This is a genomic window from Pseudomonas sp. TYF_14 (genome assembly GCF_043105275.1).
GTDB lineage: Bacteria > Pseudomonadota > Gammaproteobacteria > Pseudomonadales > Pseudomonadaceae > Aquipseudomonas > Aquipseudomonas alloputida.
The window spans coordinates 1-54,703 of the sequence record NZ_JBICLK010000089.1; the positions used below are offsets into that span (position 1 = coordinate 1).

60 protein-coding genes and 1 pseudogene (1 of these 61 cut by a window edge) are annotated in these 54,703 nt (G+C 53.6%); 16 read left to right on the forward strand and 45 right to left on the reverse strand.

Annotated elements, in window-relative coordinates; genetic code table 11:
- The 4 genes and pseudogenes from ACF8O8_RS25455 to bkdR all read right to left on the reverse strand — a co-directional run.
- Window positions 1–164: pseudogene (locus ACF8O8_RS25455) on the reverse strand (IS110 family transposase); the annotation flags it as partial.
- Window positions 165–242: 78 nt separating this feature from the next.
- Complete coding sequence (locus ACF8O8_RS25460; protein WP_010955108.1) at window positions 243–1,577, reverse strand: MFS transporter; 1,335 nt, start codon at window positions 1,575–1,577, stop codon at window positions 243–245.
- 131 nt (window positions 1,578–1,708) lie between these two features.
- On the reverse strand, window positions 1,709–2,950 hold the full coding sequence (locus ACF8O8_RS25465; RefSeq protein WP_392510802.1) for a glutamine synthetase family protein: 1,242 nt from the start codon (window positions 2,948–2,950) through the stop codon (window positions 1,709–1,711).
- Between the two features lie 171 nt (window positions 2,951–3,121).
- Complete coding sequence (gene bkdR / locus ACF8O8_RS25470; protein WP_003254485.1) at window positions 3,122–3,607, reverse strand: Bkd operon transcriptional regulator BkdR; 486 nt, start codon at window positions 3,605–3,607, stop codon at window positions 3,122–3,124.
- Window positions 3,608–3,805: 198 nt separating this feature from the next.
- On the opposite strand from bkdR, the gene ACF8O8_RS25475 reads away from it, so the two are divergent.
- From ACF8O8_RS25475 to lpdA, 4 genes are read left to right on the forward strand one after another with little or no spacing between them, the layout of a single operon-like run.
- Entirely contained in the window at window positions 3,806–5,038 is a 1,233-nt protein-coding gene (locus ACF8O8_RS25475; RefSeq protein WP_010955110.1) for a 3-methyl-2-oxobutanoate dehydrogenase (2-methylpropanoyl-transferring) subunit alpha, read from the forward strand.
- 1 nt (window position 5,039) lies between these two features.
- Window positions 5,040–6,098, forward strand: a complete 1,059-nt coding sequence (locus ACF8O8_RS25480) for an alpha-ketoacid dehydrogenase subunit beta (protein ID WP_012051588.1) — start codon at window positions 5,040–5,042, stop codon at window positions 6,096–6,098.
- A complete protein-coding gene (locus tag ACF8O8_RS25485; RefSeq protein ID WP_350298153.1) occupies window positions 6,099–7,370 on the forward strand; it encodes a dihydrolipoamide acetyltransferase family protein in 1,272 nt (423 codons plus the stop codon).
- Window positions 7,371–7,372: 2 nt separating this feature from the next.
- Window positions 7,373–8,752 carry a dihydrolipoyl dehydrogenase gene (lpdA, locus tag ACF8O8_RS25490; RefSeq protein ID WP_350298154.1) on the forward strand — a complete coding sequence of 460 codons (1,380 nt, stop codon included), beginning with the start codon at window positions 7,373–7,375 and terminating at the stop codon, window positions 8,750–8,752.
- A gap of 111 nt (window positions 8,753–8,863) precedes the next feature.
- Here the strand turns inward: lpdA and ACF8O8_RS25495 are convergent, their stop codons facing one another.
- Window positions 8,864–9,862: a diguanylate cyclase gene (locus tag ACF8O8_RS25495; protein WP_010955114.1), complete on the reverse strand. Its 999-nt coding sequence runs from the start codon at window positions 9,860–9,862 to the stop codon at window positions 8,864–8,866.
- A 215-nt stretch (window positions 9,863–10,077) separates the two neighbouring features.
- Here ACF8O8_RS25495 and ACF8O8_RS25500 point away from each other — a divergent pair, with 215 nt between their 5' ends.
- The 4 genes from ACF8O8_RS25500 to ACF8O8_RS25515 all read left to right on the forward strand — a co-directional run bounded on the left by ACF8O8_RS25500 (window position 10,078) and on the right by ACF8O8_RS25515 (window position 14,298).
- A complete protein-coding gene (locus tag ACF8O8_RS25500; RefSeq protein WP_010955115.1) occupies window positions 10,078–10,605 on the forward strand; it encodes a hypothetical protein in 528 nt (175 codons plus the stop codon).
- 304 nt (window positions 10,606–10,909) lie between these two features.
- The gene (locus ACF8O8_RS25505; RefSeq protein ID WP_010955116.1) at window positions 10,910–12,292 is read left to right on the forward strand and encodes an amino acid permease; all 1,383 of its coding nucleotides are present in this window, start codon (window positions 10,910–10,912) and stop codon (window positions 12,290–12,292) included.
- 351 nt (window positions 12,293–12,643) lie between these two features.
- Window positions 12,644–14,032 (forward strand): tyrosine-type recombinase/integrase, encoded by a 1,389-nt coding sequence (locus ACF8O8_RS25510; protein ID WP_392510682.1) that lies wholly within the window; start codon window positions 12,644–12,646, stop codon window positions 14,030–14,032.
- 83 nt (window positions 14,033–14,115) lie between these two features.
- Complete coding sequence (locus ACF8O8_RS25515; protein ID WP_392510683.1) at window positions 14,116–14,298, forward strand: helix-turn-helix transcriptional regulator; 183 nt, start codon at window positions 14,116–14,118, stop codon at window positions 14,296–14,298.
- Window positions 14,299–14,368: 70 nt separating this feature from the next.
- Here ACF8O8_RS25515 and ACF8O8_RS25520 read toward each other — a convergent pair whose 3' ends face one another.
- From ACF8O8_RS25520 to ACF8O8_RS25530, 3 genes are all read right to left on the reverse strand, one after another.
- Complete coding sequence (locus ACF8O8_RS25520) at window positions 14,369–14,761, reverse strand: hypothetical protein (protein WP_392510684.1); 393 nt, start codon at window positions 14,759–14,761, stop codon at window positions 14,369–14,371.
- A 78-nt stretch (window positions 14,762–14,839) separates the two neighbouring features.
- Window positions 14,840–15,139, reverse strand: coding sequence for a hypothetical protein (locus ACF8O8_RS25525; RefSeq protein ID WP_392510685.1), 300 nt, complete (start codon window positions 15,137–15,139; stop codon window positions 14,840–14,842).
- Window positions 15,132–15,629, reverse strand: a complete 498-nt coding sequence (locus ACF8O8_RS25530) for a hypothetical protein (RefSeq protein ID WP_392510686.1) — start codon at window positions 15,627–15,629, stop codon at window positions 15,132–15,134. Before ACF8O8_RS25530 ends, ACF8O8_RS25525 begins: the two co-directional genes overlap by 8 nt.
- 1,017 nt (window positions 15,630–16,646) lie before the next feature.
- Here ACF8O8_RS25530 and ACF8O8_RS25535 point away from each other — a divergent pair.
- Together ACF8O8_RS25535 and ACF8O8_RS25540 are read left to right on the forward strand one after the other, a co-directional pair.
- Window positions 16,647–17,009, forward strand: coding sequence for a hypothetical protein (locus tag ACF8O8_RS25535; RefSeq protein ID WP_392510687.1), 363 nt, complete (start codon window positions 16,647–16,649; stop codon window positions 17,007–17,009).
- The gene (locus ACF8O8_RS25540; protein ID WP_392510688.1) at window positions 17,006–18,277 is read left to right on the forward strand and encodes a relaxase/mobilization nuclease domain-containing protein; all 1,272 of its coding nucleotides are present in this window, start codon (window positions 17,006–17,008) and stop codon (window positions 18,275–18,277) included. The genes ACF8O8_RS25535 and ACF8O8_RS25540 overlap by 4 nt, the downstream gene beginning before the upstream one ends.
- Here the strand turns inward: ACF8O8_RS25540 and ACF8O8_RS25545 are convergent.
- From ACF8O8_RS25545 to ACF8O8_RS25610, 14 genes are all read right to left on the reverse strand, one after another.
- A complete protein-coding gene (locus tag ACF8O8_RS25545; RefSeq protein ID WP_392510689.1) occupies window positions 18,274–18,441 on the reverse strand; it encodes a hypothetical protein in 168 nt (55 codons plus the stop codon). The genes ACF8O8_RS25540 and ACF8O8_RS25545 overlap by 4 nt on opposite strands.
- A gap of 5 nt (window positions 18,442–18,446) precedes the next feature.
- Window positions 18,447–18,899, reverse strand: coding sequence for a hypothetical protein (locus ACF8O8_RS25550; RefSeq protein WP_392510690.1), 453 nt, complete (start codon window positions 18,897–18,899; stop codon window positions 18,447–18,449).
- Between the two features lie 78 nt (window positions 18,900–18,977).
- Window positions 18,978–21,338: a phage tail protein gene (locus ACF8O8_RS25555; RefSeq protein ID WP_392510691.1), complete on the reverse strand. Its 2,361-nt coding sequence runs from the start codon at window positions 21,336–21,338 to the stop codon at window positions 18,978–18,980.
- 40 nt (window positions 21,339–21,378) lie between these two features.
- Complete coding sequence (locus ACF8O8_RS25560) at window positions 21,379–22,185, reverse strand: phage BR0599 family protein (protein ID WP_392510692.1); 807 nt, start codon at window positions 22,183–22,185, stop codon at window positions 21,379–21,381.
- Window positions 22,175–23,800, reverse strand: coding sequence for a hypothetical protein (locus ACF8O8_RS25565; protein WP_392510693.1), 1,626 nt, complete (start codon window positions 23,798–23,800; stop codon window positions 22,175–22,177). The genes ACF8O8_RS25560 and ACF8O8_RS25565 overlap by 11 nt, the downstream gene beginning before the upstream one ends.
- Window positions 23,800–24,720 (reverse strand): hypothetical protein, encoded by a 921-nt coding sequence (locus ACF8O8_RS25570; RefSeq protein ID WP_392510694.1) that lies wholly within the window; start codon window positions 24,718–24,720, stop codon window positions 23,800–23,802. Before ACF8O8_RS25570 ends, ACF8O8_RS25565 begins: the two co-directional genes overlap by 1 nt.
- Window positions 24,720–25,604, reverse strand: coding sequence for a hypothetical protein (locus ACF8O8_RS25575; protein WP_392510695.1), 885 nt, complete (start codon window positions 25,602–25,604; stop codon window positions 24,720–24,722). The genes ACF8O8_RS25570 and ACF8O8_RS25575 overlap by 1 nt, the downstream gene beginning before the upstream one ends.
- 39 nt (window positions 25,605–25,643) lie before the next feature.
- Window positions 25,644–28,805, reverse strand: a complete 3,162-nt coding sequence (locus tag ACF8O8_RS25580; protein WP_392510696.1) for a hypothetical protein — start codon at window positions 28,803–28,805, stop codon at window positions 25,644–25,646.
- Complete coding sequence (locus ACF8O8_RS25585; protein ID WP_392510697.1) at window positions 28,795–29,034, reverse strand: hypothetical protein; 240 nt, start codon at window positions 29,032–29,034, stop codon at window positions 28,795–28,797. The genes ACF8O8_RS25580 and ACF8O8_RS25585 overlap by 11 nt, the downstream gene beginning before the upstream one ends.
- Window positions 29,035–29,054: 20 nt before the next feature.
- Window positions 29,055–29,513: a hypothetical protein gene (locus ACF8O8_RS25590; RefSeq protein WP_392510698.1), complete on the reverse strand. Its 459-nt coding sequence runs from the start codon at window positions 29,511–29,513 to the stop codon at window positions 29,055–29,057.
- A gap of 58 nt (window positions 29,514–29,571) precedes the next feature.
- Entirely contained in the window at window positions 29,572–30,354 is a 783-nt protein-coding gene (locus ACF8O8_RS25595) for a hypothetical protein (RefSeq protein WP_392510699.1), read from the reverse strand.
- A 25-nt stretch (window positions 30,355–30,379) separates the two neighbouring features.
- Window positions 30,380–30,841, reverse strand: coding sequence for a hypothetical protein (locus ACF8O8_RS25600; protein ID WP_392510700.1), 462 nt, complete (start codon window positions 30,839–30,841; stop codon window positions 30,380–30,382).
- Window positions 30,834–31,280 (reverse strand): phage virion morphogenesis protein, encoded by a 447-nt coding sequence (locus ACF8O8_RS25605; protein WP_392510701.1) that lies wholly within the window; start codon window positions 31,278–31,280, stop codon window positions 30,834–30,836. Before ACF8O8_RS25605 ends, ACF8O8_RS25600 begins: the two co-directional genes overlap by 8 nt.
- 3 nt (window positions 31,281–31,283) lie before the next feature.
- Window positions 31,284–31,658 (reverse strand): phage protein Gp36 family protein, encoded by a 375-nt coding sequence (locus ACF8O8_RS25610; RefSeq protein ID WP_392510702.1) that lies wholly within the window; start codon window positions 31,656–31,658, stop codon window positions 31,284–31,286.
- A gap of 69 nt (window positions 31,659–31,727) precedes the next feature.
- Between ACF8O8_RS25610 and ACF8O8_RS25615 the strand changes: the two genes are divergently transcribed.
- Together ACF8O8_RS25615 and ACF8O8_RS25620 are read left to right on the forward strand one after the other, a co-directional pair.
- Window positions 31,728–31,916 (forward strand): antitoxin Xre/MbcA/ParS toxin-binding domain-containing protein, encoded by a 189-nt coding sequence (locus ACF8O8_RS25615; protein WP_392510703.1) that lies wholly within the window; start codon window positions 31,728–31,730, stop codon window positions 31,914–31,916.
- Window positions 31,917–31,925: 9 nt separating this feature from the next.
- The gene (locus ACF8O8_RS25620) at window positions 31,926–32,675 is read left to right on the forward strand and encodes a hypothetical protein (protein ID WP_392510704.1); all 750 of its coding nucleotides are present in this window, start codon (window positions 31,926–31,928) and stop codon (window positions 32,673–32,675) included.
- Window positions 32,676–32,749: 74 nt separating this feature from the next.
- Here ACF8O8_RS25620 and ACF8O8_RS25625 read toward each other — a convergent pair whose 3' ends face one another.
- The 13 genes from ACF8O8_RS25625 to ACF8O8_RS25685 form a co-directional block, all read right to left on the reverse strand.
- Window positions 32,750–33,442, reverse strand: coding sequence for a hypothetical protein (locus ACF8O8_RS25625; protein ID WP_392510705.1), 693 nt, complete (start codon window positions 33,440–33,442; stop codon window positions 32,750–32,752).
- A 45-nt stretch (window positions 33,443–33,487) separates the two neighbouring features.
- The gene (locus ACF8O8_RS25630) at window positions 33,488–34,363 is read right to left on the reverse strand and encodes a minor capsid protein (protein WP_392510706.1); all 876 of its coding nucleotides are present in this window, start codon (window positions 34,361–34,363) and stop codon (window positions 33,488–33,490) included.
- Window positions 34,360–34,806: a lysozyme gene (locus tag ACF8O8_RS25635; RefSeq protein ID WP_392510707.1), complete on the reverse strand. Its 447-nt coding sequence runs from the start codon at window positions 34,804–34,806 to the stop codon at window positions 34,360–34,362. Before ACF8O8_RS25635 ends, ACF8O8_RS25630 begins: the two co-directional genes overlap by 4 nt.
- Window positions 34,807–34,818: 12 nt before the next feature.
- Entirely contained in the window at window positions 34,819–35,340 is a 522-nt protein-coding gene (locus tag ACF8O8_RS25640) for a hypothetical protein (RefSeq protein ID WP_392510708.1), read from the reverse strand.
- Between the two features lie 15 nt (window positions 35,341–35,355).
- On the reverse strand, window positions 35,356–35,631 hold the full coding sequence (locus tag ACF8O8_RS25645) for a hypothetical protein (protein WP_392510709.1): 276 nt from the start codon (window positions 35,629–35,631) through the stop codon (window positions 35,356–35,358).
- 48 nt (window positions 35,632–35,679) lie between these two features.
- The gene (locus tag ACF8O8_RS25650) at window positions 35,680–36,096 is read right to left on the reverse strand and encodes a phage tail assembly chaperone (RefSeq protein ID WP_392510710.1); all 417 of its coding nucleotides are present in this window, start codon (window positions 36,094–36,096) and stop codon (window positions 35,680–35,682) included.
- 10 nt (window positions 36,097–36,106) lie between these two features.
- Entirely contained in the window at window positions 36,107–37,396 is a 1,290-nt protein-coding gene (locus tag ACF8O8_RS25655; RefSeq protein ID WP_392510711.1) for a hypothetical protein, read from the reverse strand.
- 104 nt (window positions 37,397–37,500) lie between these two features.
- On the reverse strand, window positions 37,501–37,653 hold the full coding sequence (locus tag ACF8O8_RS25660; RefSeq protein WP_392510712.1) for a hypothetical protein: 153 nt from the start codon (window positions 37,651–37,653) through the stop codon (window positions 37,501–37,503).
- Window positions 37,653–37,976 (reverse strand): hypothetical protein, encoded by a 324-nt coding sequence (locus ACF8O8_RS25665; protein ID WP_392510713.1) that lies wholly within the window; start codon window positions 37,974–37,976, stop codon window positions 37,653–37,655. Before ACF8O8_RS25665 ends, ACF8O8_RS25660 begins: the two co-directional genes overlap by 1 nt.
- Entirely contained in the window at window positions 37,957–38,181 is a 225-nt protein-coding gene (locus ACF8O8_RS25670; protein ID WP_392510714.1) for a hypothetical protein, read from the reverse strand. Before ACF8O8_RS25670 ends, ACF8O8_RS25665 begins: the two co-directional genes overlap by 20 nt.
- 78 nt (window positions 38,182–38,259) lie before the next feature.
- Window positions 38,260–39,435 carry a hypothetical protein gene (locus ACF8O8_RS25675; protein ID WP_392510715.1) on the reverse strand — a complete coding sequence of 392 codons (1,176 nt, stop codon included), beginning with the start codon at window positions 39,433–39,435 and terminating at the stop codon, window positions 38,260–38,262.
- A 94-nt stretch (window positions 39,436–39,529) separates the two neighbouring features.
- On the reverse strand, window positions 39,530–39,931 hold the full coding sequence (locus ACF8O8_RS25680) for a hypothetical protein (RefSeq protein ID WP_392510716.1): 402 nt from the start codon (window positions 39,929–39,931) through the stop codon (window positions 39,530–39,532).
- Window positions 39,932–39,942: 11 nt separating this feature from the next.
- Window positions 39,943–40,749 carry a hypothetical protein gene (locus ACF8O8_RS25685; protein ID WP_392510717.1) on the reverse strand — a complete coding sequence of 269 codons (807 nt, stop codon included), beginning with the start codon at window positions 40,747–40,749 and terminating at the stop codon, window positions 39,943–39,945.
- A 237-nt stretch (window positions 40,750–40,986) separates the two neighbouring features.
- Between ACF8O8_RS25685 and ACF8O8_RS25690 the strand changes: the two genes are divergently transcribed.
- Window positions 40,987–41,811 (forward strand): hypothetical protein, encoded by an 825-nt coding sequence (locus ACF8O8_RS25690; RefSeq protein ID WP_392510718.1) that lies wholly within the window; start codon window positions 40,987–40,989, stop codon window positions 41,809–41,811.
- A gap of 53 nt (window positions 41,812–41,864) precedes the next feature.
- On the opposite strand, the gene ACF8O8_RS25695 is transcribed toward ACF8O8_RS25690, so the two are convergent.
- From ACF8O8_RS25695 to ACF8O8_RS25730, 8 genes are all read right to left on the reverse strand, one after another.
- On the reverse strand, window positions 41,865–42,104 hold the full coding sequence (locus tag ACF8O8_RS25695) for a hypothetical protein (protein ID WP_392510719.1): 240 nt from the start codon (window positions 42,102–42,104) through the stop codon (window positions 41,865–41,867).
- A 33-nt stretch (window positions 42,105–42,137) separates the two neighbouring features.
- A complete protein-coding gene (locus ACF8O8_RS25700) occupies window positions 42,138–42,794 on the reverse strand; it encodes a hypothetical protein (protein ID WP_392510720.1) in 657 nt (218 codons plus the stop codon).
- Window positions 42,795–43,379: 585 nt separating this feature from the next.
- Complete coding sequence (locus ACF8O8_RS25705) at window positions 43,380–44,714, reverse strand: DUF4055 domain-containing protein (RefSeq protein WP_392510721.1); 1,335 nt, start codon at window positions 44,712–44,714, stop codon at window positions 43,380–43,382.
- Window positions 44,715–44,759: 45 nt separating this feature from the next.
- Window positions 44,760–46,271: a hypothetical protein gene (locus ACF8O8_RS25710; protein WP_392510722.1), complete on the reverse strand. Its 1,512-nt coding sequence runs from the start codon at window positions 46,269–46,271 to the stop codon at window positions 44,760–44,762.
- A complete protein-coding gene (locus tag ACF8O8_RS25715) occupies window positions 46,271–46,729 on the reverse strand; it encodes a hypothetical protein (protein ID WP_392510723.1) in 459 nt (152 codons plus the stop codon). The genes ACF8O8_RS25710 and ACF8O8_RS25715 overlap by 1 nt, the downstream gene beginning before the upstream one ends.
- Window positions 46,726–47,295, reverse strand: a complete 570-nt coding sequence (locus tag ACF8O8_RS25720; protein ID WP_392510724.1) for a hypothetical protein — start codon at window positions 47,293–47,295, stop codon at window positions 46,726–46,728. Before ACF8O8_RS25720 ends, ACF8O8_RS25715 begins: the two co-directional genes overlap by 4 nt.
- A complete protein-coding gene (locus tag ACF8O8_RS25725; RefSeq protein ID WP_392510725.1) occupies window positions 47,270–47,776 on the reverse strand; it encodes a hypothetical protein in 507 nt (168 codons plus the stop codon). Before ACF8O8_RS25725 ends, ACF8O8_RS25720 begins: the two co-directional genes overlap by 26 nt.
- A gap of 181 nt (window positions 47,777–47,957) precedes the next feature.
- Window positions 47,958–50,429, reverse strand: a complete 2,472-nt coding sequence (locus tag ACF8O8_RS25730) for a hypothetical protein (protein WP_392510726.1) — start codon at window positions 50,427–50,429, stop codon at window positions 47,958–47,960.
- A 421-nt stretch (window positions 50,430–50,850) separates the two neighbouring features.
- Here ACF8O8_RS25730 and ACF8O8_RS25735 point away from each other — a divergent pair, with 421 nt between their 5' ends.
- The 3 genes from ACF8O8_RS25735 to ACF8O8_RS25745 all read left to right on the forward strand — a co-directional run bounded on the left by ACF8O8_RS25735 (window position 50,851) and on the right by ACF8O8_RS25745 (window position 52,815).
- Complete coding sequence (locus ACF8O8_RS25735) at window positions 50,851–51,381, forward strand: hypothetical protein (protein ID WP_392510727.1); 531 nt, start codon at window positions 50,851–50,853, stop codon at window positions 51,379–51,381.
- A gap of 83 nt (window positions 51,382–51,464) precedes the next feature.
- The gene (locus ACF8O8_RS25740) at window positions 51,465–52,442 is read left to right on the forward strand and encodes a hypothetical protein (RefSeq protein ID WP_392510728.1); all 978 of its coding nucleotides are present in this window, start codon (window positions 51,465–51,467) and stop codon (window positions 52,440–52,442) included.
- A 13-nt stretch (window positions 52,443–52,455) separates the two neighbouring features.
- A complete protein-coding gene (locus ACF8O8_RS25745; RefSeq protein WP_392510729.1) occupies window positions 52,456–52,815 on the forward strand; it encodes a histone-like nucleoid-structuring protein, MvaT/MvaU family in 360 nt (119 codons plus the stop codon).
- A gap of 34 nt (window positions 52,816–52,849) precedes the next feature.
- On the opposite strand, the gene ACF8O8_RS25750 is transcribed toward ACF8O8_RS25745, so the two are convergent.
- A complete protein-coding gene (locus tag ACF8O8_RS25750; protein ID WP_392510730.1) occupies window positions 52,850–53,758 on the reverse strand; it encodes a hypothetical protein in 909 nt (302 codons plus the stop codon).
- On the reverse strand, window positions 53,727–54,703 hold the 3' portion of the coding sequence (locus tag ACF8O8_RS25755) for a DNA cytosine methyltransferase (protein ID WP_392510731.1). 322 nt of this gene lie beyond the right edge of the window; 977 of the gene's 1,299 nt are visible here — the last part of the coding sequence; the start codon falls outside the window, past its right edge; its stop codon occupies window positions 53,727–53,729. Before ACF8O8_RS25755 ends, ACF8O8_RS25750 begins: the two co-directional genes overlap by 32 nt.

The window sequence follows — 54,703 nt, forward strand, 5'->3', positions numbered from 1 at the left end:
TGGAACGCTTGGCGGGATTTGATGCGATCTTCGTAGATCACCCGACCAGTAGCGTCCTCGCCTGCTAATTGGAAGACCTGTTTGGCCAGGTCTACGCAGATGGTTGTGCAAAGCTCCACATCAGTGGAAGACAGGGAATCGTGTTTCGAACTATGCTTTTTCATGGTCTCGCCCTCGCTGCCGTTGGCTTCTTCGAACACCACCGTGGCACTGTGATGCCTCGGCGGGGGCGAGTCCATCGATTACACCGACTTGCTGACCTCTTCAGGCGCCTGTTGCTGCGCGCCCTTCTCTTCATCCTCGGTGTCTTCAGCCGCCACCGGCGCCTGCATCACGTCCTGCACCGTCTGCTCATCCACCCGCGGGTCCAGCGCCGCCGACAATGGCGAACCGGCCGCCGGCATCGCCACGTGGCCCAGCGGTGCATCCTGTACCTGATGCAGGCCGGTAACCGCTTTCGGCCGAATGCGCCAGACCAGCACCAGGGCAAAGAATACGAAGAAGGCATACAGCATCTGCGCGCCCAGCACTTTCATCAGAACGCCTGCCGCCAGCGGGCCGACGCATGCACCCACACCGTAGGTCACCAACAGCATCGCCGTCAGCGATACCCGGCGCTCGCTTTCCACGTGGTCATTGGAAAAGGCAACCGCCAGCGGGTACAGGCAGAACTGCAGCAACGAGATCAGGAAGCCGATACCGAACAGCAACTCCAACGGCACACTGGGCAGTATTGCCAATGGCGCAGCCGCCAGCGCCAGCCCCACTGCCACACTCCGAATCAGCACCGCCCGGTCATAACGGTCAGACAACCAGCCCAGCGGCCACTGCACCAGCAGGCCGGCAAAAATGCAGCTACCCATGAACAGACCGATCTGCTCGGTACTCATCCCCTGGCTTGACGCATACAAAGGCGCCAGACCGTAGAACGAGCCGACAATCAGCCCCGAGCCCAAAACCGTACTGAGCGACTGCGGCACGCGCTTGATGAAGAACTTCGGCTCCATCGGTGCCGGGCGCAAGGGCGCCGGGTGAATACGCCGGGTCATCGCCACGGGCACCAGGCACAGGGCAAAGCACATCGCCACCAGCATCAGCAGCTCAGGGCCGAGCTGCGGGTGCACCACCAGAATCAACTGGCCAAGCACCAGCCCCAGGTACGAGGCAATCATGTAGCCGCTGAACACCGCGCCCCGGTGCTTCACATCGGCCTGCTCATTGAGCCAGCTCTCGATGACCATGTATTGGCACATCATCCCCAGGCCGACGATCACGCGCAGCCCGACCCAGGCCGGTAGCCAGCTGGTCAGGCCATGGCCGAGCACCGCAGCGCCGACGATACCGGCACAGGTGGCATAGGCGCGTATGTGCCCTACCCGTCCGATCAGCCGGTGGCCAACCTTGCCGCCAACCGCCAGACCAAAGTAGTTGGCCGCCATCAACGCACCCACCCACAGGCTGTCGACATGGTCGGCAGCCAGGCGCAGGGCCAGGTAGGTGCTGAGCAGGCCCGAGCCGATCAACATCATCAGCGCGGCGAAATACAACGACTGAAACGGCTTCCATACATTTCGCATACGTCCCGTGGAGCTCCCTGGTCAGGTGGCAGTTTTGGGTGCTAGCAGCATAAAGGCAAAACCCGCCTGGCGCAGGCCCCCGATAGCTATTTGGCACTGCGGGGGCGTGCCCGGTGCAGGTTGTGTCGCGCTCAGGCCTGTGCCGCCAGGACCCGGCGCTCCCACGGCGTGATCTCGTCGAAGAAATCGCTCAGCTCAAGGGTCTTGCTGGCAATGTAGCCTTCGATGAACTCGCTGCCGAACAGTTCCCGCGCCAGCGTGCTGCGCTTGAGCCTTTCAAGGGCCGCGTGCAGCGTGCACGGCAGGCTCAGGTGCTCGGGCACTTCGAATTCGCCCTGGATGGCCGGCGATGGCTGCAAGCGCTGCTCGATGCCATGCAGCCCGGCGGCCAGGCTGGCTGCAATGGCCAGGTAGGGGTTGGCATCGGCGCCAGGCAGGCGGTTTTCCACCAGTCGCGCGACCGGCGCACTGGCCGGAATGCGCAAGCCAGCGGCGCGATTGTCCTCGGACCAGCACGCATTGTTCGGCGAGGCATAGGGGTGGCACAGGCGCTGGTAGGAGTTGACGTTGGGTGCGAACAGGGCGGTGAAGTCGGCCATGCACGCCTGCAACCCGCCGATGAAATGGTGGAAGGTTTCTGTCGGCAGGCCTTGCTCGTCACTGAATACGTTACGGCCGCTGCCGGCCTCGACCAGGCTCTGGTGAATGTGCATGGAACTGCCGGGCGTACGCGCCAGCGGCTTGGCCATGCAGACCACGGTCAGCCCGTGCTTGAGCGCCACTTCCTTGAGCAGGTGCTTGAACAGGAAGGTCTGGTCGGCCAACTGCAGCGGGTCGCCGTGCAGCAGGTTGATCTCGAACTGGCTGACACCCATTTCGTGCATGAAGGTGTCACGTGGCAGGCCGAGCGCGGCCATGCAGTGGTACACCTCCTTGAAGAACGGGCGCAGGCCGTTGTTGGAACTGACACTGAACGCCGAATGGCCCAGCTCGCGGCGGCCATCGCTGCCTACAGGCGGCAGGAACGGTTGCTGCGGGTCGGTGTTGGGGGCAAAGACGAAGAACTCCAGCTCGGTTGCCACTACCGGCGCCAGGCCCAGTGCCGCATAGCGGGCTATCACGGCCTTCAACTGGCCCCGGGTGGACAGTGCCGAGGGCCGGCCATCCAGCTCGTTGGCATCACAGATGGCCAAGGCGCGGCCGTCATCGCTCCAGGGCAGGCGGTGGACCTGACTGGGTTCGGCCACCAGTGCCAGGTCGCCGTCATCACTGCCGTAGAATTTCGCCGCTGGGTAGCCACCCATGATGCACTGCAGCAGCACACCCCGGGCCATCTGCAGGCGACGGCCTTCGAGGAAGCCTTCGGCGGTCATCACCTTGCCGCGCGGGACGCCGTTGAGGTCGGGGGTGACGCATTCGATTTCATCGATGCCCTGGAGCTGAGCGGTGCTCATGACGCTTGTCCTTGTTGTTGTAGGCTGACAACAACATAGGCTGCGGGTGTTTAAAATATCAAGCAGCCTATAGAGGCCGGCACAGCCCCCCTACTCCCGCAAGGTCATGCCATTGGCCGGCAACGGCAACGCCGTCTTGTAGCGCACCTGCTTCAGGGCAAAACTCGAACGAATATTGGCCACCCCCGGCAAGCGCGTCAGGTAATCGAGAAACCGCTCCAGCGCCTGGATGCTCGGCAGCAGCACCCGCAGCAGGTAATCCGGGTCTCCGGTCATCAGGTAGCACTCCATCACCTCGGGCCGCTCGGCGATCTCTTCTTCAAAACGGTGCAACGACTGCTCCACCTGTTTTTCCAGGCTGACATGGATAAACACATTCACATCCAGCCCCAGCACCTCAGGCGACAGCAAGGTCACCTGCTGGCGGATCACTCCCAGCTCTTCCATGGCCCGCACCCGATTGAAACAAGGCGTGGGCGACAGGTTCACCGAGCGTGCCAGCTCGGCATTGGTGATGCGGGCGTTCTCTTGCAGGCTGTTGAGAATGCCGATATCAGTACGATCGAGTTTGCGCATAAGACAAAATCACCGGTTTTTTGTGTTTATGCGGAATATTTATCTGCCCCGCTCAGCAAAGGCAATCAACTTGAGAGAAAAATTCTCCTGCCGGGCCACTAAGATGTAGGTGACGCTGACTTACCAGTCACAAGCCGGTACTCAGCGGCGGCCGCTTCAGAGCTCACAAAAACAAATACCCGAGCGAGCGTAAAAAGCATGAACGAGTACGCCCCCCTGCGTTTGCATGTGCCCGAGCCCACCGGCCGGCCAGGCTGCCAGACCGATTTTTCCTACCTGCGCCTCAACGATGCAGGTCAAGCCCGTAAACCCGCGATCGATGTCGATGCTGCCGACACTGCCGACCTGTCCTACAGCCTGGTCCGCGTGCTCGACGAGCAAGGCGATGCGCAAGGCCCCTGGGCCGAAGACATCGACCCACAGATCCTCCGCCAAGGCATGCGCGCCATGCTCAAGACGCGGATCTTCGACAGCCGCATGGTGGTTGCCCAGCGCCAGAAGAAGATGTCCTTCTACATGCAAAGCCTGGGCGAAGAAGCCATCGGCAGCGGCCAGGCGCTGGCGCTGAACCGCACCGACATGTGCTTCCCGACCTACCGCCAGCAAAGCATCCTGATGGCCCGCGACGTGTCGCTGGTCGAGATGATCTGCCAACTGCTGTCCAACGAGCGCGACCCCCTCAAGGGCCGCCAGTTGCCGATCATGTATTCGGTGCGCGAAGCCGGCTTCTTCACCATCAGCGGCAACCTGGCGACCCAGTTCGTGCAGGCGGTCGGCTGGGCCATGGCATCGGCGATCAAGGGCGATACCAAGATCGCCTCGGCATGGATCGGTGACGGCGCTACTGCCGAGTCGGACTTCCACACCGCCCTTACCTTTGCCCACGTATACCGCGCCCCGGTCATCCTCAACGTGGTCAACAACCAATGGGCCATTTCCACCTTCCAGGCCATCGCCGGTGGCGAGTCGACCACCTTTGCCGGCCGTGGCGTGGGTTGCGGTATTGCTTCGCTGCGGGTTGACGGCAACGACTTCGTCGCCGTGTACGCTGCCTCGCGCTGGGCGGCCGAGCGCGCCCGCCGCGGCCTGGGCCCAAGCCTGATCGAGTGGGTCACCTACCGTGCCGGCCCGCACTCGACGTCGGACGACCCCTCCAAGTACCGCCCTGCCGACGACTGGAGCCACTTCCCGCTGGGTGACCCGATCGCCCGCCTGAAGCAGCACCTGATCAAGATCGGCCACTGGTCCGAGGAAGAACACCAGGCCGTCACGGCCGAGCTCGAAGCTGCGGTGATTGCCGCACAGAAAGAAGCCGAGCAGTACGGCACCCTGGCCAACGGGCACATCCCGAGCGCCGCCTCGATGTTCGAGGATGTGTACAAGGAAATGCCCGACCACCTGCGCCGTCAACGCCAGGAACTGGGGGTTTGAGATGAACGACCACAACAACAGCATCAACCCGGAAACCGCCATGGCCACCACTACCATGACCATGATCCAGGCCCTGCGCTCGGCCATGGATGTCATGCTTGAGCGCGACGACAATGTGGTGGTGTACGGCCAGGACGTCGGTTACTTCGGCGGCGTGTTCCGCTGCACCGAAGGCCTGCAGAACAAGTACGGCAAATCGCGCGTGTTCGACGCGCCCATCTCCGAGAGCGGCATCGTCGGTACCGCCGTGGGCATGGGTGCCTATGGCCTGCGCCCGGTGGTGGAGATCCAGTTCGCCGACTACTTCTACCCGGCCTCCGACCAGATCGTCTCCGAGCTGGCCCGCCTGCGTTACCGTTCGGCCGGCGAGTTCATTGCCCCGCTGACCCTGCGCATGCCTTGCGGCGGCGGCATCTATGGCGGCCAGACTCACAGCCAGAGCCCGGAAGCGATGTTCACCCAGGTGTGCGGCCTGCGCACCGTGATGCCGTCCAACCCTTATGACGCCAAAGGCCTGTTGATTGCCTCGATCGAATGCGACGACCCGGTAATCTTCCTGGAGCCCAAACGCCTGTACAACGGCCCGTTCGATGGCCACCACGACCGCCCTGTAACCCCGTGGTCGAAGCACCCGCACAGCGCCGTGCCCGACGGTTATTACACCGTACCGCTGGACAAGGCCGCCATTACCCGCCCTGGCAATGACGTGACCGTGCTGACCTACGGCACCACGGTGTACGTGGCCCAGGTGGCCGCCGAAGAAAGCGGCGTCGATGCCGAAGTGATCGACCTGCGCAGCCTGTGGCCGCTGGACCTGGACACTATCGTCGAGTCGGTGAAAAAGACCGGCCGTTGCGTGGTGGTGCACGAGGCCACCCGCACCTGCGGCTTCGGTGCCGAGCTGGTGTCGCTGGTGCAGGAGCACTGCTTCCACCACCTGGAGGCGCCGATCGAACGCGTCACCGGCTGGGACACCCCCTACCCTCACGCACAGGAATGGGCTTACTTCCCAGGCCCTTCGCGGGTAGGTGCGGCACTGAAAAAGGTCATGGAGGTCTGAATGGGCACGCACGTCATCAAGATGCCGGACATTGGCGAAGGCATCGCGCAGGTCGAGTTGGTGGAATGGTTCGTCAAGGTCGGCGACATCATCGCCGAGGACCAGGTGGTGGCCGACGTCATGACCGACAAGGCCACCGTGGAAATCCCCTCGCCGGTCAGCGGCAAGGTGTTGGCCCTGGGTGGCCAGCCCGGGGAAGTGATGGCGGTCGGTAGCGAACTGATCCGCATCGAAGTGGAAGGCAGCGGCAACCATGTGGACGTGCCTCAGCCAAAACCGGTAGAGGCCCCGGCCGCCCCGATTGCAGCCAAGCCGGAACCGCAGAAAGACGTAAAACCCGCCGTGCGCCAGGCGCCCGCCAACCACGAAGCTGCGCCCATCGTGCCGCGCCAGCCGGGCGACAAGCCGCTGGCCTCGCCGGCCGTGCGCAAACGCGCCCTGGACGCCGGTATCGAACTGCGTTATGTGCATGGTAGCGGCCCGGCCGGGCGTATTCTGCACGAAGACCTCGATGCCTTCATGAGCAAGCCGCAAAGCAATGCCGGGCAAGCACCTGATGGTTATGCCAAGCGCACCGACAGCGAGCAGGTTCCAGTGATCGGCCTGCGCCGCAAGATCGCCCAGCGCATGCAGGACGCCAAACGCCGGGTCGCGCACTTCAGTTATGTCGAGGAAATCGACGTCACCGCCCTGGAGGCCCTGCGCCAGCAACTCAACAGCAAGCACGGCGACAGCCGGGGCAAGCTGACCTTGCTGCCATTCCTGGTACGCGCCCTGGTCGTGGCGCTGCGTGACTTCCCGCAGATCAACGCGACCTACGATGACGAAGCGCAGATCATCACCCGCCATGGCGCGGTGCATGTGGGCATTGCCACCCAAGGTGACAACGGCCTGATGGTGCCCGTGCTGCGCCACGCCGAAGCGGGCAGCCTGTGGGCCAATGCCGGCGAGATTTCGCGCCTGGCCAACGCTGCACGTAACAACAAGGCCAGCCGTGAAGAGCTGTCCGGCTCGACCATCACCCTGACCAGCCTTGGCGCCCTGGGTGGCATTGTCAGCACGCCGGTGGTCAACACCCCGGAAGTGGCAATCGTCGGGGTCAACCGCATGGTCGAACGGCCAGTGGTGATCGACGGCCAGATCGTCGTGCGCAAGATGATGAACCTGTCCAGCTCGTTCGACCACCGCGTGGTCGATGGCATGGACGCCGCCCTGTTCATCCAGGCCGTACGTGGCCTGCTCGAACAACCCGCCTGCCTGTTCGTGGAGTGAGCATGCAACAGATTATCCAGACTACCCTGTTGATCATCGGCGGCGGCCCTGGCGGCTATGTAGCAGCCATCCGCGCCGGGCAACTGGGCATTCCTACCGTACTGGTGGAAGGCCAGGCACTGGGCGGCACCTGCCTGAACATCGGCTGCATCCCGTCCAAGGCGCTGATCCACGTGGCCGAGCAGTTTCACCAGGCCTCGCGCTTTACCGAACCCTCGCCGCTGGGCATCAGCGTGGCTTCGCCGCGCCTGGACATCGGCCAGAGCGTCACCTGGAAGGACGGCATTGTCGACCGCCTGACCACAGGTGTTGCCGCTCTGCTGAAAAAGCACGGGGTGAAAGTGGTGCATGGTTGGGCCAAGGTACTGGACGGCAAGCAGGTCGAGGTCGATGGCCAGCGTATCCAGTGCGAGCATCTGTTGCTGGCGACCGGTTCCAGCAGTGTCGAACTGCCTATGCTGCCGCTGGGTGGCCCGGTGATTTCCTCGACCGAAGCCCTGGCGCCGAAAGCCCTGCCGCAACACCTGGTAGTGGTCGGCGGTGGCTATATCGGCCTGGAGCTGGGCATTGCCTATCGCAAGCTGGGTGCACAGGTGAGTGTGGTGGAAGCGCGTGAGCGCATCCTGCCGACCTACGACAGCGAATTGACCGCCCCGGTGGCCGAGTCGCTGAAGAAACTGGGCATAGCGTTGCACCTGGGCCACAGCGTCGAGGGCTACGAAAATGGCTGCCTGCTGGCCAGCGACGGCAAGGGTGGGCAACTGCGCCTTGAGGCCGACCAGGTACTGGTGGCCGTGGGCCGCCGGCCACGCACCAAGGGTTTCAACCTGGAATGCCTGGACCTGAAGATGAACGGCGCCGCCATTGCCATCGACGAGCGCTGTCACACCAGCATGCACAACGTCTGGGCCATCGGCGACGTCGCTGGCGAACCGATGCTGGCGCACCGGGCCATGGCCCAGGGCGAGATGGTCGCCGAAATCATCGCCGGCAAGGCCCGACGCTTTGAACCGACAGCGATTGCCGCCGTGTGCTTTACCGACCCGGAAGTGGTGGTGGTCGGCAAGACCCCGGAACAAGCCAGCCAGCAGGGCCTGGACTGCATCGTCGCGCAGTTCCCGTTTGCCGCCAACGGCCGGGCCATGAGCCTGGAATCGAAAAGCGGTTTCGTGCGGGTGGTGGCGCGCCGTGACAACCACCTGATCGTGGGCTGGCAGGCGGTTGGCGTCGCGGTCTCCGAGCTGTCCACCGCGTTTGCCCAATCGCTGGAGATGGGCGCGTGCCTGGAAGATGTGGCCGGTACCATTCATGCCCACCCAACGCTCGGTGAAGCGGTACAGGAAGCCGCACTGCGCGCCCTGGGCCACGCCTTGCATATCTGACACTGAAGCGGCCGAGGCCGATTTGGCCCGCTGCGCCGAGAGGCGCTGCGGGTCTTTTTTCATTCAGGCCATCTAAGCCTCCAGAGAACCGCACACTCTTTGAGGGGCTAGCTACTCGGCAATTGCGTTCTTGCCTGTCCCCTTGGCCCTGTAGAGCGCCTTGTCGGCACGCGCCAGCAGCGCGTGCTGGTCCTCCCCTTCCCGCCATTGCACCACGCCATAGCTCATGGTCAGCCGGCAGTCACCCACCGGCTCCACCTGCTCCAGCACCTGACGCAAGCGCGCCGCCACATCCAGCGCCTCCCCCAGCGCGGTCTGCGGCAGCACGATGACGAACTCGTCACCGCCCCAGCGCGCCAGCAGGTCCAGTTCGCGCAAGCAGGTGCGCAGGCTTTCGGCCACCCGGACCAGCGCCGCATCGCCACGGGCGTGACCGTAGCGGTCGTTGATCGGCTTGAAATCATCCATGTCCATGGCAATCAGCGACAACGGCTGGCGGAAGCGCTGGGCGCGCTGGCACTCCAGCTGCAACGCGCTCTCCAGCCGGTAACGGTTGGCGACACGGGTCAACGCATCGCGTTCGGCCAATTCACGGTTCTCGTCCAGTTGCCGCTGCAACTGCTGGTTCACCCAGGACAACTCACGGGTGCGTTCGGCCACCTGAAACTCCAGCGACTGGTTCTTCTGTTCCAGTTGAGACACCAAACGCTTGCCAGCGTCGATATTGCGATGCGCACCCAGCATGCGTGCCACGGAACCGTCCTCGTTATGCGCGATGATGTAGCCGCTGTCTTCGATCCAGATGTAGCTGCCGTCCTGACAACGGCAACGGTATTCAATGCGGTAGCGCTCGTTGCGATGATTGATGTAGGCCTCGAAATGGGCCATTACCCGTGGATAGTCTTCGGGATGGATCACGCTTTCCCAGGTAAATACCGAGTTGGCCATGGAGTGGCTGGCATAACCCAGCATGCTGTACCAGCCCGGGTTGCGATAGACGTAACCCGTATTGGCATTCCAGTCCCAGATGCCATCGCTGATCAAATCGAACAAGGTGTGCAATTGCTGTTCACTGAAGCCGGCAGGTACCGGCCTGGTGTCTTGACTCATGGACGCTCTCCCTGATGCCCAGCAACTGCGCTCCGATCAAGGGGCTGCCGACAGTGGTGTTGATTGCCGCGAGCGGCAAGATGATGCCTATCACGGGCAAGCATATGCCCACCCACGTGCAACCGAAATAGTGCCAACGCCCTGATTTCGACCGGCACAGCGCTGGCATGGATTTTGCGCTTGGTACCTGCCAACGAGATTTCCAAGGAGGAAACATGATAATCGCCCCTAACGGCGTCAGCTGGCAGCCCACGCTCCACCAGCCTCGGTACACCAGCGATGAGCAGACAGTGGCCCAGATTGCACCGCTGCGCACGCCAATATCCACCGCCAACACGGCGAGCCAACATCAGAGCGGGGGCAGCACCGCTCAGCAAAACGCAGAGGATGCTCGTGCAGAAGCCTTTGCCAAGTTCAAGGTGATGCTGCAAAACCTAGGTTCTGCGACCACCGAGACGATCATCGGAGAACCCCTGCCGCCCAAGACTGCCCGGCAGGAATTTCACGACTTCATGTCCAAGTCGCCCGGCGAGATGATCAAGGAAAAACTGCTGCGTGAAATCGGCTTGACCGAAGAAGAGTACGACGCCCTGCCGCCCGAAATGAAAGCAAAGGTCGACGAGTTGATCGCCCAGCGCATGAAAGAAGACATCGAGCGCAAGATCGAGGAGAAAGCGCAAGAGCAGGTCGCCAAGGTGGACGGCGGCCTGGATGAAGAGCAACAAGCAGCACGCCCGGTATGAGGGTGTGGCAGCGGCCGGTAAGAATAGCGCCGCGGTTCGTCCAAGGCGCCCCAGCCTGATCGTCGTCCGGTGGCGTCGACGTTCAGGTGGTGCATGGCTTCGTCAACTGCAACGCTACCGGCGCCATCACCGGTCTCAGGAAAAATCGGCAGGATGTTGTGCAGAGAATTCGTTTGAGGTCCTTGGCCTTATTGTCCAGGGTGGCAGGCTGGTAGCTATTTGCCACGCGTGGACGCAGGCGCATGACGATGCCTGCGTAGGGGAACGATGTCGGATCCCCCCTAAAATAAGAGAGGACAAGGAAATGCAATCACACGGTTTGAAGCAAAGCCTCAAGCAGCGGCATATCACCATGATCGCGCTGGGTGGGGTGATCGGTGCAGGGCTGTTCATGGGCTCGGGCTCACTGATCGCATCGGCAGGGCCCGCGGCCATACTGTCGTATTTCATTGGTGGCCTGGTGGTCACCCTGGTCATGTTCATGCTGGGCGAAATGGCCTGCCGCAACCCGGATGCAGGGTCGTTCTCGACCTACGCCAACACCTACCTCGGCGACTGGGCTGGGTTTGCGGTCGGCTGGCTGTACTGGTTCAAGTCGATGATGACCATCACCCTGGAAGCGGTACTGCTGGGCGCCATCCTGCATGACTTCCTGCCCTGGCTACCGATCTGGGCAGGCGCCTTCCTGATGCTGGTGACACTCATGGCCAGCAACGCCTACTCGGTGCGTTCGTTTGCCGAAGTAGAGTATTGGCTGGCCGCGATGAAGGTCGCCACCATCCTTATCTTCATGCTGCTGGGCGTCTCGATCCTGCTCGGCCTGCACAGTGATATTCCCGCCCCAGGCCTGATCAACCTCACCGCCCATGACGGCTTCATGCCCAACGGCCTGTCACCGGTGATGGCCGGCGTTATCGTGGTGATTTTCTCCCTGGGCGGCAGCGAAATTGCCGCTGTGGCCGCGGGTGAATCAGAGAACCCCCGACAGAACGTGATCCGCGCGATCAAGAGCGTGATCCTGCGGGTGATGCTGTTCTATGTAGGTTCCGTGTCGATCCTGATCCTTTGCCTGCCCTGGACCGACAAGGCCAACCTGGCCTCGCCCTATGTTTCACTGTTCAGCCTGGCCGGGTTCGGTGGTGCGGCAGTGGCCATGAAACTGGTGCTGTTCGTCTCGTTCATGTCAGTGATGAACTCGTTCATGTTCTCCAACTCACGCATGCTGTTCTCGCTGAGCCAGCGCGGTCACGCACCCAAGCTGTTCTCACGCACCAGTGCCAAGGGCGTACCGATCAATGCACTGCTGCTGAGCCTGTCGATCTGCACGATGATCCTGACCGTGCACTTTGTCAGTGGCGGCGACCTGTTCATGACCTTGGCCAAGAGTACCGGCAGCCTGGTCATGGTCGTATGGATCTTCATCATCATCGCCCACGTGGCCATGCGCATCAAAACCCGCCACGAAGCGGTCGCCCCAAACGCCTTCCGTGCCTGGCTGTTCCCCTACACCAATATCATTGCGCTGTTCGCCTTGCTGGCAGTCATCGGCACCCAGGCGTTCGACCCGGCATCGCGTTTCCAATTCTGGTTCACGGTGCTGACGGTACTGCTGGTGGTGGCGGGGTACTTCCTGATGCGCCAGCGGCTGGCGTCAAGCGCGGTGTTAGCCCACGAACGTGATGCATGACAGCGCTGGCCACGCGCAGGTGCTGTCAACAGCAGCATGGCGGCAACGAAGACGACGGAGACAAGATGGGAATGACGAGAATGGCGTCCCAGGCAGGAATTGAACCTGCAACCTTCCCCTTAGGAGGGGTAAGATAATGAAAGACAGTGATGGTCAACCTCAGCCAAAGCACCCCAAAATCCAGTGTAATTCGTTGTTCTATATGATTTTTTTAATGGAATGAGTGACAGTCGAGGTCAAGAAGGGACATTGAAGGACGCGAGAAGTAGTTGCTATAGTAGTAACCAGTAGTGACCACTTAGGCGGTGAGAAATGGCAGGGAATACGCAAGACAAGGTAGTGAGAGATCAGATGCTCAAAGGCATGAAGGAGGGCGAGACCCTCACAGAGAGCCTTGCCGGTCGTGGCACTGGCAGCATCTTCTTTAAAAAGGTGGGGACCACAGTCACTGCCTACTACCGCTGGAACCTCAATCGCCAGCCCGGCCAGATCAGCATCGGGAAGTACGCATCAACTGTCAACTCGACCGGCATGCGACTGACGGACATACGCGACGAAGCTAAAAGGCTTGCTCAGATCCTGAAAGAGCACGGCAATCCAAAAGAGTATCTTGCTCGTCAGAAAGCCGAAAAAGAGGCTCAGCTCCAGGCCGAAGCACTGGCCTCAGAATCTCGCTCCAGTCTTGGGACATTCAAAGACCTTCTCGACGATTACGTCGCTGACCTCGATGAGCGGGAGCGAGTGAAAACTACTCAGGTCGCTCGCATGTTCCAAATGCACATCCATGACCATTTCCCCGGCCTTGCAAGCAAGCCGGCGAAGGAAATCACAGAAGAAGACATCTATGACGTTGTGACTGCTGTCATGAAGCGAGCCCCAGCAAATCGCGGCAAAGGCAGAACCACGAAAGCGCCAAAAACAAGCATGCGCTCTACAGCAGACACGCTACACACATATCTGTGCGCTGCTTTCGAGAATGCCAAAACTAGCCAGCACTCACTCAAGCGCAAGCGGAAGCCATCGAAGAAATTCGACATTGTATACAATGTTGCGGCTGCAATCGGCTCTCTCGATGATGTTTACGAAGGCAATACCGAGTCTCTTGAGCAGCACGAAATGGGCGAGCTGCTCAGATACTTAGACACGCTGCCAGAGCGCCACCGCGCCATTGCATTGGCTCCAATTTATTTTGGCGGACAGCGGCTAAAGATGTTGATGGCTCTGGAATGGAAGCACATCGACGATGGCGGGTTCTTCGTCTTCGACTGGAAAGGCAAGCGCTCCAAGCCTCTGCCTCACTTCCTTCCCTGGACCGAAAAAACTCGGGAAATCATGGCACCACTGCTTCAGCTCCAGACCTGCGAAGCGGGGCCGTTCGCAATCGCTGACAAAAATCTGATCACAAGCAACGCTGCGAGCAAGTTTTACAGCAATGCCGGAAAAGAGCTGAGCAAAGCCGGAAAGACCATGAAATTTTCTTGGGAAAACGTTCGCGTCTCAGCCGAAACCTTGATGGCAGGCATCGGCATTGGCCCTGATGTGCGCGCTCACCTCCTGTCACATGGTCGCAGCGGCATTCAGTCGAAGCACTACGACCGGAACACGTACCTCCAAGAGAAAACAGATGCACTGCTGCGCTGGGGTGAGTACCTGGATGAGCTGAAGGCCGGGAAAATCCGCGATGGCATCAGGATCTTCAACATCAAAGAACTGCGTGACGGAGCCGACACAGGCGATTGACAACCCTATTGACAAATCAGAAATTACTTGACCCATGCAAAACCCATTATTATTATCTGCCTTAATAAATCAAGGGAGGCAAAATGGATGCAGTAATTTCTGATCGTTTTTTGAGCATTGCTGACGTAGCAAGAATGCTGGGGGTTTCGAAGCGCACTGTACACAGGCTAGAGAAGCGCGGAATAATTCCCGCAAAGACCAAGCTTAGTCACAAGACTGTGGGCTGGTGGTCTTCGAGGTTCATGGAGTTCCTGAAAACACTCTAGGGCGAGAGGATCGATGATCAAGCGCTTATAAAAAGGCACCGAATGAGGTGCCTTTTTCTTTGGTATCGATTTAGCTTTTTGCAGCTACAGCTCCGGACACGCCTGCTCCAACTGCTGCGCCAGCTCCGGTAACGACAGCAGTACCAACTGCCATTCCACCGCCACCAGCTGCTACCGCCCCACCTCCCAACGCCGCGAGAGATGCGTTGGTGAGAGCAGCACCGGACAGCGTGCTGATCGCCGTACCCGTGCTCGCCGCACCGAGCAATCCGGCAGCTCCAGCTGTTGCAGCAATCGCCGGAGCTGCAACCATGGCGGCACCTCCAGTTACTACGGTCGCAGCGACGACAGCAACGGCTTTACCTGGATTCTCAGAAATCGCATCTACAACATCCCCCAAAAGACCGCCAGCGACGCCTGGAGGGCCAAAGAAGAATTCGTCTAATGAACTGAACAGACCCATAGCGGCTACTCCTTGAATGAGACTTACGACACTGTAGCGGCCATGTGCCACCAAGTGAATAGCTCGTTCGTCACCTGGTCAGAGTTCTCGCCCTACCGGCTTCATCTGCTCCCACTCCTTTTCCTCTGCATCAAGTGCTGGCCGCACTTTGCCAAACCGACACAGCTCATCAATCTCGAAATCATCGTCAAAAAGGCGATCTTGCCGGTAGCTATCGCGCAGACAGAGAAAGACGTACTTGAAGCAGCTTGGGCAAAGCTTAAGGCTGCATTGCTCGCCATCGACTTCACCCTGAACCTGGCCGGCGACTGCCGGAAACTCGCAGACATGGCAGCGCTCAGGCTGCCCTGCTTCTGCTGTTGCCAAAGGCTTATCCATCTTTTTCATCCTCTCTTTTTCCAGCGCTTCCCCATCCGAGGGCTTTCTGGGAATCAGATTCTTTGATGTTCCAGCCGTTAATCGTGTTGATGTTAGGCCTGATCTTCGACCATCTCCTCCAGACTTCATAACCCAGTTGGAGGTTTTCTGGCTTCTGGCATTTTGGGTCTGACTTCACTAGCTCAGCTAAAGATTCTTCGACTGCTTGCAATGCCTCCAGTATTTGATTCTGGTTAAGATATTCTTTTTTCGGAGCTAGCTTCTCTTTGTGACGAGACTCGAAGGTTATGAAATACTGCCCGAGCTTATTAGCAGCTTCGCGGTACGGAAAAAGAATGCGAACTTCGTACTGCTTTCTTTTATCTGCTAGATCTTCATACGCAACAGTGATTAAGCGCTTCTTTTTTTGTCCGTACTCGACTTGATAAAAGCTTACGCTTTTTGCTGACTCTCGTATCCATATGCTCCCCTTCCCTCTTTTCTCTTCCATGCTCGCCTCTTCTTTTTATTATTGGCAACGTTCATTTGCTGCATATTTTTATTATAACATCAATTAAGCACATATATTCATAAGTCAACCATATGAAGGAATATTTTTTTACAGCCTGCGGCTAAGGAGGCCAGCGGAATTGGGTTGGTGGTGCCGAGAGCAAATTCAATACACTCGCAAACATGTGTAATGACTTTGTTCCGCATTTACTGATGATTGCTGGGCTAAATGATGTTTTCGTCAGCCGTTCATTGGCCTGGTGACTACGCCCTCAGGGCGTAACTGAGCAGAAATGTTGGACAGCCGTGGCTGCTTGGTTATCTTGAGTAAGAAACCGGTCTCTGAGAGGATCTGGTGTGAAACTGCATATTCTTTCTGACCTACATAACGAATTCAGCAAGTATGTGCCAGGCCCTGCTGCACATTCGGCAGACGTTGTGGTCGATCTATAGCTTCCAGGTCACCCCCTCTCCCCCACCGCTCTCCCCGCTGGCCGCCTTCAGCGAAGCTGGTAGAGAATCTATCACATAGCGACTTCGTGATATATCACACTAAAAACCTGAGATCCACGTGATATATCACGCATGATAAAACACCAACACGTGATATATCACATAAAACATTATCCACCACGTGATATATCACGAAATAAGTAATCACCTATGTGATATATCACACATACCCTCTTCGAACTCGTGACATATCACGCACCCCCAACAAACTCACGTGACATATCACACAAATGACAACACCAATATGTGATATATCACAAATCATAATCGTGACAGAAAAATATTATAATATCGACCTTGCAATTAAAATATGTCGATATTTAATGTTATAATTAATTTGCAAAGATAAAATCTAAGCCAGCAATGTTTTAAATAATTATCACTATGCCAATATTCATTGGCTCCGTTCAATCATTTAGAACGCTGGCTGCTCACACCCCTTGCGGGGGTTGCGCGGCAAAAAGCAAAAGCAATTCAACCTACAATAATAAGAAGAAGGTTAGTCATGAAAAACAAAAAAAGAGGAAAACCCGCCTTACAAGAGTCGGAGAAAAGAACGAACAAGATTCTGGTTGCCCTTAACGCTGAAGAGTATGAGCGCCTGCTGGCCATCATGGACGAGAAGGGCTTCGACAGTCCCGCCATCTTCCTCCGCAGTTCCGGATTACGCTCCGATTTGCCCCCCAAGGTAGTTCTGCACGCGGACAGGATGGAGGTCTACAAACTACTCTCCTCTTCCGTGAAGGGCCTAGACCTGGCAATAGAGAATGGCTTTCATGCTCAGTCAATCAAGCTCGTTCGTGATCATCTGGTACAGATAGCAAAAGCACTTATTGATGTTGAGAGCGCCCAGGGAGATAAGCAATGATCTCCCGTAAATTTGCTAATGAAAGCGGTTCGTCAAAGACACGTGTTGAGTATGTCTTCGGCAAAGGCCATGAGCATAAATGCGATCAAGTCGAGTTTGTAGGCGGAAACGTCTTCGGCTCAACGCCAGAAGATATTATCGAAGAGCTAGACACCCCTTGCCACCTACGCAAAGCAGCAACTGGCAAAGAAAGTGGCAAGTGCCACATGCACTACATGCTCAGCCTCGCACCTGGCGAGACCCTGCATGTCCACCAGTGGCGTGAAGTTCTCTTCAAAACCATGACGGCACTTGGCTACACCGAAGATCACAAATTTTTCGGTGAACTGCATAAAAACACTGATCACGAACACATGCACATATGTGCAAACCGGATCAGCATGCGCGACTACATGCTGCTATCAGAAAGCAAAGACTACGAGATACTGATGAAAGTCTGTCGAGAAATCGAGCATGAGTACGGCCTGCATGTTGTGCCAATGCCGCACGAGACTTTTGGTGTAAATTTAACTCGCGAAGAAGTCGAGGCATCTCAGAAGACCGGACAGGTGGCGTGGAAGCACAAGCTCATAGCTCGCGTTGCAACAGCCCTTGAGCGCACTCAAGAAAAAGGCGGGAACATGCTTGACTTTATAATGCTGCTCAACAAAGCAGAGATTGGCGTTGAACTTAGAACAGACAAGTCTGGTAGCCCAATCGGGATAAGCTTTAGATTTGAAAAAAAATTAATCTCTGGCCGTAACCTTAAGAGATCAAGATTTACCTGGCAACGCCTTACTAATAGAGAAGGAATTCATTATGACGAATCAATGCTTCAAGAATTACAGAAAATTGTTAGAACAAGAAATGGAGAAGCAAAAGCAGCAGTTGGCCCCGAGCCAACCAGTCACCCAGGACTCTCAGTCAACACGAAAACAAGGCAAAAGGTAAAACAAAGAAACGCATTTGCCATAGTCGTTCACACCGACCGACTCCGTAGAACAGCTATCAGCCGACTTCTGGAGCCGAGCTACTCAAATGGCAACAAGCTCTTCTACGTCTTCAACAACAACGAAAAGCTGAAGAGAAACGAAGTGCAGATGAAGATAATGACTGAAAACGCAATAAAAATGGCAGAGGCTGCACTACGCCTTATCGAATCGATACTCTCGATATTCCGATGCAAATTCGAAGTTGAATATGCCCCAGAAGAAATTGATGGTCTTTTGTACACCCTTGACGAACAGGTGCCGAAAAAACAGCGAAGCCATGATCTCTCACCCGCCTAACCCCGCCGCCCCTGTGGCGGCATCTTCTTGAAGCGATCCAATATCCTCTGCTTTTCAGCCCGCCATTCCCTGTTCAGTTCATCTCGCTCTTCATCCGTCAGATTGCGCAACTGATCAATCTTATCCTGCTGTCGCTTGGCCTTCTCCTCTTCCAGACCTTTCACCGCCGTCAGTCCCACCGGTTCTCAAACTCGTAACCAAGTCCTTCCAGCAAGCTTCCAAGCTCGCTAGAAACCCGCTCATCGAACTCAAGCTTCTCATCAGTGTACGTGAGCGCTAAATGCAGGGGCTCTACAACAGAGCGGCCATACATGTCCAACACAGTCGGTGGCTCTTCTACCCAGATCTCGATCAGAGCCATGCCTTTGTGATCGCCCCGCTTCAGCCTCGGAGGTATCGACACCTCCCCTTTCCGCTCAAGCCCACCGCTCGCATTGCATCGACTCAGACTGACGGCGTACGTCTGGTAGCTGTTGTCAGCGAGCATCGTCAGCTTATCAAGGGCCGAATCACCTGCAAGCGGCAACCCCGGCAGTAACCTCTCCAGCTCGACAGCATCGACAAAAAACTCATCGAGCTTCGGATTCCCAGCAAGTTTGCGAAAATGGTCGAAGCTCTTCATGCCATTTGCGAGAAGCTTAGGTTCAGCTGCTAACGCCCTATCCAATGTAAATGACATTGACAATAAACTCATTGATATTCAAAGAGTTATAGTCCAACGCAGGCTCTTTGTCACTATCGAATTGCCAGCATCAGCAACCGCTTCGATTAGCACCTCAACCTCTCCTGGTACGAACAATGTGCCGTCGATATCCAGCTGATTGCCGGTAACACCGTACTGCGTGATTTTTACCACGCCGCCCTGGCGAACCCACACGTTGTACGAGACACCAGCTTGCGCGATGTCGAGCGGATCGTTCTCCGTGACGACTCCAGGATAGTCACTGCTCCGCCGAGCCCAGCTGATCCTGTACGTCGAGCTAGTCGCGACTTCGTTACCCGCAAACCACCCGTTGAGCATGACCCGGCCTGGAACAACTGGTAGCTTGTACCGACCAGCAACGCTAATGCTGAATGTTTCACTAAATTCTTCAGTCATTGCATCGTTATTAGTGTAAGTCAGCAGCTTCGCCTGCACGCTACCAACAGGGTATGCATAGCTGCTGGTCACTGGTGACTGTTCAACGAACCAAACCCGAGCCCCCAAGGCGTGGTCAACCGCAATGGTGTCGATCAGCCCCCGCTCAAGGCCACTGATGAACACGTTGCCGTTCTCCAGAAGCTCAACAGATCGATACCCGAACCACTCACTCAGCGCCAAATCGGCATTGTCGATGTACGCCAGATTCTCACCGCGCAAGATCTGACCTGTAGTTGCATTGCCCAAGAGGTCCAGGTCTTTCCCTGCGATTTCGAACCCCTCAGCCGATTTGGCAACAATGACGCCAGAGACCGAAAAGCCTGTAGTGCCATCCCAGTTGAAATCCGCTTCGTCAGGCAACCTGGTGAGCAGACGATAACCTAGCTCTGCGTCAGGGCGCTCGGCAACGCAGATGAGATGGCCGGGTTGACCGTCGTCTTCCAGAAATGCAGGACACTCCATGATCAGCGCGTTTTCGACGGAGTGCGCAATGCTTGTTGGCCGTTCCCATTCATCACCCGCAGGCGGGGTGTAAATCGTCTCAGTAGTCCCGAACACATCTTGAATGAGGCCAAGCTTGATAGTGCCTTTGTCCAGTGTTCCCAGGTCTACGGAGGTCACGCGCATGACCATCCTGGACACATCTAGGGGGGGCCAGTTGAGCACGATGGGATCACCAACCTGGACGCGATGAAGCTTCCTGTTGCACTCGACGTTGCAGTTTGTGAGCGGCGATGACAAAGGGATCATCAGGCGTGCTGCGATGCCCTGGGCCACCGTTGCTGTCGTAGCATAGGGGAAGTCCTGCTGGCTCGAATCCACCAATCCCTTGTGGATGCGCAGCCCGAGGTTTTGAGCTTGGGCAATACGCTCTTCGTAGTCAGCAGAGCGCGACTTGTACTTGACCCGAACCTCGCTGACCGCACTGGTCACAGATCCTCGCTTGAAGTCACTGACGGACTTGATGATCGACTCATCGATCACTGGCAACAATTCTATGTCGTAGTCCGGGCGTACCAAGCTGATGCGCAACTGGCCCGTCGTGGCGTCTGTGATCCTGTTGCCGTCGATATGCTTCAAGATGTCACTGATGACATCGCCAACTTGCTTCTGGCCATCGAGCAAGATTGACAGCCCGAGCCCTTCGGCATGCAACTGCTCGGCACACTGCTCAATCGCATCGACATCGATCAATGCTGCTGGGATCGACGAGCCGAACATGCGATTAGTCAAAAACTCGTAGACGAGATAGGCAGGATTCGCGTCATCGCCTATACGCTCCCATTCCGTGTTTCCTGACGGCGATTTTGGGAAACGCTGCAACTCCATGGCCGGAGAGTTCAGCGATGTCGAGTTGCCAAAGTAGAAGTCTTTGAAGACCAGGTAGCTGAGCCCACGCAATGCACTGGTCTTGCTCTCTCCTACTTTCGAAACCAGATAGCTGTCTTCAGTCTGTGTGCGATCACCTGGATAGAAACTGATCGTACCTGCAACACCTCCGCCTCGATCTTCTCCGCCGAAAAGCTGTTTCTTATCGATGCTGAACGAGCCGCTTGAGACCTCACCTTCCCACGCCAGGTCTTTCCCGAACCACAGCTTTTTGAGCACGACACCAGGGCCGTAGCAAAGCCCGGCCTGCACGCCCAGGTAGTATTTATACCCAACTGTCTGCTTCTTCTTGCCTGCTTTCTTGCGGATCGGAACCGTCCGCATAGCTCCGTACCAGAGGATGTTCGGCGCATTCAGCTTGATCGTGCCGCCGATGTACTGGATCGGCCTGTCCTGCGCTGTCGCGATGTTGAAGTCTTCGAGCGTCCCTGCTTTCGCTGCCTCTCCGCCGACCTTTTTGGCCAGCATGTACATGCTGACTAGCGAAATGATCAGTACGACTGCGTAGTAAATAATCTGTGCCCAGCCCATCTTTTCTCATCCTTGAGATAGTTATTATTTCATTTATTTATCAAATACCGTCGATAAACGGGTTATCTGTCGGGATCGTCTGGAACCCAAAAAAGTTGTCCTTGTTGCCAAACGAATTGCACGCAGCCTTGGTACGGTCGCAGCCTTTTGTAAGCCTGATTACGTCTCCTTCCTTGAGTCCGTCCAGGGCGGACAGGATCAGCACCTTGTTAGTTGCAGCGTCATGACCGGTCACCATCACCCACTGATCGTTGATCTCAGCCAAACCTGCTGCGTAGTAGCCGTCTGGCTGTGTGATGGTGTTGAGCGTGAGCAGCGTGCCGTTCTGTTCGATTGCTGATACAGCGTGGTACTCAGACCAGTCGTTCACGTCGAGCGAGCAGAGTTCGTCGAACAGGTTGTGATTGCATTGAAATTGATAGTACATGCGCAAAGCGGCCTTGTTCATCAGCGCTGCCACGGGCTCGCATTCGAGCGAGCATTTGTCGTCGTTGAAGTTCGCTGATGTGACCTGGCCTGACCAGAGATTGATGCCGGGGTCACCAGCTGCCGCCTTCTGGACGCGGATGATCTTCAGCGTGATTTCGCGACCAGGCAGGCCTCGTTTGAAGAGCTGAGCGACAGGGTTGTCAGCACTGACCGTGATCGACAGTTTTTGCTTGTTCGGATCTTCAGTTCGAGTGATCGAGCCGCGCTTCAAGAACGCGGGCTGGTAGATCGTCCCATCGACATGCAGGAGCTGTTTTGTCTTCGTCGTGAATGCGTGCGTGTCACCAGCATGCGTGAAGCGGTACAGCTCGTATGGCTGGCTTAGCCATCCCGATTTTTCGTAAGTGTCATAGCTCATAGTCCAAAATTTTCACTCCTTTGCTTATTTCCACGACTTCCGGTGTCGTGTAGGTAAATTCAAATGTGTCGCTTGCCCAACGGGCTGGCAGCATGAAGCTGATCCGTTCAACGTCCAGCACTGACATTGCAGGTAGCGGCTCGTCGAGGGTGATGCGCTCGATGTCGATGCTGTCGATCTGTGCTCCTATGATTTTTCTGTAGAAGACCTGGCCGAGCGCGTGGATCGCTACCTGGCGATAGCACTCATGGGTAAATTTGAAGCTCGCGTATCCGTTACCTCTAACAGACAGTGCCGTGGCACCTTCCAAGATGCCGGTGGCCAGGTAGAGATCGTTGTTGCCAGAGTCAATCCAGAACGGCTGCTGCTGTCCACGGGTAGCGAGCATGAAGTCGATGAAGCTGCGAATTTCTTCTGTACCAAACAGCGTGAATGCAGCGCTATGCAAGCGCTCAGGTAGCTTCGTCCGTGGTTTCACACGACGATAGCCGACACCAGAATCGTGAACCTGAAGCCTGGCTTTCAGCTCATCAGTTACGTCCGTCAGCCTGTTTGGTCGTTGTTCCAGGAGCGGCAAATCCCACAGCTGCGGCAGCGCATCTGATGTAGTGAAACCATCGGCTTCGGACTGCTTTTCGAATGTCAGTGATACTGTCGCTACACGATCAGTCAGTCGAGTGATGCTCGCGCCGTCAGGCAGGAAGCAAGCATGTGCGACATGGCATTCAGTGCCAGGCGGATACGACCGTCCTGCCGGTTTTGCAAAGACGATCTCATCGGCAGCACATGACTCGATGAGATGAACATGACCATCGATCAATAACACTGAATACCGCTGGCTAAATTCGCGAAGCGGTCTGTCTATCCGAACAACTCTGTCGCTCGGCCCTACCCCGTCAGCTAGTGAGAAGACCTCGTGCCAGGCCGGAACCAAGAAGCTGTCTTGGTAGGTGTCTAGCCTGTTGCTTACCCACGTTTCTTGCTCGTCAGTGAGCAGATACGAGTAAGTCATCGAGCAGCGCGGATCATCCAACACTGAGCTGATCTGTTCTGTGCCATCCCATGCTTCAAACACGTCCGACACAAAGTCGTACTGCACCCTTGCTCCGGAATTCCAGTCCGGACGCAGATCCCATAACACAGCCCTGATGCCCTCGACCGCAAGGTCTAGCTGCTTACCATCGACACTGATTTCGATGTTGCCTGTGATCGCCGGATCACCGCTTCGCGAAATTGACCAGCGGGTTTCTTGGGCTCTGAAGGGGGCGATGCTCTTGGGTGTCACCAGGCCCAGGAGTAGGCCATCAACATTAGTCTCCAGAGCCTCAATGACCGACCCACCAGGTGAGCTGGACCAGACGCTGAACGAGCCCGTGGCATCATCTGCAACGACCCCAAGCGACAGCGTTGGCCACGGCGACACGAACACCTCGCCGAAGAACTCCGAGTGCCAGCCACTGGGTATGCTTGCTACGCCGTTGTTGCCAACAGAGCTGGATCGAACAGCGTTCCCCAGCGTGCGAACACGCTCCATTGACTCAGCGAAATCGAAGTCAGGATCAGGCAGATGCAGACTATCTTGGACAGCAAGGCACTCGATGGGATCAACGATCATCAGGCGATCCTCAACGCGATACCCAACCCCTTCCCGGTCGTTGAATCGTGATTGAAAGGCTCGGGCTTCTTCCCGAACGGCAACACGTAATACTGCTTGCTACCGACTGTGTAGGTCCGCTCCGCGAACAACTCGCGCATGTTCACGATGAATGCATACTGAAGATTCCCTATGTACCGCCACTTGCCGCCCTGCCCTCCAAAAATCTGGATGGGCACGAGCATCGTGATGCCTGTATACGCAGACCTAGCCCTGGCCAGGATGCCGTCACTGTTATTGAGCGAGTAGTTCGGAAAGCCGTAGAAGCTCGAATTGAGACCATGCCCCGTTGCCAAATCACCGGCCTGAGCATCGCTGTTGAACCATTTCGCCCAACCACCTGTGTACTCGTTCAGAACCAGGCAGGTCGTACCATTCGATGCGGTCGAAAGCGGCACATTCGTCTGATCCAGCACAGATGACACACCAGCCGACATCTTCAGGGAGCCACCAAAGAAGCTTGTCTGCCACGAACTAATGATTCGACCGAAGCACAAATGCTGCCAGAACCCAGACGCCACTTCAGTCGCTACCCAGCAGCTATATCCGTCATCAAGGAACACGTACTTCGATGCATACGGCAGCAACATCATGTCGTAGTCGTCAGCGGGCCGACCTGGCTGTCCCGAAAAACCACCCCCAAGCTCAAAACCAGTTGCTCCGCGTAGGGAAATTCCAGAGATAGGAAACTCGGTCTCAGAATCATCTGGCCAAACGTTGTTGAACGCACAAAGCGAGTAGAAACGATTCGGCCCACGCTGAATCTGAAGCGTCGTGGTGTTCTCGTCGTTGATCGTCCAGCCCTGCGCGGAAAGGAACGACTTCAGGCGCGACAACAGGTCGAACACATCGAGCGCAATGCCCTCAGATTTCACAAACATCACGCCACCTCCAGAGTGAAGAAACTGGAGTTGCGGAAGACGTTGGGAAACACGATGAACGTCCGGTCGAGCAGCGTGAACTGCGACTCGGAAGTGACAGCTTCAGCGTCAGTACCAAACACTCCTTCGATATAGCCCAGCCATTCACCTTCCCATGCCTGTGCTTCCGCACCAGGCAGGCCGGATACAACCATCGCTGGAAACATCGTGTGCGAGTCATCGAACGACCTACCAAGCTGTTCGAGACCTCCGTTAAACGGAAAAATCGAAGCAAGATTCGACGATGAATTCCCGCTGAAGCTGATCGACTGCCAATTTCCGTTTGGCAACAAGACTCTGGGAAAACCCGGCCTCAATCCGCCTGTTCCGAAAAGAAAAATATTCTGACTGTTAGTCGTGCCGGACCAAAGCTTTTCGTTGTCAGTGATCGATCCACCGATCAGCAGCGGCTCCGGGTAATCAGTATCTGAAGCGAATGGCAGCAGGTAACCGAGATGAGCAGCAACATACACAGATGAAAGCTTCACGACGATCAGCAACCGACGATCACTGATTGCGAGCCAGACCGTCAGGGGCAGATCCTGGAGAGGCATGGCCGGACAAAGAGCGCTGCTGCCGTTGTGCGCGATTGCTCCGAACTGGTCGTGAAAAGACGCTTCAGGTTCGAAGCTCCGGTAGCCCTGGAGCTGCAAGTTTTTGTAGCTGCCGTCACTGCCTGTTTCAGTGCGAAGGCCGACATGAGCGCCCGCTGGCGACCGCATAATCAGCTCGCGCTCATCGGTTGGTACGTCACGAAGCGTGGTCCAACCAGCCGCTTCGACACGTGTACGAATCTGGGTGAGCAGCGCATTAACGCTGCTCGTATTGAAAGTTTGAAATGCCATCGGAAACTCCATTTTCCTGATAGTTATTATATCATATATTTAACTATTTAGCACTGCTTTAATAGCTGTCGCGTTATCAGTGATGAAGTTCATGATGCCCTTCTGGCCAGACTGTGAATCAAGGATTCTGCCAGCCATACTTTCGGTATCAAGCAGATTGTTGATCACCAGCTGCTGCCCACCAGAGCTACTGCCACCCTTTCCTCTCCCGCCATTAAGCGGATTATCAGGATCGCTCTTCGACATCACGTATTCGCCTTTTTGGAGCACTGCTGCAACTTCATCCGATGCGAGACCAGGAGCACCACCATTGTGGAATCGCGGTGCATTCGTCCAAAGAGATGCTGAAAGATTCTTCCTCCAACCGCCACCAGTCACAGCTCCGCCGTCATGAAGCGTCTGCGCGCCCATCGACTGACTCATGCCAGACACCACTCCTGACCAGAAACCGCCACCACCTGCCCCACCACCAACCAGACCCAAGAGGGATTGAATAGCGTAAAGGGCATACGATTTCACGATCAGCTTCGAGATCTCGAATGCCATGTCACTGGCGAAATCTTTGAACACATCACCAGCTTTCGCAGAGCCGTCGATCAAGCCTTCGAACGCATCATCAAACGCATTGTTGAGCCCGGCACCTACTTTCTGGCCAAGGCTGTACAAATCTTGGAGATCGCTTGTCGCAAACTTTGTCTTGCGGCGCACTGAGTCGATTGTGTCCTGATCGCCGGTCTGACCAGCCAGATCGTTCGCTTTATCAGAGACCCCTTTCATCCGATCTGTGTATTCCTGCCGCGACATTTCGCCATTTGCCAACGCTTCCTGAAGGCGCTCCATCTCCTTCAGCACTTCGTCCAGCTCAGCTTTGACCTTTTCCGCATCGATCAGCTTTTTGACGAGATTCAGATCCTCTGCGCTGCCGCCCATTTTCTTCAACAGATCGCTGTAGTTCCGGTCGATCTCGGCCAGATCAGCTTCGAAGTTTTTGCCAGAAAGGCGAAGCAGCTTGATGCGCACATCAGCGACCTCTTGCTCATACTGCTTACGCTTATCTGCGGCTTCTTTGTCCAGCCGAACCTTCTCGTTCGCAACCTCTTTGTCTTTGAGTTTCTGAGTCAAAGCCAAAGACTCAGCATCGCCCTGGGCCACACGGAACATCTCTTTGTACTTCAGCTCGATCTCAGCAAGCGCGGCCTCCCGCTCCTTGCCAGAGAGCCGAACAGCCTCAATTTCTTCCTGCGCGATCTGGTTCTGAAGCTCACGCCGACGCTGAGCAACCTCTTCTGCCTTCCTCTTCGACTCCGCAGCAGCACGTTCACCAGCAGCTTTTGCAGCATTCGCCTGATCAATGGCCAGGCGATTGTTGATCGCGTCCGACGCATTCTGGTTCGCCACCAGTGGATTGAGGGCAGCCTCTTGGTTCGCGAGCGAAGCACGCTTGGCGAGCAGGATGTTGATCTCCCCTTCAACGGCATACCGCTCAACCTGCAATTTCTTGATCTCATTGATCTTTGCCGTAAGCTCGTCGCCAGCTAGACCAAACTGCTTCGCTGCGTTTTCAGCAGCATTGTCCAGCGCTGCCAGGGCAGTTTCCTTGGCTGCAATGGTCCCGTCTAAGATTTGCTGGTCATAGCCAAGGATCTGCTTCTCGACAGCAGCACGCTTGTTATTCAGTTCGACTGCGACTGCGATCCTGGCATCTGCTGCCTGACGGGCTGTTTTCGTACCATCAGCTTCTTCTCTGTCGATCACTGAAAGACGTGCGGCTGCACCATCTTCAGCTGCCTTGACTGTGCTTTTTGCTTCAGCTTTGGCGATCTCGATCTTCTCTTTCGAGAGCTTGTCAGCGGCTTGTTTCGCAGCTGTGTTTGCTTTTTGCTGCACAGCAGCGGCACTGTCAGCAGCGTTCTGAGCAGCGACCTCAATGCCCTTCAGTTGCTCCTTCGTAGTCGCTTCGCTGATCTGTGATTCGAAGGCCTTACCAACCTCGACACCAATTTCTCTAACCTTTTTCAGAGTGGCGGTCTTGTCGGCGTCGGTGATCAGTGGTTTTGGTTCTTCTTTTGGAATGAGCCCTTGGATGCCGAAGTTTTCGTTGCCCTCAGCGTTCATGATTTTCTGCTGCTCGACGATCTCTTTGTTCACTTCCTTCAAGCGGTCGAGCAATGCTTTGCGCTGCTTGGCATAGCTATCGTCACTCTCAAATCCGTACTGCTTTCTATTCGCCCCCTTGATCAAGGTTGCTTGTTCTTCAAGCAGAACGTCCTGTGTCATCTGGGCGCGAGCAGATTTGTAATTTTTCATCGCCTGCACCATCGCCTTGAGCGCATCAGCTGCTTTGGTTGGTGCATCAGTAGTCGTTGCCAGCTCGACCGCAAAGTCTTTCCAGGCTAGGCGAGCATCTTTTATGGCAGCGGAGAGACCTTTGTTTGCTCCTTCAGCAGCACCCTCGCCCAACTGTTCTTTCAAGGCTTCATACAGGACTGTCTGGGCCTTTACCTGCTCGCCGGAATCGATGAGTGTGGCGATCAGTTCTTTTTGCTCATCGCTGAATTTCACGCCCTGTTTCGACAATGACGCCAAGCCATTGATGGGGTCTTCGAAAGCTTTGCCAAGCGATACGACCTGGCCACGAACCTCGCCTCCCATGACCTCTGCCATGTCAACGCCCAGACTCAGCACTTTCTTCTGCATGTCGCCGACGATGCTTGTGAAACCGAGCAGAGCACCTGCGGCATCGGCAATATCACCACCATCAAACAGGGTGGCTTTCTCCTTTTCGCCCGCGAAATCCATTAGCTCTTGCGCAGATACACCAGCCGCACCGCCAACAGACTTCAGCAAGGCATCAAGGCGCCCCAATTTGCGCTCATCGTCAGCGATGTTCATCGAGCCAAATGCCAGTGTTGAGAAGAACGCTCCCAGCGAGACCGCACCAGCTGTTGCGCTTGCACCTACACCGCTGATGTTTCCGCGCAACTCATCAAGGTGGCCACCGAATGTGGCAAGTGGACCACCTGCTGCGTTTGCTGAGCCGATGATCTTGTCGAGTGCGGTCGAGATCATGCTGTTGCCATTTGAGACTGACGCATCGTTCATCGCGCTGGATGTGCTCTTCAGCTCGCGAGTGAGGCCCTGGAGCTGCTGCGCACCAGAAACTTTCAAATTTATTAAGTAATCAACTACGTTATTTGCCATCGCTGATAAGTCCTTTTATCAGTTCGTTGTAATACTCCCTTCCTTCTTTACCGAAAGCAGAGAAAATCGCTGCTTGTTGCAGCATGGATTCAGTGACTAGAGAACTCCTTTCTCTTGAAATCACCGCATCTGCTAGCTTGAAAAGTCTTTTGATTGGATAACGGTATGGATCGAAACGCTCAGTGTTGTGCCCATTTGCGATGAGAATCTGAGCAGATGACTCAAGCATCCCAGCTATCTTTTCAAGCGTTACTGCTTGCTCTTCTTGCTTTCCTTCGCTTGCCCTTCGTTGCCGCTCAAACTCTTGAATTCGTTCAGAAGCGGTGAGATTGCGATTCGTATCTGCTCCAGGCTTTTTTTTAGACCCTCTGGCATTGTCAGCCTGACAACAGTGGTTGCTAGTTGAATCTGAGTAGGTATTGGCAACAATGCTAGCTTGCAGGCGAACTGTGGCTCGTTTGCAGCCAGAGCGATCAGCAGCGCGAGAAAACCGGCAGATCGCACAGCGAGCTGATTCATCAACTCGGCCTGATCATCTAGATTTGCGCCTTCAAACAACCATCTCATCACGGCTTCCTGCTCGTTCACCAAGACAGCAAAATCAGAAGCGCTGAGGCCACGAACATGAATAAAAAACTCTTTGCCCAACGGGCATCCGGGGTTCAGCTGAACCCGCTCGGTGGGTATTTCAAATGTAGAAAGGCTCATCCTTGATCCTTTATTATTTTAGTTAATAAACAGTTGAGGGCGAATGAACGCCCTCGACTCACACTGCGACCCGGTGCTCTTCTTTGAACATCTTCGACAACCCCGATCCTGTGATGGCTTTGCTGAGCTGCAAGGTGCCCTTCAGCTCCAAGTCACCGTAGTCGGTGCTGATCAGCTGACGCTGTGCGGCGGGGTCGAGAGAGACTTTGTGCCAAGTGACTTTCACGTCGTCACCCGTCGAAACGTTCAGGCCCTCAAAGACAATCTGTACGTCCACAGATTGGTTGATGAACCCTTCAATCCGGTCCACGGCGGCTCCTTGGTATGCGACCTCCAGCACGTCTTCGTCGGCAATGCCATCTTCAGCAGGCTGGTCCGCGATGATGAAAATGGAACCGCTGGAAACGAGGAAATGCACACCTTCTTCGTACGTAGTGAGACCATCAGCCGACTTCACTGAAGTGACTTCAGTGGCAATGCCATCCAGCACGACAGCTGAGCCCAGGTATGCTTTACGAGTCACTGTCTTCGCTGCGGCAGCATCACGAATCACATCGCCGTAAAGTGCAAGAGCCAGGTTTTTCGGATCGAACGACTTCAGCGTGATCGTTCCTTCAGCCTTGTTTTTGGTAACACGGCTTTGGGCAGTCCCCAGAGAGCCTGTCATCGTGTCTGCCATCTCGACACGCTCTGTGCTCAATGCCAGAACGGCAGAGCTGCACTGACCGGCATTCGAGTGACCGCCAACCGGACGATCCAGGTTATCGAGCTTTGAAATCAGGACGGCACCATTGCCGATCCAGCCCTTCGTGTTATCAATTGGGTTAAATAAACTTCCCATGTTTTCACCTCTTCCTTGAGTTGAGTTAATTGGTTTTCAAAATCAGTGTTTGTTGCCAAATCAGCGACCATACGCTGTATGCAGAGCTGGTCTTGAAACCGGAGGTCTCCTCGCCCCACTCCAAAAATTCAATGGAGTTGGGGGCTTTGTCGGCAGCTATCGGCGTGGCCTGGAGGATGCCCAGGAGCTTCTGTGTAGCTTGAGCAGCAGCGCGGGAAAATCCGTTTTCATCTTTGTCGGCTTTCGCGATGACTAAAGCACCAGCTCCGATTGTTGACTCGACTTCACCTGGTCTCAGTCCACGGCGTAGTGGTCCACCTGCGCCAGTCACGAGGACCAAGATGCCGGCTGCTGGGACGTTGATCTTCTTCAGATCATCCTCACCAAACTGGCCAGTAAAGAGGTTGGTTTTGCATCCGAGACCGGACTCGATAGCACCGCGTATGGTATCGAGATATTCGTCCAGATAAACGCCACGGTCAGTCATCTTTGAAGCCCTCAAGAACGGATTTCAAGCGAGCCCTGATTGCCTTCATGATTTCAGCATCCCACTCAGGGGGCAGGCCGCGCTGGTCAGGCAGGATCGCCCTTTTCTTAACGCGCATGCCCAGTTGGTGATACTGCGCGTACTCGACATCAGTAAAGATGCGCATCGAGTTGCCCGTTGTCGCTCCACGGATGCTGTTTCGCAATCTCCCGGTGTCGAGCAAAGGCTGACCAGGAACGCGACGGTGATTCCGCCAGCGGGGCTTGATCGATGCCCATTTCTCGCCGTATGGGTCTGTGCTGTTGCGGAAGCCGAGGCGGACCTTGGCCAGCAATCTGGCGTTGATTTCGTTCGTGGACCAGCCCATGCGAGCTGCCGCTTCGATACGTGCGGAGATGTCCAGGAGTGGACCTGCATTGACAGAGACAGAGATCGTCATGATTCAGCACCGCTCGATCTTTACGTTGCGAAAGCCGCCGTTTTTCGAGCTTTCGCCTGTTTCAGCGAAGAGCTTCGCCTTACCGGTGGCAACGTCGCCGAAAAACTTGATAGCGTCGGCCTTCCGCTCTTTGATGAGATCGGTGACGTGATCGGGATTCAGCTCGTAGCGAGCCAGGTCGAGGATGCGGAGCTTGATCGATGCCTGGACCTTTGCGTCGTAAGCCGACAGGCCTACAGCGAGCAGGTACGCATGTGCGGTGCCTAGGGCAGCGTTGATCGACCAATCGACCTTTGCCTGATCCGGCTCCCCATCAGGGTTCCGGGGTATGTCGTCGCTTCCGAATGCGACTATGAAGTCTTCTATAGTAATAGTCATTGCAAAATCCTTTTGCTTGAACATATTATATCATATTTTAATGACTTATTAAAATAGACAGAGCCCGCCATGAAAGAAAATAAAGTAGACACAGAAGTCTATGAGGCAGCACTTAAACTATTTAATGACAATATTGAAGAAACTGCCATTTGGTTAAATAGGCCTCAGCGGGCACTTGGGGGCGTAAAGCCTATAGACGCTCATCGGGACGAAGTGCTGAGACTAATCGGACAACTGGAAAACGGCGTTTATATTTAAGGAATTTAGATGGACTCACTTAGCTGTGACAGCCCGCAGGATGCAATAAGAACGCTATCAACAATTTACGGAGTTGATGAGAGCGTAATCGAGCGAGTTTATTCAGGCTATTGGCCGGAATTCATGAATGACGATCCGCAGAGCTTTAACGTGGATTATTTCCCGTGGCTTATGGCGCACCACGTAGGCGGAAAGTTAAATTGTGAATTTACCCATGCGGCGTACTACCATCGCACTCGCTACGACGGAACTGAAGAATGGTTCAATAAAGGCCTCCTGTCTTCTGCCGAAGGGACAGTTGAGTTCTTGTTGAAGACCCGACAACTTTATCAAGGCTATGATTTCGATAAGATACTCGGAATCTCTCAAGCAAATGTAAGAGAACGAACCGAGTTGGAGTCAACCAATCCGTACAGAGACGGCGGAGGTCCATATGCCTTCGATACATTTGATGACGCAAGGTTTGGCGTAGGGGATAATTATGACACCCCAGAAATGTTCCTCGGTCCAAGATGGGGCGACTGGTGTGGTCCAGAACAGGCAGCTACTGACCTACGAGAGTTGATTAGTAAAAACTTGAAGCCCGTAGTCGTTAAATTCAAAGGGAAAGTGGAGGATCAAGAACGCTACGCTACTGGACTATGGCACTACCTTTACAGAATAAAAAATGACATGGAATACACGCCATACACCCATACGTTCTTGGGCAGAGGCATCAGTATTCCAAGAGATAACATATTGTCGTTGATAGATCTATAACCGTCTAAGCCGAATCTGGCCAGCGGGTAGAGAGCCTGACCACCCTCCCCGCTGGTTCCTTTCCCCAAAGGGGGTTACATCTCGCGATTGATACAATCGCTCAAATCGGAATAGTATTGCTGTGCATCACCACCATTACCCAAAGGCATTTTAGACTCTGGATATTCGAGCATTGTATCTACGGCTTCGGGATTTTTCTGCATGATGCAGTTGCAAGCACGCTTTTGTTTTTCGTCAGAGAAGCTGACTTTGCGTGCAGAAATTTCGTCAGGCAATTCTCGGCTTTGACAGTATCCGTACCATTGCGCCCGTTTTTGAGCCAGTGGATCAGGTTTGACGTAAACATACCCGCCAAGCTTGAACATACCCTTCCACTTCGAGAGCATTTGATTGTCGGCACAGTCAATGAGTGTCATACCGCGATAGACATCAAATTCTTTGTCGAGCAGAGCTGGAACATAAAAGCACTTCGGTTCCTTCACACCCTCCTGACGATCAATCAAGGTATATTGAACTTTAACAACTGCACCTTTGACAGCACGTCCTTTAAACTCGGCATCTGCGTAGTTTAGAACCAAGAATTTGAGATCCTCAGTATCTTCAAGTAGACCTGCGTTCTCAAGGTATTTTTCAGCGTTAATCTTGAATCCAGATTTATTAAATTTTTCTGGAATGACATAGAATACAGCTGCAATCGCACAAGGTATAAAAATCAGGAAAGCTGCTATTAGTTTAAGTTTTTTCATGCCTGGCTCACGGGCTTCCATTCAAGCCTCTTATGCTACTGGCAGGAAAGGCATTTTGCCACCATATCATTCAACAAAGGCGCCCAGGCTTTTACCAGCACGCCATTCCTGGAAACGAGTCATACCTAAAGCATCGATCTGCGTTGCCTCATCCTGACGAACAAGCCATTGCTCGTAATTTTCTTTTATCGGAGCTTCACCAGCGAAAACCGGAATCATCACCGTCCGGCACCCTGGATGAAGCGGCGGCCTCGGCGCCTTCGCATCGCTATACGCAAACGTCCGTCCATCAAGCCCCTGACAGATTTCAGTGGTCCTGGTATCGAGCACAGCGCTCAACTGGTACGTCGCAACCCCGGCCCTGCTAAACAGCTCTTCATCAGCTTTGGCAGTGATCGCAGTCGCAGCAGTCCGAATCATCGTCTCCGCATACCGCTTGCCAGCCGTGAACTCGCCTGCATCACCAGCCAGCAGGGCTTTCGCTATGTTAGCGGTGGACTCGCCCGAAGCGATCCCGAGGCGAACTCGTCGCTTCACACCTAGAGACATCGACACCCGCTGCCTCGCCACCCACTCACTGAGCAATTGGCCGTCGAACGGATCATCCACCACAGCCGCTCGAATCCAGTCTTCATCGACAGGCATCACCCCAACGCCCATTTTTGTTGCCAAGCGAGCAGCGAACCCAGCCTGCACCATCCCCATTTTTACCAGTTGATCACTGGCTTTCTCGGCAATGTCGCCGTAGCCACCAAGGATAATTTCATCGATAGATACGAGCAGGCGCTCCAGGCCCTGGCGGTTGCGAGGATTACCAAGAGCCAGTTTGGTAGCGATCTCTTTCTGCATCACCTCGATCTCATTGATCAGCGAGCGTGAGATCTGCACCGCCTGCTTTCTCTGCTTGATGGCCTGGCGAACTATCTGATCCCGGCCATTCATGACGTGAACAACTCCCCTTCCTCTTTCCGTCTGCGTACTAGACCTGGAAGGCGAACGCCTTTCGCATAAACCCAGCGACTCAGCTGGTATGGCACTTCGTCGTAGAAACCTTGATTCAGGCGCCTACGGAGGGCGGATGTCTGGAGATTGCCTGCTCCGGCATTGAACGCGAAGTCGATCAAAGCAGCGCGCTGGTTGTTGTTGAGCGGAACAGTGATGAGTCGATCAACAGCATTTGCTGCAATGGCTAAGTCATCACGAAGCCATTGTTTTGCTTTGTCGAGCGAGATGGCTGACCACTTTGACAACGGTGCCCAAGCCTCCCTGGAAAGGAGGTGGCCATATCCAACAGTCGGATACCCTACAGGGTCGTGGTAAGGCTTCAGCCGAAGCCCTTCGTGATGCTCAGCAAGCTGAGCGGCGATTTCGAGTGATGCATCCATGCTTCACCCCACTCACTTCCACTTGAACGCATACTTAGCTGCGCGCTGGCCAAACCAGAACGACAGGACGAGAGCGAGCATCGCGTAGTCGTTCTCGCTCCAGATCTGCACAATCGCCTGCTCAGCCACAACTTTCTGGCCGATCAAGATCTGGTACTGACCGAATTTCACTGCCATGTAGAACGCCACCAGGGCAGTGGTGATGCCTGGGCGGATCACGCCGTTGATGAAGTCCAGAAGTACGAATAGGTAGTAACCCGGAATCAGCAGCTTCGCAGACCACCCTGTCTTGGCAGCTGCATCCAGCAGATCCACGCCAAAGCTTTTGTGATCCTCCCTGATGACCTTGCTCTCTTCGATGTCCGCCTTCGACTCGATCTCAGCCATTCTCCACGTGTGCTCCTGGGCAGCCATTTCGCTACGGAGCTTCATCATGTCGAGTTCTTGTTTGTAGTCTTGCTTCTTCCCCATGAGCTTGATGATCTCTGGTAGAAATGGCGCAAAGAAGCCAAATAGTGCTGATAGCCAAGCCATGACGTGACCTCCTTGTCACTTCGTTTTTTCAGCCAATAACCTATTAATCTGCTCGTAAAGCCGATCAATCTTGTCACTAAGCTTGTTAAATTTATCTTCGACGCTTTGTGTATCTCTACGGCGATCCTCTTTTATCTCTATCACTTGCTTATCTAGCGCTGTGATATTTTGGGCATTAGCGTTAATTCGCTGGTCTAGCGCAAAGTAAGCAGCACTCCCGGCCAAAAGCAACGCGAAGGCTTTTACGACAAGATCGCCGGGTATTTTGAAGTTATTTGGAAATTCACTCATTATTCGGCATCCTTGCCATAAATACTTATTAAATCACTTATTATTATATCACAACCACGGCCTTACCGGCCACTGGATATTGCTCGGATCAGCTTGCAAAGTTATATCTCTCAGTGCTTTTCTGTAAGCACAAAGATCATCAAGCACATCCGCATCCATTAAGACGCCCGTAATCTTTTCGTCATCAAACAAAGTATTGACCTTGTAATCAACTTCATCAAGAAGCGGTTTGCGCACAAGTCTCACTTGCTCCCACAGAACCTCAGGGCTAACGAGATGACATTCAATCACCTCCCCACCCTCGCTTATTTGTGCGCATTTCCCACGATTCTGAATCTCGATGATCTGACGTGCTTTTGCTTTGTCTACAACGACGTTTGATGACAAAACGGCTACCGGGGCTGTTGCCAGGTCGTGTATGCCAAGAACGATCCTCTTCTTATCTATGTGTGCGACTGTAGTCATTGAGATCTCCTTATCTCATGATGTACCAGGCGAAACCTGGTAGGTCAGAACCTATTTTTGGTGTACTGAATTCGACTGTGCTAGCGAACGTACCGGCTTTCATGTTTAGCGTGTCGGTATTTTGCGCGTAGTAGAGAAGACCTAAAGTGTCGTCGTAGTCGAAGGCATTTACTGAGCTAGCTACCAGTGAGAATGTGTCTCCGCCGTCGCTAGATAGGAAAAGATTAGTGCTGCTTTTCACTAGCAAACCTACATCTCCAATTGCTTTCATCAGATCAGTCTGCTGAGCATTGCCGAATTTGCTGAAGTTGTTTATGTAGCTGACGACGTTGAGCGTGGTGTCAAATTTGTAGATGTTTCCTATGGTTTGTGCGTACAGATGTTCTTCAGTCGCACACAAGCATGTAAATACGTCTGACGATCCCCCGGCAAACGTCGCTGATGCGCCTGCAATCGAGTAAATTCCCCCAACACTGCCGTCTTCAGACATTAGTGCGGCGTGGATCTGGCCCTTGAAATTGACGAAGCAACGGCTCTGGGATGCGGGTCTGAGGCTATCGTTGAAGCTGCCAAGCAGGGTGTAGTCACCACGCAGGGTGTTGCTTTGCCAGACTTCGCCTGTGTCGGTGTAAACGAAGTAATTTGACCCTTTCGCCATGCCGACGATGCTGCCGCCGAGGCCTGCAAGCGGGTAGCTGCCGATGGTGCCATTCGGCTCATAGACGTAGAGCGTGCTGTCGCTGAAGTGAACGACTGCGCCGTCATCATCAACGAAATCTGACTTATTGAACGTGTAGGCCACGTTGTCGGACTGGAAGCTCTCTCCGCCGTCACGGCTGCGGACGCCGTAGCTGTTGGAGCCAGGCGGGAACTTAGTCAAATTGAAGTAATTTCCCCTGATCGTCAGCATGCCAGCGACAGTGCTTTGGCCTTCCTGTAGCCCAGTATCCAGCGTGATTTCTGGCCCGAAGCCTGTTGGGGCGTTGCCTGACTGGAGGAAGCTCAGGGTCTCCGCCAAAGCTGGGTGATCCTCCCGCAGATGCTTGTGGCCATTGCATTTGAGCGCATCGGCGTAGTCGCCATTAGAGTAATTTTCTCCAATGCCAGCCCCCTCAGGTGAATTTACTCGATATGCAGCGTCAGGCCGCAGGATAATATCGCCAGATTTCAGCGATCCATCTGTATTAATGAGTGACACAATGTCCGATATAGAGACAGATTCGCTGGAACCGGGCTTATGCGCGTGCATTTTCATGCCCAAGTCGCCGGTCCAAGGCGCTAACTGTGATGGTGTTTTCATAATTTTGTTCTTCCTTGAGCTTAATAAGCAGCAAATCCTGGGCTGCCAAAACCTACTCGCAAATACCTACTTGTTTTCCTGGCGATATCGCAAAATTTCCACAGTCAGCCTTGCTCGACTGCCTGCTCATATCGCACCAAAGCCCCGTCGTCCGTGATCTCTGGCTCTCCATCATCTGTAACCATGGCGTCAGCAGGAATGCTCTCATCATCGGAATACCTACCCGGTGAAACCAACCTCATCAGTTCGATCAGCATCACCGTACTCCGCAGATCCAGACCAGATTCTCGCCCTCACCTTCTGCCAGCAGCACGGAAATGCGCTCACCTGGTACGCAGGCAAGGACAGCGCCTCCACGAGCATCGATAGGTGCCGACCAAGCATCCGCCGCATCACCTTCACGGCTGAATCGCACGTGGATGATCGACTTGCAGAATAGGTACACCGCGCCGCCTGTGAGCGGCTGGTTTGGCGACAAAGGAATCCCCGCTTGCAGCGGAAGGGGGCCAGCGGTAAGAGTGCGATCAGGCTGCACTGTCTGTAGTGACTCACCGTGGCGATCAAGGGTTGTCATCACCATTGACGGCCTCCTTCACTACTGGCTTGGGTTTTGAGCGCCTGGTGGGTTTTGCGGTTTCAGCTGCCTGGACTGCTGGCTCGGCTTCTGGATAGCTGTAGCCGAGTGACAGGAAATGGGCCAACGAGCGGCTGCCGAAGTCGGCAAAGACGGTGTGGCCAGTGTCTGGGTGCCGTAGCTCGTGTGTTTGGGTGTTTGTGCGTGACATCGAATCCTCCTTGATTCGTCTCTTTAGAAGCCTGCCGCCCCAAGGTGAGGCAGCAGGATCTGGTGGGATTTACTCGAATCAGTGGCCGCCCATCCGCAAGGCGCGGGCAGGGTCGATGGTCTTCACGCCGAAGAAAGTTTCGAGCGACCAGTGCGTTGCTCTGGTACTTCCGTTGTACCAAGTGAGCAATCGCAGGGGCAGGCCGTTGATGGGATCACTCATCGAAGAGATGGTCACGCCACCGCTAGTAGCTGGGGTTTCCAGCATGCGAAAAGCAGCCATAAACGCAGCGCTGGTGAAGCCCAGATCAACGTTGTGCGTACCTGCAACCTCAACAGCAACACCAGCTACAAATGGCACACTGAGGCCACCGACCACGGGTATCTCGACGTTACCGGTAGCATCTGCAACAACGTCAGCAGCAACCGAGAAGCTCACACCGCCAGCGACATTCAGAATATCGCCACGCACGAAGGTAGCGCCTTCATCTACACCGGCAACACGCAGAACCGGTGACCCGGCCAGGTTAATGCCAGCGGTGACGATGCCAGCAACTGTGGAGGCTGTGCCAGCGAAGTGGGTTGGTGCTTGAACGTCGGAGTAGATGTCGAAACCAAATTTGCGTCCGATGAAGCCCTCGTTGACCAAAGTCTGGTCCCCGGTCTCGTTGACTTTTGACATCTCCAGAAGCAGGTCTGCTTCGGTGTCGCTAGTAAGAACGAGTTTGCGATTACCCAGCACCTTGTTGTCTTGAAGAACCTTGCGTGCAGCGATCAGGTCTTGCTTGTCGCGAGAGCCGACGCTCTCCAGGTTTCCGGAGAAATGGCCAATATCTTTGTACAGATTGAAGATGGCCTTGTTGATGCTGACAGCTATGGCATCTACAGCTCCTTCCATCGCAGAAGGCAGCGTGTTGGTAGCAGCGTGAGCGAGGAACTCGCGGTCGCTCATCGTCCACTCTTTGTAGATGTGCTTGTCTAGCTTGACCTTCACGCCTTCAGCGTTGATTGGTGACGGCTTTGACCCTTCAACTGGATCGAATTCATCTGCCTCGCCGAACACGACAGGTGCAGGCACAGTCACCTCTTCACCGAAATGTTTCGACTCATCCTTCGTGTTTATGGTGATCAAACCAGGCATCGTCAACTGCCCGCGCAGTCTGGATAACGCAAGCGGCAATACCAGCTCGTTTATCTGAGCGCTGAGGTCATTCTCACCGCACACAAACAGCTCTTTCTTGATAGCAATAGTCATTTTTGGGACTCCTTTCCCTAAGATTTACTTTCATTTCCTCTTTTGTTCTTGGAGCCCCAAGCTCTTGAACATGGCCCGGCACAGCCGGATAAAATTATTTCTTTGCAAGGCTACGCATAAAATATTGCATTGCTTTGCTCAGATGCGACTGATCAGTCTCAGAAGCAACGAAATCATATTTTGACTTCAGTTGCCACTTCGCCTTCTCAATCGACTCTTTAGTGTCTTCTACGAATACGTAATCAATATTCTCGCTGCGCTTGGCTTTAGGCAAATGACTAAACTCGGTAGCCATAAATACTACGCCTTTTGCATCGCTAGCATCAGAGAAAATCTGACGAAACTTCGTCGTCAGCATAGAGAGGGGGTTGCCCTCCCCGCTACAATAATAGCTGCTGCGTGGGTTCTGTTTTGCTCGCCCAAGCATCTCCGCTGAAATTGCTGCCTCAGCAGTGTCTTCATATTTCCGATCTCCTGGCCAGGAAATCGGTGTCATGAAGCTCACTATCATTGTGCTATCCTCACGGCTCCAGAGGCTCTGGCAGCCAGAAGTTTTTTCTGTTCTTCACCAGTTGCGCTAGCAAGCAGTGATTGCCACTCTTTCGTCGTGACTGTGCGCTGATCGCCTAGGCTTCCATTGCCTTTGCTGCCAGATCCGGCCTGCGGCTTGAAGTAGTGCGGTTTGGTCTGAGTGAGACCTTGAATCCATTCGCCGGGAGTCAGTGCCTTGCCGTCCTTACCGATACGGATGTTTCCGCTCTTGTCTCTACTAACCAGGTCGCCTTCGTCGGTCAGGGACCAATCATTGGCAGCTACCATTAGCAGGTCATCCAGCGCGGTCGGCTGGAAAAATTCGTTCTTCAGAGCTTCCTGGCCAATCAGGGTTTTCAGCTGAAATTGCTTCAGCTTGCTGCGCTCACCTTCCAGCGCCTTTTGCAGCTCGCTTTTCTCGCCCTCCACGCCCTGTAGGCGGGTCTGCCAGTCCTGATTAGACGCTGCAACCCGCTTGTCCACCAGATCCTGGAACGGTAATTTCCCGGCTTTAAAGGCATCAAGATCAGCCTGATCTTCAGCAGTTGTCGCCAACCCTTTCAGCTGAGCCTCAAGCTTTTTCTTCTCGTCGAGAATCTTGCCCTTCGACTCTTTCAAGCTCGCAGTCTCGCGCTCCACAGCTTCGGTCACTTTTGTGCTCAAAAAGCTGTTTAGGTACTCCTGCGCCTCGGGCGCCTGGAATAGAGCTGCATAGTCGGGTTTGTCGTTTTCGTTCTCTTCGCCACAGACGAAGAGTTCGTTAAATTGGTACATCCGTGTCATTGTTAATCCCCAAGATTAATAATTAGTTGTCATCCTTGACGGTTGGCTCATCCATGAGCATGGTTACCTTCCCTGGATATACATATTATATCACATATAAAACAGTAAATCTCTATCCCACTATCTTTATTTAATAAAATGTTGTTCGAAGTTCTCCCTAGTTCGTGTTAGCTGAAATTTGCGTGAGGCTACCAGCTGCTGGTATAATCAAACATTTATAAGCATGGAGCATGCGTTGTGTTCGAAGAACGTTTCATTGCATTTGTAGATATTTTGGGATTCGGCAAATTAGTAGAGAAAAGCGCAGTTACTCCAGATCTTCCCAAAAAAATACTGGATGCACTGGTGGCAATGCATCCCACACAAATTGAAGCCGAGCTATTCACCACCGTAAATTTAGAGCTAATCCCGCCTGAAGAAGTAGAGAATGTTCGAGAGACAGCTCGCTATATGTCACAGATGCAGCAAAAAATGCATCCAGTCAACATTAATTACTTTTCTGATAGCTTAGTTCTGTCTTCACGTGCGGATGATGTCATCGCCTCGCAAATGGTGCTTGACTTGCTTACCAAAATCAGTGCGATGATGTGGATGTCGCATAATCTTTTGCTCCGTGGTGGTGTGACGATAGGGAAGCTGGTTCACATCCAAGGCGGCCCGATGTTTGGACCAGCAATGAATCAGGCTTACTTTCTCGAATCTAAGAAAGCGGACCATCCACGCTTTTTGATTGATAAGCACTGCATCGAACGCTACAGAGCTGTTGATACCTTTAATCTGTTCGAGTCCTTCATTCAAGAAGATGGAGATTATTACTACGCATCTCTTGCGACTGCCTTCAGACACATTTTGAATGACAGTTCACTGGTCATGTCCGGTGAAAAAGTTCTTCGAAAATTCCGAAAGTCGATGTTGGAAGCTCCTGCTGAAATTGAAAAACTGCGAGAGCAGTTTAAAGACGACGACAGAGTGCGTCCCAAGTATGAATGGTTGGCCAAGGAGTTCGAAGCGCGAATCCCTGAGGTAACTCCGCCGTATCCTTGCGAAGACGACGAGAAGTAAACAGGTCAAGCACTACAGAATCTTGGTTGGCACAAGAGTCTGTAGTGTTGTTTTTAGATTCGCGAAGCTGGCTCACTTGGATCTTTCTTGTTAATGCACAGCCAATCGTCAATCTGACTCACATACTTGCAGTCATATGTCTCTTTCGCATGCTCATTGAAAATCTTGCACTGGTACAGCAGCACACATACCAGAGCGACAAGTGCTGCTTTGAGTAAAATCTTGAGATCAGCTTTGTTGAAGCTTAGGAGAAAGCTTTTTGTGTCTCTGAATAGTGCTGCAATCATATCCATTTTCTTATCCTTTATTTTTATTATAACACTTATTTAATACATTTGAGCGCCAAGCCGATGGTTTGTGTAGGCTGCTGCTATTAAATTGTTCACATCAGTGTCGTCATCTTCTCTCACAAACTGATGACTGTGAAAGAAGAAGGCATCTGGTCCGCAAGCGTCATAACCATCCTTGTAGAACAGCGTCATGAGTTCGAAGCTAATCTTCTCACCAGCCGTGCTTTCGAGCATGACGCGCTGGTACTGTGCCGCATATTCGTTCTCTTCCATGCCCTCCACCAGAGTCACGCATGCATCCGCCCTGGTAGGAACACCATGAATTCTATGATTGCCAAATCTTTCCTTCAGCCTATTTCTTCGTGCAGGTGCAGGTGCAACATAGATATCGAGTTCAATCTCAAGCTCAGACTTTATGTAGTCGAGAAAATCTTCTGCTATCTTGCAAACTTGATTCTCTGAATACTCATCGTTCGACTTGAAGTCAACGATGCAGCAACCAAGTTCCACTTTATCGCCGTTTGCTTTGAATATGATATTTATAGTGAAACCAAATGCTTGCTCAATATCACTCACTTTATATTCGAAGCCGTGCCAGTTGCGCATCTTCTGGGACGATGTTACTTCATATCTAACCGCTGGACACTCAATATAAACACCGAAATCCGAAACTGCTGCCTTTACCCTATCCATCTTGATCTTCCTTTTATTGTTCTTCTTATGCGCCTAAGATTTATTTCTCAGTTCATATTTATATTATATAAATCTCATGCACCCATTTCAAATTTCAAGCTACCGAACTTCGCGCAGAAATGACCGAATTTCCTTGTTCAAAAAGAAATCTGGTATTGGCATGAAATTCGGTATTAAAGAGAAGAAATGCGGTCAGCCAGGACTACCCGCTGGTCAGCTTCGGCAACGCCGGTTTAATTGTCATCAACCAACCCAGCTACCCCGCCAAACCTCCCATCGTATCTTTGACAACAACCCTGACCACGACGCGCATCAGGCCATTTCTGACTGATTGATGACAAACAAGATTACGAGTGATCCGAAGTCACCATGGTGACTAGATATTACAGATGGTTGAGAGCCGCTCAGAGCCCGCTTGGGCCTGTAACAATCAGTCACCATGGTGACCATTTGTTCATCAGGGAGAACAGGGCCATTGCTGGACTGTGATGTGAGGTCACCATGGTGACCAGATATTACAGATGGTTGAGAGCCGCTCAGAGCCAGCTTAGGCCTGTAACAACAAGTCACCATGGTGACCGATTATCACAACGGCACTTCTTGCTGAAGACGATCATCATTCGCTGAGATGTCAAAATCGGCGCGCAGAATCCCACGGCGCTTCAGCTCTTTGAGATAGTCGTCATGCGACAGATCGCCCATTTGGCGAGCCGTGGAGAGCGCGTTCAACTCTTCGACAGTGATCGTCACGCCGTAATCTGTGCATACCGACACATCTACTTGCAAGTCACTGATTAAATTGAATTTTCCCAAAAACCAGAATGCTTTCTTCAAGGCATCTTGCAAGCTCTGGGCAATCGCCGCAATCTGAGAGTTATTCTCGTTTGCTTGCAAACTACGACCTGTTGCTGTCTCTGCCGCACCGCGATTGGCGAGCATTTCGTAGCCATAAATCTGCATTCTCAGCTCGATGTCTTGCAGTGATTGCCTACCGGCGCCGATGGCAGCACCGGTGTGCTCGACGAATTTGAGATCGCTGCCTTGGCTGCCGAGGATGGCGTGCTCGACGCCGATCTTGATTTCAGCGTCTTGGTCGATGCCAGAGCCGAAGAGAATGGGCACACGCGCGACGTGGAGTATGTTTGACTGGTCGCTGCTCTCCTGCCAGTGCTGGAGGTTGAGGTAAGCGAGGTCGATGAAGGGCGGTGGGCAGAACAGCTCGCCGCTTGGCACGTTGTCAGCGAAGATCGGGATGAGCGGGATCTCGGCAACAGCAAAAGCCGTCCAATCCTGCACGATGATGAATTCGTCTTTGCCTGGCTCGACTTGCTGGTGCAAGCGCCAATAAGCCTGGGCGCCCTCGACCTTCCACTCCCTGACCTTCTGCAACTCGGCCTCATCGTAACCAACAACCACTACCGATTTTTCGAGGATGCGCAGGTAGACCAGACTGTCGTCTTCGTCGAACGAGTAACCAAGGATGTCAGTCCCTTTGACGACGTAGCAGTAAGCCCGCCCGCCAGCTTTGGGAGCATCGACGATCAGGTATGCAGCGCCGTCCCAAAGCACTTCCTGCAATGCCTTCCTAGACAAGGCAGTGGCACTGGCACCTTTTCCGTCCAGGTTCTTCTCGTAGCCCGCAACCAGGTCTTCCTGACCAGCAATGGTTGCAGATACGGATACTGGCCGTACAAACGGCTTCGCAGCATTAGCTTCGATTGCTCGCTTCGTGCCGTTGAAGAGCACAGATCGTTTCAGGCGAGCTTTATACGACTCATCCGATTCCTTCGCTTCTGCCGGCAGATATTCTTTACCAGCAGCACGCATCGCTTTTGTACCGCCGCGCAGGGTTCGCAGCAGGTGTCTTTCTTCATAAAAACCGGCGCATCGTGCGCTTCTCTCATTTACCTTTCCCATCATCATTCTTCCTTGAGTTTCCGCTCACAAAGCTTCCTTGCTTCGCTATCAACGTATTCCGTTCGTTACCTTTGTTACGTTTTTCTTCATCGTTAACCGATAGGCCAAAGCATCCCAGCTATGGTCATCTGGCCCTTTCTTACATGCGTCCATGTTGTCTTCATCGCGTGCGATAGATGGCAAGCAACCAATCAAGTACCGGCATCCTTGGAAGATGTACAAATGGGGCGAGTCCGGCGAATTCAGCTTTGTTGCGCTCAAACGTTGAAAAGCGAGCTGTGCTGAGTTCACGCGAGAGCCTGGGGCTTTGTCTGCGGGGACGAACTTCATGCCTTCAGCTTCGAGTTCAGCTGCGACTGTCTGTTGGCCCTGGATTTGTTTGCCGTTGTAAATCTGGCTATCGGCGGCGCCGGGATGAATGGTGTGTCCGGCGAGGATGCCTGAGTCGCTGAGCCTTTTTTCTCGATCCTTGAGGCGCTTGCCTATGGCTCGTGCCGGGAGGAACAGTCCGGCATCTGGAGTGACCTGCTCTCCTCTCGCATTCTCTTCAGTGCCGTAATCCTCGCCGATCACAATGATCGAGCCTGCCGGTGGGCAGAACCTGGTGCCATCCGGCAGGGTTGCGGCTTCCCCATTTGCCTCGGCGTGCCATAGACCGCAAAACGGCGTGGACTGGCCGAAGTCGAAGGATCGGTCGATCCTCCAGCCTTTCGGGATCGGGAAGGGCTTCATGACCACCCGGCTGGACCATACGGCGCCGAACATGCTGCTAGTGTCTACTGCGTTCCAATCGCCGAGGAGCCAGGCTGCCCGTTTCGCAGGGTCAACGAGCTTCATCAAGAAGTTCTTGATGTACGACTTGTTGATGTAGATGTTCTCGAAGATCGTGCCGAACAGAGCGCAGCGCTGCCTGGTGCCATCCGAGTTCATCACGATTTCACCGGGCTTCCTGGCCTCGATGAAGCGCTTGTACACCCAATGCCTTCCGACACCCCAGGGGTTCGTGCTGGCACGTACCTGAAGTGGTGGCATGTTCGGTTGTTCGGCAGTGGGAATGAACGCAGAGCGCAGAGTCGAAAGCATCGAGACGTAGATTTCGTCCGTTGCCCAGGTGGCCAGCTCGTCCCAGCCAATGTAAGTGAGCTGCCAGCCGTGGAATTTGGTGTCGTATTCCGCAGGTTTCTTAATGTGGTTGAACATCAGGACTTCGCCGGTTGGGAACGTCCAGCTGTATTCAGACTGGCTCCACTTCGCGCCGGGGAAAGCACGCGGAATGATCTGATGGCTGGTCTTCACGATGTCGCGAAGGTTCTTGTATTCCTTCCGCAAGATGATGCCGCGCCAGGCCGGTCCCCAACCTTTGCCAACATGCTGAACAAACCCCATGATCAAGGCATCGCTTTTCCCATTGCCTCGGCTTCCGTGGAACAGAACTTCGGTAACCAAAGACTCGGGCTGGCCAAGCCGCAGGAACATCTCCTGGGAGCCGGGTAACGGCTTCCAGATGATCTTGCGAACCGCCTTTGCGGTCTTATGTAATACCGGGGAGAACGCGCTCATTACGCATCCTCGTCATCGGTTTCAAATTCAACTACCAGTGGCAGGCGGTCGATCCACACAGCCTCATACACCAGCTCTGGCTTCTGTATGAAGCCTCGGCCTGGCCACGGGTCGAAGCAGCATGTGCCGGTCCACAGCACGCAGTGAGCACCTTCTCCTGACTCTGTAGGCACGGAGAGGATTGCGGGGCGGGTTTGGATTTGTTGCCAAAGCTGGTGTTGGTTGAGCGCAACACGACCGGCTCTCTTGCCGAAGAGCAGGTCTTGGTAATTAGCGGTACTGGCGTAGCAGGCTGGTCCGAAGTTCGTCAGCATGAATGCGTGTGCTTCGGAGATCGTCACCCCGGTCGCTATCGCTCCAGGGAAGGTGGCCAGCAGGTGCTTGTATGTGTGGCCGGTGAGCATGCTTAAGCAGGCGATAACGCAGTCGGTTTTGAAGAATTGAGTGATGAGCTTCATTGGTCATCACCATTGTCATTTTCTTCGGCTTCGAATTCGGCAAGGCGGGCAGCCGCGAGACCGGCTGTTCGAGCCTGTTGCTCGATCACGTCTTCTTCTTTGAAATCGGCCAGGGGGCCGGGGATGATCAGTACGCCAGTTTGTGCATCAGCAACTGGTGCAGAGTCGCTCTCGCTGCCGAGGCGATCACCATCAGCAAACTCGTCGTGAAAACGACGACGCAGGATCGACTCACCGGCACGCCAATCACCACGCTTTGCCGCAGCGATGACGCTGTTGACTGCGATGTCACGGACTTTGGCGAGACCTTGCTCAACTGCATCCAGAAAATCTAGTAACAAGCACTGCCAGTCGTCTGGCTCAAACGAGTCATCTTCTTCAAGTTGAGCCCTGATTTCCTCCGCCTGTTGCTTCCAGCTATGGAAACAGGCGATGGAAATACCAACGGCTGCGGCGGCTGATTTGAAGCTCGTAGTACGGCCAACAGCCGTACCGATCTTCTTGATCATCGCTGCATCAAGCACTGGCCTCCGGCCTTTTTTAACTTCCTTTTTCTTCGCTGCCATTTTGCGACAATCCGTATCTAGCTATTAAGAGCGCGTCCGTGCGCCCATCTTTGATTCCTGGTGATCCGTCCTTCTTTTTGCGTCCCGTCAGGACGTTGGCATTTGGATAGAGATCCCTTGCGGTCTGAATTACTACGAAGTCATCAGCGCCGGTTAGACCATGCCATTTACGCCACTCCTGCGGTCTTGGCATGACGAGATCGAATCCAAGTGCCTCAACAACGCCGCGAGCAACACCAGCTGCTTCACCAAAACTAAAGGCGCCAAGTCCGCCATCGCCGGGGACGTAACCGACCTTTTCGATCACCACGGTTCCACGGCGCCCACGCAGCATGTCGATTAGCTGTCGAGCATCGACAACCCCTCTTTTTCCCTTTTCGGTTACCGGCATGTCATAGAGATCAAGCAACGAGCCGTCCTCGCTTAATATCGCGATTGCTCCTTTCTTGCCCGGATCTATCCCTATGATGACTTTTTCCATACTAATATATTATATCACATAATATATATTAAAAATCATTTGAAAACGAATTATTTGGTGGCAAAAAGAAGCCCCGCTCGGGAAAAGGAATTAAACCGGTGGGGCTCAGGTGCTTTACGGAGATGCGAAGGGGGTAGGTTTTCCGCCCTTACGTATTTATTATAACACAAATTTAACAGTTTTAAATTTCAGTCTCGGTTTCTTCGAGCAGGGACTTGGCGGTTTGCTCATCGCAGTCCATCAGATTTTTCATCAGAAACACTTTGTGTTCTTCGGAGCTGCTCGGGTTAACATACGAGTCAATCTGATCAAACAGCTCTTTGTTCAGAACGTAGACCCTTTCACCTTTGATCATTTTGCGGATCTTTGACAGTCCGAGGCTTGAGAGAAGATCAGATACAAGAGAGTTCATCTGACGTTCGGTTTTCGCCTCTGCCCTGATCGAAATCAGGCCGTTCAGCTTGAAGTTCAGCTGGTTTTCAACAATATAGTCACAAGCACTCTTAAGCTCTTTATGTGTAATGGCGCCCTCACCCGAGGTGCCTATCCCGAGTTTCTTCATTACATTTGTAAGCAGGTTGCGGATGGCTACATAATTTCCGCAGTCAATTCCTTTGACCTTCTCGTCACGCACTTTTAGATCTATGAAGCGGCGATCATCAAGCAGCCAGCACTTGGCTTTCATCAGTTTCGAAAGACCAGCGCCTTCGCTGAAGAATTTCACATCTTCTTCGTTCACATCTTCAAAGATTTTACCAACCGCATGTGCTGTGTCGATGAAATTATTCAGGAAATACTCTTGCTCGTTACGAGTTTTCTCCAGCTTTTTCACACTAGAATCATTGATAGCTGTTTGACCGGCGACCATGGTTCCTTTTGTGATTGTTTCTTTGACTGATTTTCTGCTGTTTTTGAAAATCTTCGATGCTTCTTCATCGGCTGCTTTATCTGTCGGCAAGCGAGTTATGGTAAAGCCTTCAAGCTCGAATCCCAGCGAAAGCCACTGCTGGAAGTGGTTTTTCTCTCTCGCACTGAGGTACAGCTGCTGTGTAGCAATTGAGTCGAAAACCTGGTCGTCGCTTGCGTAGAAATTGGCAATTACATCGCGTTTTTCAACAGCAAATTTAGTCACCAGGTGAATGCCAACAACGACCCTTTTTGCAGTTCTGTCGCGTCGAACGAACTGTTTTGCGTCGTCAACACCTACAGTACCGCCGAAGATGCAGAAATGGTCGTCAAAATGCTCGACTGTGATGCTCACAGATGACTGCATGGAAGGGCTATGGCACAGTACATCGTACTGCTTAACGGCTTCGTTCGGATTTGCAAAAAACTCCAAAACTTCGTCGTTATCTTTAGTATTTTGAGTGATCAGTAGAACTCTGGCGCCCTGGTCACGAGCAATCCTGGTAACGGTTTCTGCGTGTTTTCTTGAGTCCGAAGCGAAGATAATTTTCTTCTTAGCGGCCAGTGATCTCAAAATTTCGCGCTGGGTCGATTCCACAGAGCTAAGGCACACATTAATTGACGAGTAGTCAGTATTGCCCTGTGTGAGGCTTATGGGCCTTCCAGCAAGGCGGACGTAGTTCATCAGCACGTTATTGATGAAAGCCTCGCAAACCAACACCAGTCGGGCTTTTTTCATCAAGCCCAGGATTTCATGGAAAACGTCATGGCGGTCGCCAACGAAACCTTTCTGCATCATGTGTCGCAGCACCTGTGCGGCCTCCTCGATGATGATGATGCCGCTTTGGTGCGTGTGAACCCTGAATCGCTCGTTGTCGCACTTATTTATCACTAGCGAAAGGGCTCGGAGCTGGTCTTCGCGGCCTTCAATGCTGTCATCGTTGTATTGCTCAACGAGATCTGCAATTGAGCTGGAGCGTGCGATTGCGATCCTGTGACTCAGAACTGTAGATTTCTCGCCGGACTCGATGCCGGCCTCGATCAGCTTACGGATCACGTGCTTGGTTTTGCCCTTGCCCATGCCGTCGGCCAGGACGTGAATACCGCCTTCGGCGAAGATCTTGGCGGCGTAAGCCTCAAGCTCCGCAGAAGCATCTGGACCTGGTTTGCGGCATGACAGGAAACGACCAGCAATCTGTGAATCTAAGTTAATTTTTCGGCTGTGCTGGTAGCTGATGACATCGCTGTCGATTGTCTTGTTCAGCAGATCGATTGCCTTCTCGACACTGTGTTCATCTTCAAATGCCCTAGTCGAAGCAGCATCTGCAACCTTTTCAGCAGCCTGGTCACGAGTAAGAGAGAAAGGCACTTGACGTGCGACAGAAGCAACGAAGCGTTTCAGATTCTTCAGTGCCCCGGCTTGGGCAGCGTACTCATCTACTTCGAGCGATGAGTACCCGGAAAGGCTTTCAAGGTGCTGGCCTCCTACAAAATACAGGCCGGCTTTAAATTCGCGAGCTAACTCATAGCGCTCAGCGTAGTTCTCTTCTGTAACAACCAGCGAAATGGTATGCCTGCTTGCTGATTTCGCTTCAGTAAACAGCCTCAAGACAGACTCAATGTCTGTTCCTGCTTTGACGTAAGTAAACTCTACGCCGCCCACATCTTCAGTACCAATGACAATCACCTTGGTGTTTATGTCATTTACAGAGTGCTCCTGTTTTTGCCCTTGATATACAACTTTCATTTTTACTTTAACCTTTTGTTATTTTACGCATCTCCAGCGCAGTGCTATATTGCACATTTTCATAATAACACTATTTTTCCACTTTTAAACACCAAAACTGAAAATAATTATAAAATATCCGATAATGGCATTGACATCTTTTTACCACTTCCCATCTCTTTACATATAAATAGTAGGAAGTGGTAAACTTGCCCTGCCCGCTTCGCGGAATTTATCCAGGGGGTGCTTGCCTGTTGATCATCACCTTATTTACCACTTCCTACTCTCATATATATAAAAGAGATAGAAGTGGTAACCCCCCCCAACAAACCACCCGCTGGATATTTTCAGCGAAGCTGGTTAAAACTGCTCGACCATCAGAAAATCAATACTACCTTATGTTATAATTATTCCATGGACACGCAGAAAGGGAAAAATAAAAATGCAAATTGTTAAAGAGCGAGTAAACACGCGGACAGGAGTGTACGTCAGCGAATCACAAGCAGCTGCAATGCTTCAGCTGGCCGTAGGAACGCTAAGAAACCTTCGTACTGTTTCAAGCAAAAAAGAGTTTATCCCGTATGTTCGGGGAGAACGAAGAAAAGTCTTTTATAAGAAGATCGATGTGATCGCGTACCGGGATCGACCCAAAAAATTCGGGCCTGCCAACTCGTACCCGCGCATTCCTGTTCTTTTCAATGACGCTCCTATCGCTGGTCTTGATCCGTCAACCAGGCTGACAACCGCTGAAGCAGCCTTGGCTTATGGCATTTCAAAAGCATCTCTACAAATCTGGCGCTCAAAACACATCTTCCTTGACGTGCTGCCGTTCCATGGCAAGCGTCCAGACATTTACTACCTTGCCAGTGATCTCGCGGTCTTCATCCGTGCCGGCCGGGACTACTGGAAAGCCAGATCCTTCGAGCTTGGTTACCAGCTTCAGCCGCATCCCCGCTCCCTTAGGGCTGCCTGACAGCTCCATTGTCATTCCTTGACAATCTGTTCATCAAGCCTATTATTATGACAGAAATTAATATTTTTGTCAAGGTAATTCACATGGAAGAAAGCTCGTCAAGGAAAAAATCTCAGGGACGCCCTTCTCTGAGCCCGCTAGAGAAGCAGCGCCGACTCGTCGCCAGGTTGCATGAGAACTCGTTCCAGCTTGAGCGCGAGATCGAAGATCAGTCCGGCTACCCAGTGGAAGACGATGACCTTCAGCGACACCTCCTTCTCAGCACGTTTCTACAACGTATGACATTCGCTCGTGAAGCCGCAAAATTCGAGCGCGAAGGACTCAACGATCATGCCAAGGCTGTACGCCAGAAACTCAACCTCTTCCGCCCGCAAGGGATGACCGAAGAAGCGTGGAACGCCCTTCCAGACTCAGACAAGAAGCTCGCTCCCGGCAAACCCAAAATGCCAAAGGAACTCGAATTAGCGCGCATCGAAATTGAGCGCGACGAAGAGCTTAAAAAGCTCCGAGAGATGGAAGCAGAAGCAGGCGAAAAGCAGACTCACATCGCGACGCTACGTGCCCAGTTCGGAAAAACACTTGTCGGTCGCCCTGGCAAAGACATGCTCGGGACACTCGACAAACAGCTACACATCGCTTTTTACAAACGCGCCGCACTTGATCCCGACCGCGAGCCGAAGACTCTTGGCCGACCGCAAAAGTCATACGATGAGCGCTACGCGTACTTCACAAGCATCATTGATCACTGCCTTACCGAAATCACGAAAGGTGAAAGCAAGCTCGACCTAATTCAGCTCCAGCAGCGCTACCTAAAGCGCCTCCGCGATAAGGCAACCCTCCTTCGCATTCGCATCAACGGCACTAACGGATCTCAGCTAGTGACGCTAAAAATGGATCTTTCTGTAGTAGAAGAGCAGGTCAGACTGGAGACCAGTTTGCTCAATGATTACAAAGCAAACTATGCCGACCTCAGCGACATTCAGCTAGAATCCCGTCGCAACGCTGTTGCCAAAAAAATTACAGCATTTGACTCACTAGAATTCACAAACGCCGACACTTAAACTTGGGGACAAAATGAGCAAACTCGCAGAATTCAAAGCACTCGAAGCACAGCTCGCCGAGCAGATGGCTCAACTGGATGCACTCAAGAATGATGATGGCCTGAAAAAGGAAATCGAGTTCGAAAGCAAGCTGCGCGCTCTGCTGGGTGAGTACGGCTTCTCCCTGCGCGAAGTAAAACTGATCCTGGACCCTCATGCTCGCCCAGAGCGAGCCGCACCCGCAGCACGTCAGCCGCGCCGCGAGCGTCAGCTGAAGGTTTACGTCAACCCGGAAAGCGGTGAGCGTGTTGAAACCAAGGGTGGTAACCACAAGCTGCTCAAAGAATGGAAATCGCAGTACGGTGCTGAAACCGTTGAGTCATGGCTTCAATAAGGAAAAAGCCCCGCTATGCGGGGCAGTTACCTGCTCAGTTAAGACCTCTGAGTACCGCACTATCCAAGTCTTCTCCACTTGGAAGATTGGCTCCCGCTACAAATCGTGATGAAAATTCCTCCAATGAGAATCTGAGCCTTCTTATTGGAACAAGACTCCTAATGCTACCATACGGGACAGCAGGGCCTAATCCATACGTAAAAACCGTCATATTATCTGGTGACTTTTCTCGCTCCAGAGGTATGTCTGAACCAATTACTAACTCAAATCGGCGATAAACAATTTCTGGAAGAAGAAAATATAGACCAGAGGCCACATGATTAGATCTAGAGTAAATTAACCCTTTCCTAATCAATTGAGGAATGAGGCGCTTGTGGACGTTTGCCCAATTCATTCCATGCCCAGAAGCATGGATTGGTGCGGTTGGATCATAGGGAAGATCACGATATGACGCCCAGTTATCTCTATAGTTACCAGTAATGTCGATACTTTGCACTTCAACACCGACATACCCTAATAGAGTTCGCCCCTGTACTTTTGCCAAAACCCAATCCATGGAAAGTTGACGTCCGAGCTTAACCTCTTTCCCCGACTTCTGCCCCAAGGCAACTACGTACGTGCCATTATCGCCTGCTTGTCTAAGTCTCACGTATTCATTGTAAGTAAGCACTCGCAGGCCAGCACCAAAAGCATCCTGTGCTACATCTACTAATATCTGATAGTTGCCTGCATATAATCTATTGGGGCAAATTACACAATCTTCCCCCATAGACGTAACACTACATGCACCATACACCTCACTACCATCGTGATTTGTTTTGGTGCATGGTGCATTTGTGAATATGCAGTGTCGATTCGTCCAAGCTTGCCTTGCTACTGGAGAAAGGTCATCAGGCGCATAGCCAAATATTTCAACTATGTCGTTTCTCGGTCTTACCGCCATTGAAATTTATCTTAAGCAGTTCTCTCACCTTATTACCCATCGCCCGTGCGAGCAGTGGCGGCACTGCATTACCGACCTGCTCATACTGTTGGGTGACGTTCCCTGTGAACACGTAATCATCAGGGAACGACTGGATACGAGCTGCTTCCCTGACAGATATGATTCTGTCTTGGGTGGGGTGGAAAAAGCTACCCCAATGTGGATCGCACTTCGTCAAAATGGTGGAGCATAGGCCATCTGGGTGCAGCCTCCCATAGCGCTTGGTATGATCACTGCGCCGGGCACGCTTCAGACCAGCAGGAAGCATGTCAAACGGAATGTCGCGCCAGCTACCGCCCTGTGGGATGTGCTGAAGACGATCAAGGTTGACCTTCCCAATTCCGGCACACACATGGTTCTGCAAATCATTTGATCTGCTGCGCATCAGCTCTTGATACCATCCCGTTGGCTTTGTCGCATATTGCCGAATGTCATCAACGCTATGCCCGTTGCTGAGTTCAGGCAGATCAGATATCGCATCCCATACGCCAGTATGCTTTTTTAGCGTTTCAGCAAAAAGCGGTGGCACCTGGATACACAGCTCCTTGGCACCGGTAAAATTGGCAGTCGCACGGGCGTTGAACTCCGGCTCCGGGAATTCTATGTAGGCATTTGGCTTTCTGATTCCGATGAAGATCGTACGGAAGCGCATCTGAGGAACGCCATAATGACCCGCAAACAGGATTTTGTGCCGAACCGTATACCCAAGCCTTTCAAGCTCCAGGTAGATCTGCTCAACAACAGTACCCCGCCCGAGAGACACCATTCCCGGTACGTTCTCAATCATTACGGCTTTCGGCAGGAGTGCTTCGGCTACCCGGATGAAATCCTTGAACAGATGATTGCGGTCATCATCAAGGCTTCGGATTGGCGCGTTTACTGAGAAACCTTGGCAAGGCGGCCCTC

Excerpts from the sequence above, each read along its gene's own strand:
- ACF8O8_RS25665 (WP_392510713.1), bottom strand. The coding sequence starts at position 37,976 with ATGGTGATGACAACCCTTGATCGCCACGGTGAGTCACTACAGACAGTG.
- ACF8O8_RS25500 (WP_010955115.1), top strand. The coding sequence starts at position 10,078 with ATGATAATCGCCCCTAACGGCGTCAGCTGGCAGCCCACGCTCCACCAG.
- ACF8O8_RS25720 (WP_392510724.1), bottom strand. The coding sequence starts at position 47,295 with ATGGCAGCGAAGAAAAAGGAAGTTAAAAAAGGCCGGAGGCCAGTGCTT.
- ACF8O8_RS25745 (WP_392510729.1), top strand. The coding sequence starts at position 52,456 with ATGAGCAAACTCGCAGAATTCAAAGCACTCGAAGCACAGCTCGCCGAG.
- ACF8O8_RS25505 (WP_010955116.1), top strand. The coding sequence starts at position 10,910 with ATGCAATCACACGGTTTGAAGCAAAGCCTCAAGCAGCGGCATATCACC.
- ACF8O8_RS25660 (WP_392510712.1), bottom strand. The coding sequence starts at position 37,653 with ATGCTGATCGAACTGATGAGGTTGGTTTCACCGGGTAGGTATTCCGAT.
- ACF8O8_RS25555 (WP_392510691.1), bottom strand. The coding sequence starts at position 21,338 with ATGGGCTGGGCACAGATTATTTACTACGCAGTCGTACTGATCATTTCG.
- ACF8O8_RS25585 (WP_392510697.1), bottom strand. The coding sequence starts at position 29,034 with ATGCTTGAGTCATCTGCTCAGATTCTCATCGCAAATGGGCACAACACT.
- ACF8O8_RS25710 (WP_392510722.1), bottom strand. The coding sequence starts at position 46,271 with ATGAGCGCGTTCTCCCCGGTATTACATAAGACCGCAAAGGCGGTTCGC.
- ACF8O8_RS25495 (WP_010955114.1), bottom strand. The coding sequence starts at position 9,862 with ATGAGTCAAGACACCAGGCCGGTACCTGCCGGCTTCAGTGAACAGCAA.
- ACF8O8_RS25515 (WP_392510683.1), top strand. The coding sequence starts at position 14,116 with ATGGATGCAGTAATTTCTGATCGTTTTTTGAGCATTGCTGACGTAGCA.
- ACF8O8_RS25480 (WP_012051588.1), top strand. The coding sequence starts at position 5,040 with ATGAACGACCACAACAACAGCATCAACCCGGAAACCGCCATGGCCACC.
- ACF8O8_RS25580 (WP_392510696.1), bottom strand. The coding sequence starts at position 28,805 with ATGGCAAATAACGTAGTTGATTACTTAATAAATTTGAAAGTTTCTGGT.
- ACF8O8_RS25700 (WP_392510720.1), bottom strand. The coding sequence starts at position 42,794 with ATGGATAGGGTAAAGGCAGCAGTTTCGGATTTCGGTGTTTATATTGAG.
- ACF8O8_RS25735 (WP_392510727.1), top strand. The coding sequence starts at position 50,851 with ATGCAAATTGTTAAAGAGCGAGTAAACACGCGGACAGGAGTGTACGTC.
- ACF8O8_RS25645 (WP_392510709.1), bottom strand. The coding sequence starts at position 35,631 with ATGAGTGAATTTCCAAATAACTTCAAAATACCCGGCGATCTTGTCGTA.
- ACF8O8_RS25540 (WP_392510688.1), top strand. The coding sequence starts at position 17,006 with ATGATCTCCCGTAAATTTGCTAATGAAAGCGGTTCGTCAAAGACACGT.
- bkdR (WP_003254485.1), bottom strand. The coding sequence starts at position 3,607 with ATGCGCAAACTCGATCGTACTGATATCGGCATTCTCAACAGCCTGCAA.
- ACF8O8_RS25685 (WP_392510717.1), bottom strand. The coding sequence starts at position 40,749 with ATGACACGGATGTACCAATTTAACGAACTCTTCGTCTGTGGCGAAGAG.
- ACF8O8_RS25525 (WP_392510685.1), bottom strand. The coding sequence starts at position 15,139 with ATGGATAAGCCTTTGGCAACAGCAGAAGCAGGGCAGCCTGAGCGCTGC.
- ACF8O8_RS25740 (WP_392510728.1), top strand. The coding sequence starts at position 51,465 with ATGGAAGAAAGCTCGTCAAGGAAAAAATCTCAGGGACGCCCTTCTCTG.
- ACF8O8_RS25560 (WP_392510692.1), bottom strand. The coding sequence starts at position 22,185 with ATGAGCTATGACACTTACGAAAAATCGGGATGGCTAAGCCAGCCATAC.
- ACF8O8_RS25630 (WP_392510706.1), bottom strand. The coding sequence starts at position 34,363 with ATGAATGGCCGGGATCAGATAGTTCGCCAGGCCATCAAGCAGAGAAAG.
- ACF8O8_RS25730 (WP_392510726.1), bottom strand. The coding sequence starts at position 50,429 with ATGAAAGTTGTATATCAAGGGCAAAAACAGGAGCACTCTGTAAATGAC.
- ACF8O8_RS25575 (WP_392510695.1), bottom strand. The coding sequence starts at position 25,604 with ATGGCATTTCAAACTTTCAATACGAGCAGCGTTAATGCGCTGCTCACC.
- ACF8O8_RS25750 (WP_392510730.1), bottom strand. The coding sequence starts at position 53,758 with ATGGCGGTAAGACCGAGAAACGACATAGTTGAAATATTTGGCTATGCG.
- ACF8O8_RS25550 (WP_392510690.1), bottom strand. The coding sequence starts at position 18,899 with ATGAAGAGCTTCGACCATTTTCGCAAACTTGCTGGGAATCCGAAGCTC.
- ACF8O8_RS25640 (WP_392510708.1), bottom strand. The coding sequence starts at position 35,340 with ATGGCTTGGCTATCAGCACTATTTGGCTTCTTTGCGCCATTTCTACCA.
- ACF8O8_RS25725 (WP_392510725.1), bottom strand. The coding sequence starts at position 47,776 with ATGGAAAAAGTCATCATAGGGATAGATCCGGGCAAGAAAGGAGCAATC.
- ACF8O8_RS25670 (WP_392510714.1), bottom strand. The coding sequence starts at position 38,181 with ATGTCACGCACAAACACCCAAACACACGAGCTACGGCACCCAGACACT.
- ACF8O8_RS25695 (WP_392510719.1), bottom strand. The coding sequence starts at position 42,104 with ATGGATATGATTGCAGCACTATTCAGAGACACAAAAAGCTTTCTCCTA.
- ACF8O8_RS25565 (WP_392510693.1), bottom strand. The coding sequence starts at position 23,800 with ATGATCGTTGATCCCATCGAGTGCCTTGCTGTCCAAGATAGTCTGCAT.
- ACF8O8_RS25465 (WP_392510802.1), bottom strand. The coding sequence starts at position 2,950 with ATGACCGCCGAAGGCTTCCTCGAAGGCCGTCGCCTGCAGATGGCCCGG.
- ACF8O8_RS25605 (WP_392510701.1), bottom strand. The coding sequence starts at position 31,280 with ATGACGATCTCTGTCTCTGTCAATGCAGGTCCACTCCTGGACATCTCC.
- ACF8O8_RS25600 (WP_392510700.1), bottom strand. The coding sequence starts at position 30,841 with ATGACTGACCGTGGCGTTTATCTGGACGAATATCTCGATACCATACGC.
- ACF8O8_RS25715 (WP_392510723.1), bottom strand. The coding sequence starts at position 46,729 with ATGAAGCTCATCACTCAATTCTTCAAAACCGACTGCGTTATCGCCTGC.
- ACF8O8_RS25655 (WP_392510711.1), bottom strand. The coding sequence starts at position 37,396 with ATGAAAACACCATCACAGTTAGCGCCTTGGACCGGCGACTTGGGCATG.
- ACF8O8_RS25475 (WP_010955110.1), top strand. The coding sequence starts at position 3,806 with ATGAACGAGTACGCCCCCCTGCGTTTGCATGTGCCCGAGCCCACCGGC.
- ACF8O8_RS25705 (WP_392510721.1), bottom strand. The coding sequence starts at position 44,714 with ATGATGGGAAAGGTAAATGAGAGAAGCGCACGATGCGCCGGTTTTTAT.
- ACF8O8_RS25520 (WP_392510684.1), bottom strand. The coding sequence starts at position 14,761 with ATGGGTCTGTTCAGTTCATTAGACGAATTCTTCTTTGGCCCTCCAGGC.
- ACF8O8_RS25675 (WP_392510715.1), bottom strand. The coding sequence starts at position 39,435 with ATGACTATTGCTATCAAGAAAGAGCTGTTTGTGTGCGGTGAGAATGAC.
- ACF8O8_RS25615 (WP_392510703.1), top strand. The coding sequence starts at position 31,728 with ATGAAAGAAAATAAAGTAGACACAGAAGTCTATGAGGCAGCACTTAAA.
- ACF8O8_RS25570 (WP_392510694.1), bottom strand. The coding sequence starts at position 24,720 with ATGTTTGTGAAATCTGAGGGCATTGCGCTCGATGTGTTCGACCTGTTG.
- ACF8O8_RS25635 (WP_392510707.1), bottom strand. The coding sequence starts at position 34,806 with ATGGATGCATCACTCGAAATCGCCGCTCAGCTTGCTGAGCATCACGAA.
- ACF8O8_RS25535 (WP_392510687.1), top strand. The coding sequence starts at position 16,647 with ATGAAAAACAAAAAAAGAGGAAAACCCGCCTTACAAGAGTCGGAGAAA.
- ACF8O8_RS25680 (WP_392510716.1), bottom strand. The coding sequence starts at position 39,931 with ATGACACCGATTTCCTGGCCAGGAGATCGGAAATATGAAGACACTGCT.
- ACF8O8_RS25650 (WP_392510710.1), bottom strand. The coding sequence starts at position 36,096 with ATGACTACAGTCGCACACATAGATAAGAAGAGGATCGTTCTTGGCATA.
- ACF8O8_RS25590 (WP_392510698.1), bottom strand. The coding sequence starts at position 29,513 with ATGAGCCTTTCTACATTTGAAATACCCACCGAGCGGGTTCAGCTGAAC.
- lpdA (WP_350298154.1), top strand. The coding sequence starts at position 7,373 with ATGCAACAGATTATCCAGACTACCCTGTTGATCATCGGCGGCGGCCCT.
- ACF8O8_RS25530 (WP_392510686.1), bottom strand. The coding sequence starts at position 15,629 with ATGGAAGAGAAAAGAGGGAAGGGGAGCATATGGATACGAGAGTCAGCA.
- ACF8O8_RS25460 (WP_010955108.1), bottom strand. The coding sequence starts at position 1,577 with ATGCGAAATGTATGGAAGCCGTTTCAGTCGTTGTATTTCGCCGCGCTG.
- ACF8O8_RS25595 (WP_392510699.1), bottom strand. The coding sequence starts at position 30,354 with ATGGGAAGTTTATTTAACCCAATTGATAACACGAAGGGCTGGATCGGC.
- ACF8O8_RS25620 (WP_392510704.1), top strand. The coding sequence starts at position 31,926 with ATGGACTCACTTAGCTGTGACAGCCCGCAGGATGCAATAAGAACGCTA.
- ACF8O8_RS25485 (WP_350298153.1), top strand. The coding sequence starts at position 6,099 with ATGGGCACGCACGTCATCAAGATGCCGGACATTGGCGAAGGCATCGCG.
- ACF8O8_RS25510 (WP_392510682.1), top strand. The coding sequence starts at position 12,644 with ATGCTCAAAGGCATGAAGGAGGGCGAGACCCTCACAGAGAGCCTTGCC.
- ACF8O8_RS25625 (WP_392510705.1), bottom strand. The coding sequence starts at position 33,442 with ATGGAAGCCCGTGAGCCAGGCATGAAAAAACTTAAACTAATAGCAGCT.
- ACF8O8_RS25610 (WP_392510702.1), bottom strand. The coding sequence starts at position 31,658 with ATGACTATTACTATAGAAGACTTCATAGTCGCATTCGGAAGCGACGAC.